The organism is Roseateles sp. NT4 (assembly GCF_051857475.1).
Classification (GTDB): Bacteria; Pseudomonadota; Gammaproteobacteria; order Burkholderiales; family Burkholderiaceae_C; genus Pelomonas.
On sequence record NZ_JBPZGZ010000004.1, the window covers coordinates 226,765 to 283,236 of the forward strand.

General features: G+C 68.1%; 49 protein-coding genes (2 of these 49 cut by a window edge). 16 read left to right on the forward strand and 33 right to left on the reverse strand.

Annotated features, from left to right (window positions below; genetic code table 11):
* The 12 genes from ACS5PN_RS24195 to ACS5PN_RS24250 all read right to left on the reverse strand — a co-directional run.
* A protein-coding gene (locus ACS5PN_RS24195; RefSeq protein WP_439466586.1) for an anti-sigma factor family protein crosses the window boundary here: on the reverse strand, positions 1-191 show its start. It extends 475 nt beyond the left edge of the window; only the first 191 of its 666 coding nucleotides appear in the window; the start codon lies at positions 189-191; the stop codon falls past the left edge of the window.
* Positions 191-721: a sigma-70 family RNA polymerase sigma factor gene (locus ACS5PN_RS24200; RefSeq protein WP_439466587.1), complete on the reverse strand. Its 531-nt coding sequence runs from the start codon at positions 719-721 to the stop codon at positions 191-193. The genes ACS5PN_RS24195 and ACS5PN_RS24200 overlap by 1 nt, the downstream gene beginning before the upstream one ends.
* The gene (locus ACS5PN_RS24205; RefSeq protein ID WP_439466588.1) at positions 718-1,065 is read right to left on the reverse strand and encodes a cupredoxin domain-containing protein; all 348 of its coding nucleotides are present in this window, start codon (positions 1,063-1,065) and stop codon (positions 718-720) included. Before ACS5PN_RS24205 ends, ACS5PN_RS24200 begins: the two co-directional genes overlap by 4 nt.
* Positions 1,062-1,934, reverse strand: a complete 873-nt coding sequence (locus ACS5PN_RS24210; RefSeq protein ID WP_439466589.1) for a metallophosphoesterase family protein — start codon at positions 1,932-1,934, stop codon at positions 1,062-1,064. Before ACS5PN_RS24210 ends, ACS5PN_RS24205 begins: the two co-directional genes overlap by 4 nt.
* Before the next feature lie 55 nt (positions 1,935-1,989).
* Positions 1,990-2,361 (reverse strand): c-type cytochrome, encoded by a 372-nt coding sequence (locus ACS5PN_RS24215; protein WP_439466590.1) that lies wholly within the window; start codon positions 2,359-2,361, stop codon positions 1,990-1,992.
* A 46-nt stretch (positions 2,362-2,407) separates the two neighbouring features.
* Positions 2,408-2,977, reverse strand: a complete 570-nt coding sequence (locus tag ACS5PN_RS24220; protein ID WP_439466591.1) for an NIF family HAD-type phosphatase — start codon at positions 2,975-2,977, stop codon at positions 2,408-2,410.
* Positions 2,974-4,395 carry an amidohydrolase family protein gene (locus tag ACS5PN_RS24225; RefSeq protein WP_439466592.1) on the reverse strand — a complete coding sequence of 474 codons (1,422 nt, stop codon included), beginning with the start codon at positions 4,393-4,395 and terminating at the stop codon, positions 2,974-2,976. The genes ACS5PN_RS24220 and ACS5PN_RS24225 overlap by 4 nt, the downstream gene beginning before the upstream one ends.
* 29 nt (positions 4,396-4,424) lie before the next feature.
* Entirely contained in the window at positions 4,425-5,258 is an 834-nt protein-coding gene (locus tag ACS5PN_RS24230; protein ID WP_439466593.1) for a phosphodiesterase, read from the reverse strand.
* A gap of 10 nt (positions 5,259-5,268) precedes the next feature.
* A complete protein-coding gene (gene rocF, locus ACS5PN_RS24235; protein ID WP_439466594.1) occupies positions 5,269-6,189 on the reverse strand; it encodes an arginase in 921 nt (306 codons plus the stop codon).
* Positions 6,186-7,061, reverse strand: coding sequence for an LOG family protein (locus tag ACS5PN_RS24240; RefSeq protein ID WP_439466595.1), 876 nt, complete (start codon positions 7,059-7,061; stop codon positions 6,186-6,188). Before ACS5PN_RS24240 ends, rocF begins: the two co-directional genes overlap by 4 nt.
* Before the next feature lie 69 nt (positions 7,062-7,130).
* The gene (locus ACS5PN_RS24245; RefSeq protein WP_439466596.1) at positions 7,131-7,880 is read right to left on the reverse strand and encodes a HesA/MoeB/ThiF family protein; all 750 of its coding nucleotides are present in this window, start codon (positions 7,878-7,880) and stop codon (positions 7,131-7,133) included.
* Positions 7,877-8,806 carry a LysR family transcriptional regulator gene (locus tag ACS5PN_RS24250; protein ID WP_439466597.1) on the reverse strand — a complete coding sequence of 310 codons (930 nt, stop codon included), beginning with the start codon at positions 8,804-8,806 and terminating at the stop codon, positions 7,877-7,879. Before ACS5PN_RS24250 ends, ACS5PN_RS24245 begins: the two co-directional genes overlap by 4 nt.
* Before the next feature lie 73 nt (positions 8,807-8,879).
* Between ACS5PN_RS24250 and ACS5PN_RS24255 the strand changes: the two genes are divergently transcribed.
* Entirely contained in the window at positions 8,880-10,058 is a 1,179-nt protein-coding gene (locus ACS5PN_RS24255; RefSeq protein ID WP_439466598.1) for an MFS transporter, read from the forward strand.
* 69 nt (positions 10,059-10,127) lie between these two features.
* On the opposite strand, the gene ACS5PN_RS24260 is transcribed toward ACS5PN_RS24255, so the two are convergent.
* The 8 genes from ACS5PN_RS24260 to ACS5PN_RS24295 form a co-directional block, all read right to left on the reverse strand.
* Complete coding sequence (locus tag ACS5PN_RS24260; protein WP_439466599.1) at positions 10,128-11,567, reverse strand: S41 family peptidase; 1,440 nt, start codon at positions 11,565-11,567, stop codon at positions 10,128-10,130.
* A 191-nt stretch (positions 11,568-11,758) separates the two neighbouring features.
* Positions 11,759-13,132, reverse strand: coding sequence for a metallophosphoesterase family protein (locus tag ACS5PN_RS24265; RefSeq protein ID WP_439466600.1), 1,374 nt, complete (start codon positions 13,130-13,132; stop codon positions 11,759-11,761).
* A gap of 218 nt (positions 13,133-13,350) precedes the next feature.
* Positions 13,351-14,709, reverse strand: a complete 1,359-nt coding sequence (locus ACS5PN_RS24270) for an MFS transporter (RefSeq protein ID WP_439466601.1) — start codon at positions 14,707-14,709, stop codon at positions 13,351-13,353.
* Positions 14,710-14,773: 64 nt separating this feature from the next.
* Entirely contained in the window at positions 14,774-16,213 is a 1,440-nt protein-coding gene (locus ACS5PN_RS24275) for an aldehyde dehydrogenase family protein (RefSeq protein ID WP_439466602.1), read from the reverse strand.
* A 5-nt stretch (positions 16,214-16,218) separates the two neighbouring features.
* Entirely contained in the window at positions 16,219-17,547 is a 1,329-nt protein-coding gene (gene gudD, locus ACS5PN_RS24280) for a glucarate dehydratase (protein WP_439466603.1), read from the reverse strand.
* Between the two features lie 107 nt (positions 17,548-17,654).
* On the reverse strand, positions 17,655-18,617 hold the full coding sequence (locus ACS5PN_RS24285) for a Bug family tripartite tricarboxylate transporter substrate binding protein (protein ID WP_439466604.1): 963 nt from the start codon (positions 18,615-18,617) through the stop codon (positions 17,655-17,657).
* A 36-nt stretch (positions 18,618-18,653) separates the two neighbouring features.
* Positions 18,654-19,565: a 5-dehydro-4-deoxyglucarate dehydratase gene (gene kdgD, locus ACS5PN_RS24290; RefSeq protein WP_439466605.1), complete on the reverse strand. Its 912-nt coding sequence runs from the start codon at positions 19,563-19,565 to the stop codon at positions 18,654-18,656.
* A gap of 110 nt (positions 19,566-19,675) precedes the next feature.
* Complete coding sequence (locus ACS5PN_RS24295) at positions 19,676-20,401, reverse strand: FadR/GntR family transcriptional regulator (RefSeq protein ID WP_439466606.1); 726 nt, start codon at positions 20,399-20,401, stop codon at positions 19,676-19,678.
* Between the two features lie 117 nt (positions 20,402-20,518).
* On the opposite strand from ACS5PN_RS24295, the gene garD reads away from it, so the two are divergent.
* The 5 genes from garD to pgm all read left to right on the forward strand — a co-directional run bounded on the left by garD (position 20,519) and on the right by pgm (position 27,786).
* A complete protein-coding gene (garD, locus tag ACS5PN_RS24300; RefSeq protein ID WP_439466607.1) occupies positions 20,519-22,108 on the forward strand; it encodes a galactarate dehydratase in 1,590 nt (529 codons plus the stop codon).
* A gap of 189 nt (positions 22,109-22,297) precedes the next feature.
* Positions 22,298-23,767 (forward strand): diguanylate cyclase domain-containing protein, encoded by a 1,470-nt coding sequence (locus tag ACS5PN_RS24305; protein WP_439466608.1) that lies wholly within the window; start codon positions 22,298-22,300, stop codon positions 23,765-23,767.
* Between the two features lie 65 nt (positions 23,768-23,832).
* Positions 23,833-25,011 carry a hypothetical protein gene (locus ACS5PN_RS24310; RefSeq protein ID WP_439466609.1) on the forward strand — a complete coding sequence of 393 codons (1,179 nt, stop codon included), beginning with the start codon at positions 23,833-23,835 and terminating at the stop codon, positions 25,009-25,011.
* A 106-nt stretch (positions 25,012-25,117) separates the two neighbouring features.
* Complete coding sequence (locus ACS5PN_RS24315; protein WP_439466610.1) at positions 25,118-26,092, forward strand: ketopantoate reductase family protein; 975 nt, start codon at positions 25,118-25,120, stop codon at positions 26,090-26,092.
* Between the two features lie 44 nt (positions 26,093-26,136).
* Positions 26,137-27,786 (forward strand): phosphoglucomutase (alpha-D-glucose-1,6-bisphosphate-dependent), encoded by a 1,650-nt coding sequence (gene pgm / locus ACS5PN_RS24320; RefSeq protein ID WP_439466611.1) that lies wholly within the window; start codon positions 26,137-26,139, stop codon positions 27,784-27,786.
* Here the strand turns inward: pgm and ACS5PN_RS24325 are convergent, their stop codons facing one another.
* Positions 27,787-28,587 (reverse strand): class II glutamine amidotransferase, encoded by an 801-nt coding sequence (locus ACS5PN_RS24325; protein ID WP_439466612.1) that lies wholly within the window; start codon positions 28,585-28,587, stop codon positions 27,787-27,789.
* Between the two features lie 169 nt (positions 28,588-28,756).
* Here ACS5PN_RS24325 and ACS5PN_RS24330 point away from each other — a divergent pair, with 169 nt between their 5' ends.
* Positions 28,757-29,713, forward strand: coding sequence for a tripartite tricarboxylate transporter substrate binding protein (locus tag ACS5PN_RS24330; protein ID WP_439466613.1), 957 nt, complete (start codon positions 28,757-28,759; stop codon positions 29,711-29,713).
* Here the strand turns inward: ACS5PN_RS24330 and ACS5PN_RS24335 are convergent.
* The 6 genes from ACS5PN_RS24335 to ACS5PN_RS24360 are packed head-to-tail and all read right to left on the reverse strand — an operon-like array spanning position 29,710 to position 37,035.
* Positions 29,710-30,708, reverse strand: coding sequence for a glycoside hydrolase family 5 protein (locus ACS5PN_RS24335; protein ID WP_439466614.1), 999 nt, complete (start codon positions 30,706-30,708; stop codon positions 29,710-29,712). The two genes, ACS5PN_RS24330 and ACS5PN_RS24335, sit on opposite strands and share 4 nt — an antisense overlap.
* Positions 30,705-31,922, reverse strand: coding sequence for an AGE family epimerase/isomerase (locus ACS5PN_RS24340; RefSeq protein ID WP_439466615.1), 1,218 nt, complete (start codon positions 31,920-31,922; stop codon positions 30,705-30,707). The genes ACS5PN_RS24335 and ACS5PN_RS24340 overlap by 4 nt, the downstream gene beginning before the upstream one ends.
* On the reverse strand, positions 31,919-34,033 hold the full coding sequence (locus tag ACS5PN_RS24345; RefSeq protein WP_439466616.1) for a GDSL-type esterase/lipase family protein: 2,115 nt from the start codon (positions 34,031-34,033) through the stop codon (positions 31,919-31,921). Before ACS5PN_RS24345 ends, ACS5PN_RS24340 begins: the two co-directional genes overlap by 4 nt.
* A gap of 31 nt (positions 34,034-34,064) precedes the next feature.
* Positions 34,065-34,934 (reverse strand): carbohydrate ABC transporter permease, encoded by an 870-nt coding sequence (locus ACS5PN_RS24350; RefSeq protein ID WP_439466617.1) that lies wholly within the window; start codon positions 34,932-34,934, stop codon positions 34,065-34,067.
* On the reverse strand, positions 34,931-35,815 hold the full coding sequence (locus ACS5PN_RS24355; protein WP_439466618.1) for a carbohydrate ABC transporter permease: 885 nt from the start codon (positions 35,813-35,815) through the stop codon (positions 34,931-34,933). Before ACS5PN_RS24355 ends, ACS5PN_RS24350 begins: the two co-directional genes overlap by 4 nt.
* Complete coding sequence (locus tag ACS5PN_RS24360) at positions 35,812-37,035, reverse strand: extracellular solute-binding protein (protein ID WP_439466619.1); 1,224 nt, start codon at positions 37,033-37,035, stop codon at positions 35,812-35,814. The genes ACS5PN_RS24355 and ACS5PN_RS24360 overlap by 4 nt, the downstream gene beginning before the upstream one ends.
* A gap of 189 nt (positions 37,036-37,224) precedes the next feature.
* Here ACS5PN_RS24360 and ACS5PN_RS24365 point away from each other — a divergent pair, with 189 nt between their 5' ends.
* The 4 genes from ACS5PN_RS24365 to ACS5PN_RS24380 all read left to right on the forward strand — a co-directional run bounded on the left by ACS5PN_RS24365 (position 37,225) and on the right by ACS5PN_RS24380 (position 44,671).
* A complete protein-coding gene (locus ACS5PN_RS24365; RefSeq protein ID WP_439466620.1) occupies positions 37,225-39,708 on the forward strand; it encodes a glycosyl hydrolase 2 galactose-binding domain-containing protein in 2,484 nt (827 codons plus the stop codon).
* A gap of 159 nt (positions 39,709-39,867) precedes the next feature.
* Positions 39,868-42,942, forward strand: a complete 3,075-nt coding sequence (locus ACS5PN_RS24370; protein WP_439466621.1) for a TonB-dependent receptor — start codon at positions 39,868-39,870, stop codon at positions 42,940-42,942.
* Positions 42,943-43,112: 170 nt separating this feature from the next.
* On the forward strand, positions 43,113-43,943 hold the full coding sequence (locus ACS5PN_RS24375) for a hypothetical protein (protein WP_439466622.1): 831 nt from the start codon (positions 43,113-43,115) through the stop codon (positions 43,941-43,943).
* 188 nt (positions 43,944-44,131) lie between these two features.
* Complete coding sequence (locus ACS5PN_RS24380) at positions 44,132-44,671, forward strand: hypothetical protein (RefSeq protein WP_439466623.1); 540 nt, start codon at positions 44,132-44,134, stop codon at positions 44,669-44,671.
* Here the strand turns inward: ACS5PN_RS24380 and ACS5PN_RS24385 are convergent.
* The 3 genes from ACS5PN_RS24385 to ACS5PN_RS24395 form a co-directional block, all read right to left on the reverse strand.
* Entirely contained in the window at positions 44,638-46,179 is a 1,542-nt protein-coding gene (locus ACS5PN_RS24385) for a tryptophan halogenase family protein (protein WP_439466624.1), read from the reverse strand. The two genes, ACS5PN_RS24380 and ACS5PN_RS24385, sit on opposite strands and share 34 nt — an antisense overlap.
* A 164-nt stretch (positions 46,180-46,343) precedes the next feature.
* A complete protein-coding gene (locus ACS5PN_RS24390; protein WP_439466625.1) occupies positions 46,344-47,738 on the reverse strand; it encodes a GH1 family beta-glucosidase in 1,395 nt (464 codons plus the stop codon).
* A gap of 9 nt (positions 47,739-47,747) precedes the next feature.
* Positions 47,748-48,671 (reverse strand): PfkB family carbohydrate kinase, encoded by a 924-nt coding sequence (locus ACS5PN_RS24395; RefSeq protein WP_439466626.1) that lies wholly within the window; start codon positions 48,669-48,671, stop codon positions 47,748-47,750.
* A gap of 137 nt (positions 48,672-48,808) precedes the next feature.
* Between ACS5PN_RS24395 and ACS5PN_RS24400 the strand changes: the two genes are divergently transcribed.
* The 3 genes from ACS5PN_RS24400 (at position 48,809) to ACS5PN_RS24410 (ending at position 52,651) form a co-directional block, all read left to right on the forward strand.
* Complete coding sequence (locus ACS5PN_RS24400) at positions 48,809-49,855, forward strand: LacI family DNA-binding transcriptional regulator (protein ID WP_439466627.1); 1,047 nt, start codon at positions 48,809-48,811, stop codon at positions 49,853-49,855.
* Positions 49,856-49,952: 97 nt separating this feature from the next.
* The gene (locus tag ACS5PN_RS24405; RefSeq protein ID WP_439466628.1) at positions 49,953-51,431 is read left to right on the forward strand and encodes an MFS transporter; all 1,479 of its coding nucleotides are present in this window, start codon (positions 49,953-49,955) and stop codon (positions 51,429-51,431) included.
* Positions 51,432-51,442: 11 nt separating this feature from the next.
* Positions 51,443-52,651 carry a glycoside hydrolase family 27 protein gene (locus ACS5PN_RS24410; RefSeq protein WP_439466629.1) on the forward strand — a complete coding sequence of 403 codons (1,209 nt, stop codon included), beginning with the start codon at positions 51,443-51,445 and terminating at the stop codon, positions 52,649-52,651.
* Here the strand turns inward: ACS5PN_RS24410 and ACS5PN_RS24415 are convergent.
* A complete protein-coding gene (locus ACS5PN_RS24415; RefSeq protein WP_439466630.1) occupies positions 52,635-53,492 on the reverse strand; it encodes a LysR family transcriptional regulator in 858 nt (285 codons plus the stop codon). The two genes, ACS5PN_RS24410 and ACS5PN_RS24415, sit on opposite strands and share 17 nt — an antisense overlap.
* 177 nt (positions 53,493-53,669) lie before the next feature.
* Between ACS5PN_RS24415 and ACS5PN_RS24420 the strand changes: the two genes are divergently transcribed.
* Positions 53,670-54,503 (forward strand): DMT family transporter, encoded by an 834-nt coding sequence (locus tag ACS5PN_RS24420; RefSeq protein ID WP_439466923.1) that lies wholly within the window; start codon positions 53,670-53,672, stop codon positions 54,501-54,503.
* Here ACS5PN_RS24420 and ACS5PN_RS24425 read toward each other — a convergent pair.
* Positions 54,500-55,366, reverse strand: coding sequence for an SDR family oxidoreductase (locus ACS5PN_RS24425; RefSeq protein ID WP_439466631.1), 867 nt, complete (start codon positions 55,364-55,366; stop codon positions 54,500-54,502). The two genes, ACS5PN_RS24420 and ACS5PN_RS24425, sit on opposite strands and share 4 nt — an antisense overlap.
* Positions 55,367-55,495: 129 nt before the next feature.
* Between ACS5PN_RS24425 and ACS5PN_RS24430 the strand changes: the two genes are divergently transcribed.
* Positions 55,496-56,374: a LysR family transcriptional regulator gene (locus ACS5PN_RS24430; RefSeq protein WP_439466632.1), complete on the forward strand. Its 879-nt coding sequence runs from the start codon at positions 55,496-55,498 to the stop codon at positions 56,372-56,374.
* A gap of 75 nt (positions 56,375-56,449) precedes the next feature.
* On the opposite strand, the gene ACS5PN_RS24435 is transcribed toward ACS5PN_RS24430, so the two are convergent.
* On the reverse strand, positions 56,450-56,472 hold the end of the coding sequence (locus ACS5PN_RS24435) for a TonB-dependent receptor (protein WP_439466633.1). It continues 2,674 nt past the right edge of the window; the window shows 23 of its 2,697 coding nt (coding positions 2,675-2,697); its start codon lies off the right edge, out of view — the gene reads right to left on this strand; the stop codon is at positions 56,450-56,452.

Here is a 56,472-nt window from a genome sequence, read left to right on the forward strand (position 1 = left end):
GCACCCGCGAAGGCCGGGTGGATGCGCACGAGGCTGGCGAGGCGCTCGCGCCAGCGCGGTTTTGCCGGCGGTGCTTCCTGGGCGGCCGCCTGCAGCGTCATCTGCGTGCGCACCCGGGCGCGCAGGGCCTCGTCCGCCGGATGGCGGCTGGCGTGCTGCTGCAGCAGGCGGGAGAGATCGTCGTCGTTCATCAGGGCAGGCCTGCCAGGCTGAGCTGGCGCTTGAGTTGAGCACGGGCACGGGACAGCCGCGACATCACGGTGCCGATGGGAATGCCGGCGATCTGCGCGATGTCACGGTAATCCAGGCCTTCGAGTTCACGCAGCACGATGACCTCGCGCATCGGCGGGCTGAGGGCTCGCAGTGCGGCGTCGACCAGCGTGCGCTCACGCTGGGCCCCCAATGCCGTCAGCGGGTCGGGCATGGGGCTGGGCGAGCGGGCCTCGAGCTGGTCCCAGGCGTCTTCGTCCAGCAGCGTCACATCGGAGCGGCCGCGCTCGCGGGCCAGGGCCGTGAAGCAGGCGTTGCGCACGATGCCGAGGAACCAGGGCTTGGCATCCTCGTTCGCGCGCAGCGAGCCGAAATAGCGGAAGGCGCGCAATGCGGCCTCCTGCACCGCGTCCTCGGCGGCGGCCGCATCGCGCAGCAGCCAGCGTGCCAGGTTGTGGGCGGCGTCGAGCAGCGGCAGCACGGCGGCCTCGAAGCGGCGGGCGTCGGTCATGTCACTGTGAAATGCCCGTCCATGCCTTCATGGCCGTCGCCGCAGAAGTTGTCGCACAGGAAGGCGAGTCGCCCGGGGGCTTTGGGCGTGAGGGCGAGGCGGGTGACGCGGCCGGGCATGAGGTCGGTGCGCAGGTCCAGGTCGGGCACGAAGAAGCCGTGCGCGAAGTCCAGGGAGCGTATCAGCAGCACGACGGGCTCGCCGGCCTTCAGCGGGATCTCGGCCGGCGTGAACTTGAAGCGCTGGGCCGTGATCTCGATCTCGCGCGGGGCCTGGGCGCGGGCGGCCGTGAAGGCCACGCCGGCGCCGGCCGCGCCGATCAACAGCAGGTGGCGGCGCTTCATGCGGTGCCCACGCCATGCTCGATGCGCTCGGCCTTGGCGCCTTCGACGTCCACCTCGCGCCAGCCCAGGCCGCGGTAGGGCGCGGCGGGGTCCCAGGGCAGGGCGGTCGGCTTCTCGGCCGTGCCGGGAGCGGGCAGCGGGAAGATCAGCGAGCGCGCCGAGTGGTGGGCGATATGGCCCGTCATCTGGTGGTGCTCCTGGTGGATGTGGCCGTAGAAGACAGTCACGCTCTTGTGCGGCATCAGCAGGGCCAGGGCCTGGTCGCCGTCGCGCGTGTGCCAGTCCCACTTGGGCACCAGCGGGAACAGCGGGCGATGGGCCAGCACGACAAGGGGCGCGTTCGGGTCCAGCTTGGCGAGTTCGGCCTGCATCCAGGCGAGCTGTTCGGCGCCCAGCGTCGTGCCGCGGTCGGACACGTTGTCCAGGGCCATGAAGTGCAAGCCCTTGTGATCGAAGCGGTAGTAGGTCTCCCCGAACATCTCCTTGAAGGCCGCGCCACGGTCCAGCGAGGCATCGTGCTCGCCGGGCATGAAGCGCACGGTCTTGACCTTGAGTTCGCCGACGATCTGCTTGAACTCGGCCATGCGGCGGCGGCGCTCGGCGGGGTCGTCGGTGGTGTGGGTCAGGTCGCCGGTGAAGACGACGAAATCCGGCGGCTTGGGCAAGGCGTTGACGGCCGCGATCGCCTTGGGCAGGGTGCCGCGCGCGTCGGGGTTGGGCGCGCCCTGGAAACCCCAGTGGGTGTCGGAAAGCTGAACGAAATAGAACTCGTCCGACGGCTTGCCGGCGGTGGCGCAGCCGGTCAGGGCACCCGAGAAGATGGCGCCGCCGCCCAGGCCGGCGAGGTGGAGGAAGTCGCGTCGCTGCATGGCATTCGCTCGCGTGGAAGTGGTGACCTCATGCGATACCCGCCGTCGCTTCGGTTTATTCCTTGTTTTTTGCGAGGGTACGCAAAAAGGCGATCACGTCGGCGCGCTCGCCGGCGTCGGACAGGTTGACGCCCATGGCCTGGCCCGGCACCAGGGCCTCCGGGTCGGCCAGCCAGCGGTCGAGGTTGGCCTCGGTCCAGGTGAGGCCGGAGCGCTTCAGCGCGGCCGAGTAGTTCGCGAAGCCCTTGGCCGTGCCGGCCAGGCGCCCGAACACGCCGCGGTGCGCGGGGCCGACGCCATTGAAGTCCACGGAGTGGCAGGCGGCGCAGCGGGCCTGGTAGAGGGCCTGGCCGCGGACAGGGTCGGCGGCGTGGGCGCTGGGGATGAACTGGGTCAGGAACAGCAGGCCGATAGCGGTCTTGAGCATGGAGTCTCTCCGGGTGGTGGAGGTCCATACCCGGCCGTGCCCCGGTTTATTCCGATGCCACCTGCCCCTCGATCGCCTTGCGCCAGCCACGTTTCTCGATCTTGCGGATGTTGGCGACCGGGGCCAGGGTCGGCAGGTATTCGGCCAGCCAGCGCAGTTCCTGGTCGGCTGGATCACCAACGAACTCATCGACCCGGACCAGGTTGCCGTAGCTGCGGCTGTACTTTGACGGCGTGTCGTCGACGGCGACAACGGAGGCGAGGTCGAAACCCTGACGCTTGACCTTGCTGAGGTTCTTGATCGTCTTGTAGCCACCCGTGTACGGATCGATGGCCGTGGTGCAGCGCCGGCTCGCCCAGACGAAGCGCAACAGTCCGGGCGGGAAGATCTTCTGCACGACGATCCGTGCATAGACCTCGCCGGACGCGGTCCACACGGCCAGGTCGAAATGCCGGGCGACCCGTTGGATGAACTCGTCGAGGTAGGGGCGGCGATAGACGAAATAGGGCCCGAACTGGAAGTCGGCCTCGCGGTCCAGCGCTTGCTCGGTCGCGTGGATCAGCGTCTCGTCCAGGTCCAGGATGAGGAGCTTGCGGTGCGGTGCAGCCTGGGTCAACGCAAGCCCACCTGCCCCTTCCACGCATTCAGGATCTTGGCCCGGTCCCAGGCCCTTCCGGCCTTCATCGTCCAGGCCACTTCAGGCAAGGCTGGCTTGGCCGCATCCAGCGGCGCAGCAAAGGCGACGAGGTCGGCGCGCAGGCCCGGGGCGATGCGGCCGATGTCGGCGGTGCGGCCCAGATAGGTGGCGCCATTGGACGTCATGACCTTGACGGTCGTCGCCGCGTCGAAGCCGGCCTCGCGCAACAGCTCGAACTGGCGCAGCGACGAATAGCCCGGGATGACGCCGCCATAGCCGGTCGGGTCGGTCCCCGCGACCAGCAGGCCGCCAGCGTCGTGGAAGCGCTTCTCCCAGACCATGTTCTTCGGAAAGATGCGGCCATGTGGGTTGGGCCCGCCGCGTTGGATGGCGGTGTAGCGCAGCACGTACTGCTCGCGCAGCTGCGGCATCAGGAGATCCAGCGCCGCGGCCGGGGCCATGGGGCGGCCGTAGGAGAAGGTCTCGAAGATGGTCAGCGTCGAGGTCAGGGCCACCTTCTTGTCGATCATCTGCTTTTGCAGCGCGGCCATGCGCGGGTCGTCGACGGCGAGGGCGTCGAGGGACTTGGGCGCGGCGTCGCCGCTGGGGCAGACGTCCGGCTGCTTGCCGTCGACAAAGTCCGTGGACGCGAAGAAGCCATGCTCCAGGTTGTCGATGCCCATGGCCGTGGCTTCGGCATAGGTCACGGCGCACAGATGGGCCGTGACCTTGGCCTTGCGCTCGTGCGCCGCCTTGACTATTGCCGCCAGCTGCTCCTGCGTCAGATGCATATAGCCCTTGTACGAGGTCGCGCCGACGTCGGCCCAGTAGCCGACCTGGCGCACGGCGTCGGCCGCGTCGACCAGGCGGGGCACCTGGGCGACGAAGGCCTGGATGCCGTTCAGGAAGGGCGCCGTCACATCGAGGTCGGGGCCGGGTGCCTTGCCGTCACGGATGTCCTTCCAGGTGTTGAGGTCGGCGTAGGGGCTCATGCTGCCGGCCGTGCGCATGGTCGTCACGCCGCCGGCCAGATAGAGCAGCGGGAAGCTCTGGAAGAAGGCGCCGTAGCTGCCGCGCTCGGTCGGGTAGAACATGTGTTCGTGCAGCAGCACGAAGCCAGGCATCAGGGCGCCGCCGTTGAGGTCCTTGACCAGCGCGCCGGCCGGCGCTTTCAGCTCGGCATCCGGCTTCACGTCCGCGATGCGGCCATCGCGGATCAGCACGCTCATGTGCTCGCGCGGCGCGGCGCCCGTGCCGTCGTAGAGCTGGGCGTTGCGCAGCAGCGTGACGGGCGCCTGGAAGAGGGTATAGCGCTCGACGTCGCTGGGCGGCGTTGTCTGCGCCACAGCGACCGTGGAGACGAGGGTGGCGAGCAGCAGGCTGGGCGTCTTCTTCATGCGAGCCATCCTCGCACGCGCACCGCCGCTCAGAGATCGGGGATGACCTCGGGGTGGCCGGCGTGGGCGAGGTGGCTGACCAGGGGCAGGCCCGGGCCCCAGGCATGGATGAGCCAGCCGGCGGGCTCCAGCGCGATGGCCAGCGGCGCGTCGGGCGCCAGGTCCAGTGCGACCTGGTGGGCCGTCGACGGGGCGCTGAGCGAGGGGGCGTGGGCGACGCGGCCCAGCGTCATGCGGTGCAGATGCCCGCAGACGACGCGTTGCACCTGCGGATGGCGAGCGATCAGCGCCTCGAAGCCGGTCAGGCCGTGTTGCAGGGCCATGCCGTCCATCACCGCCAGGCCGGTGGCATGCGGCGGGTGGTGCATGGCGACGAGGGTGGGCGTGGACGGGCGCTCGGCCAGCAGGCTCTGAGCTTGCGCCAGCCGCGCTTCGTCGAAGCCGCCCTCGGGCCGGCCGGGCATCAGGCTGTCGAGCACGACCAGGCGCAGCGGACCGGGCAGGTCCAGCGCGTACTGGATGGCCGCCGCGCCGGGTTCGCCGCGGTGCACATTCGTCAGGCCGGCAAAGGCCTCCTGCAGCGGGCCGCGTGCGTCGTGGTTGCCGGGCAGCAGGGCCAGCGGCAGACCGGCGTCGACCAACGGCAGCAGCAGCTCGCGAAGCTGGGCGTATTCGGCCGGGTGGCCGGCGTCGACAAGGTCGCCACTGACCAGCACGGCCACCGGCCGCGGCTGGATCTGCAGCACGCGCTCGACGGCATGGCGCAGCGCCGCCGCCGTGTCGACGCGGCCCGAGATCAGCTGGCCCGGCTGGGTGATGTGCGGGTCGCTGAGCTGGACGAGCAGGTAAGGGGTCGCGTCCACGCCGGCGTCCTCACTTGCGCATCAGCGTGCTCTTGCCGAACAAACTCTCGATGAGATCCACGGCCACCAACGCCGTTTTGTTCTTCTCGTCCAGCGCCGGGTTCAGCTCGACCAGGTCCAGCGAAGCCATGCGGCCGGTGTCGGCAATCATCTCCATGCACAGATGGGCTTCGCGGTAGGTCGGGCCACCGCCGACCGTCGTGCCGACGCCGGGCGCCATGACGGGGTCGAGGAAGTCGACGTCGAAGCTGACGTGCAGATGGGTGTTGTCGTCGAGAGTCGCCAGGGCCAGCTCCATGGTGTGGCGCATGCCCATCTCGTCGATGAAGCGCATGTCGAACACTTCCAGGTCGTGCTCGTGCACGAAGGCGCGCTCGCCCTCGTCGACGCTGCGGATGCCGATCTGGCGGATCCACTTCGGGCTGATGGCCGGCACATGGCCGCCGATCTCGATGAGTTCCTTGGGACCGAAGCCGCACAGGCAGGCCACCGGCATGCCGTGGATGTTGCCGCTGGGGGTCAGCTCGCTCGTATTGAAGTCGGCATGGGCGTCCAGCCACAGCACGCGCAGCTTCTTGCCGGTGTCGCGGCAGTGGCGGGCCACGGCGCTGATGGAGCCCAGGCCCAGGCAGTGGTCGCCGCCGAGCATGATGGGCAGGCGGCCGGTCTTCAGCTCGGCATAGATGGCGTCGTGGGTGACCTGGTTCCAGGCCACCACTTCCTGCAGATGGCGGTAGCCGTCGGTCGGCGGCAGCCAGGGGTTGGACGGCCCGGCCAGGTTGCCGCGGTCGATGACGTCCACGCCACGGGCACGTAGGGCCTCGGCCAGGCCGGCCACGCGCATGGCTTCGGGGCCCATGCTGGCACCGCGGGCGCCGGCGCCGATGTCGGTCGGCACGCCGATCAGGGAAACGTTTCTGAGTTTGGTCATGGCTTGGCGGGGCTGGCGAGTTCGGGTTGGGATTCGAGCACGGCCCAGGCTTCTTCAGCCGTCTCGACGTAATGGAAGAGCTGCTGGTCCTCGGCCTTGATCATGCCGGTCTCGATCAGCCACTCGATGTTGAGGAGCTTGGTCCAGAACTCGCGGCCGAACAGCAGGATGGGGCGCGGCCGGCTCTTCTTGGTCTGGATCAGGGTCAGCGTCTCGAACAGTTCATCCAGCGTGCCGAAGCCGCCGGGGAAGCAGACCAGGGCCACGGCGCGCATCAGGAAATGCATCTTGCGCAGGCCGAAGTAGTGGAAGCGGAAGCACAGCTCCGGTGTGATGTAGGGGTTGGGGTACTGCTCGTGCGGCAGCACGATGTTCAGGCCGACGCTCTTGCCGCCCACCTCGTAGGCACCGCGGTTGCCGGCTTCCATGATGCCGGGGCCGCCGCCGGTGGCGATGACGACGTGGTTGCCGCGCTCGGTGCAGGCGCTTGTGGCGATCTGGGCGAAGCGGCGCGCCTCTTCGTAGTAGCGGCTCATGGCGAGGTGGCGACGGGCGCGGGCGGCGCCTTCCTTGTCGCCACGGTCCTCGGCCACGGTCAGCAGGGCCTGAGCGGCTTCTTCAGACAGGATGCGGGCGCTGCCGAAGATGACGATGGTGGATTTGACGCCCTGTTCGTTCTGCAGCAGCTCGGGCTTCATCAGCTCCAGCTGCATGCGCACGGCGCGCATGTCCTGGCGCAGCAGGAAGCTCTCGTCCTTGAAGGCCAGGTTGTAGGCGGCGCCTGGACCGTCGTAGTCGGGGTGGGGAGGCAGGTCGCGGCACTCTTCCTTGGCAGTGGGGAAGTTGCGCGTCGGGACGTCAGTGGGCTTCATGGGACGAAAAGAGATTGTGGGCAGGTCTGCGCTGGATTTTCCGCCCCATTCAGAGCCGGTCACGGGATTTCATCCAGCGCTGCAGACGCTGCATTCAGGGTCACGCTGCATGGCGATTTCGCTCCACTGCATGCGGCGGCCATCCAGCATCAAGAGCCGGCCGGTGAGGGGCTCGCCAATGCCGGCCAGCAGCTTCAGCGCCTCGGCGGCCTGCAGGCTGCCGACGATGCCGACCAGCGGCGCGAACACGCCCATGGTCGAGCAGGCGACGTCCTCGAAGCCGGACTCGGGCGGAAACAGGCAGGCGTAGCAGGGCTGCTCGCGGGAGCGGCTGTCATAGACGCTGATCTGGCCGTCGAAGCCGATGGCCGCGCCCGAGACCAGCGGCTTGCCGTGGCGCACGCAGGCGGCGTTGACGAGGTGGCGGGTGGCGAAGTTGTCGGTGCAGTCGATGACGACGTCGGCCTGCGGGACTTCCTCATCCAGCAGCGCGGCATCGGCCTTCTGCGCGATGGCGCGCACCCGCACGCCGGGATTGAGCGCTGCCATGCGTGCGGCGGCGGATTCGACCTTCAGCCGATCGAGGCTGCCCATGTCATGGGCAATCTGGCGCTGGAGGTTGGTCAGCGACACCGTGTCGTGGTCGACCAGGGTGATGCGGCCGACGCCGGCCGAGGCCAGGTAGAGGGCGACCGGCGAACCCAGGCCGCCGGCGCCGATGACGAGGGCGCTGGCATCGAGCAGGCGCTGCTGGCCTTCGATGCCGATCTCGTCGAGCAGCAGATGGCGGGAGTAGCGCAGCAGGTCGTCGTCGGTCATGGTGACGGCAGGATAGCCCCGTCAGGCCAGAGGGGCTCGGCCATGCTGCGCCGCATGGCCTCGATGAAATAACGCAGCCGCGCCGTGGGCGCCGGCGGGTTGGGATAGAGCAGGTGGACGGGAAGATCGGGGCCGCGCCAGCGCGGCAGCAGGTGCACGAGGCGGCCCTCGGCAATGTCCTGGCGCACCGACCAGCCCGACAGCAGGGCCGCGCCCAGGCCCAGGCGGGCCGCCTCGCGGGTGGCGTAGAGGCTGTCCGTTGCCAGCACCGGCCGGATGGGCAGGCGCTGGCGCACGCCGTCGTCGCGCTCCAGCTGCAGCTCCTGGCGGTAGAAGGTCGAGATCGCAATCCATGGCAGCTGGGCCAGCGCATCAGGCTCCTCGATGTGGCGCCCGGCCAGCAACTCGGGCGAGGCCACCAGCACTCGCGGCACGCTGGCCAGCGGGATGGCGACGACGGCCCCCTCGGCCGTACCGCCGACGCGGATGGCGCAGTCCAGGCCCTGCTCGATGAAGTTGGGCGTGGCGTCGTTCAGCAGCCAGTCGATGCGCAGCCCTGGCGCGGCCTTGAGGGCCTGGACCAGCGGTGCGATCAAGTGCTCCTGGCCGAAGGCATGCGGCACCTGCACGCGCAGCAGGCCCTCGGGCAGGCCGGGCTCGGCACGCAGCGACTGCTCGAAGCACTCCCAGTCCGTCGCCAGCGCCTTGGCCCGGGCATAGGCGCGCTCACCGGTTTCGGTGAGGCGCAGCGCATGGGTGGAGCGTTGCACCAGCGGCTGGGCCAACTGGCGCTCCAGCGCCTGCAGCCGGCGGCTGACCGTGGGCTGGGTGGTGCCGAGCTGGCGTGCCGCGGCCGACAGGCTGCCGGCCTCGACGATGCGGATGAAGGTCTGCATCAGCAGCAGGCGGTCGAAGGTCGTACTCATACGTCAAGCGTATGGCAGTCGTTCAAGCTCTGCGTCTAGCGGGGGAATTCGGGCCTCGCCACACTGCCGACCCATGAAGTCCACCCCTGCTCCCGCCGCCGTGCCGGCCGTTCTCGGCCCGGCCCTGACCCTGCTGCTGGCCACGGCCACCGGCCTGGCCGTCGCCTCGATCTATTACGTCCAACCCCTGCTGGGCCTGCTGTCGGCCCAATTCGGCGTCGGCGGCGCGGCCATCGGCTTGCTGCCCACGCTGACCCAGCTCGGCTATGCGGCGGCCATCCTGCTGCTGTCGCCGCTGGGTGACCGCTTCGATCGCCGCCGCATCATCGCCATCAAGGCCTCGGCCCTGGTCGTCGCCCTGGCCCTCGCCGCCGCGGCGCCGGGTTTTGCGGCCCTGTGCGTGGCCAGCGTGGCCATCGGCCTGACGGCGACCCTGGCCCAGGACATCGTGCCCGCCGTGGCGACGCTGGCGCCCGAGGCGGAGCGCGGCAAACGCGTCGGCCAGGTCATGACGGGCCTGCTGCTGGGCATCCTGCTGTCGCGCGTGGCCAGCGGCTCGCTGGCGGCGGTGGCCGGCTGGCGGGCCGTCTATGGCGTGGCGGCCGTGGCCGTCGCGGCGACGATTCCGCTGCTGTGGCATCGCCTGCCGCGTTTTGTGCCGGCGACGTCGGCCGGCTATGGCTCGCTGCTGGCCTCGATGGTGGGGCTGTGGGTCAAGCATGCGCCGCTGCGCCGGGCGGCCATCGCCCAGGGCCTGCTGAGCGTGGCCTTCAGCGCCTTCTGGTCGACGCTGGCCCTGGTGCTGGCAGGGCCGGACTTCGGCCAGGGCAGCGCGGTGGCAGGCGCCTTCGGCCTGGCGGGTGCGGCGGGTGCGCTCGCAGCGCCGCTGGCCGGCGGCCTCGCCGACAAGCGCGGCCCGCAGGCCGTCATCCGCATCGCCGCCATGCTGGTCTTCGTCGCCTTCGCTGTGCAGGCCCTGGCCCCGGCCTCGCTGTGGTTGATGGTGGGCGTGGCCATCGTCTTCGACCTGGGCGTGCAAGCGGCGCTGGTGTCGCACCAGAGCGTGGTCTACAGCCTCGACCCGGCCTCGCGCAGCCGGCTCAATGCGGTGCTGGTCAGCTCGATGTTCGTCGGCATGGCCAGCGGCGCGGCCCTGGGCTCGGCCCTGCTGGCGGCCTTTGGCTGGCGCGCCGTGCCGGCCCTGGGCGCTGCTGCCGCTCTCGGCGCCCTGGCCTTCATCCGCCGAAACTGAGTTCGGCCAGGCAAAAAAAGAGGGCCTCTTGCGAGGCCCTTGTGCTTTTGAAGTCAGGACTCTTTGTAGTTATTCCGAGGTCTTGGCTTCGGCCTTGCGTTCGACGGCCGACTTGGAGGCGATGACGGGCTGACCCTTGAGCTTGTTCAGGGCCTGCATAAGCGGGAAGTCTTCGGTCGACCCGAATTCCGGCAGGGGCTTGGGCGGCTCGGCGCGCTTGGCGTACTCGGCTTCCAGCTTCTGGCGGGCTTCCTCACGGGCCTTCTGGCGGGCGTCGTTCTCTTCCGCCTCGGGGCCGTTGTTCAGATGCTTCTCGAGATCGGCCTCGCGGGTGCGCAGCGCGGCGAAGACATTGCCCTCGGCAGTTTCGTCCAGCAGCACGTCGGGCACGATGCCCTTGGCCTGGATGGAGCGGCCGCTCGGCGTGTAGTAGCGCGCCGTGGTGATCTTCAGCGCCGTTTCCGGGCCGAGCTGGCGCACGGTCTGGACCGAGCCCTTGCCGAAGGTCTGGGCGCCCATGACGGTGGCGCGGTGGTGGTCCTGCAGCGCGCCGGCGACGATCTCGCTGGCGCTGGCAGAGCCCTCGTTGACGAGGACGATCAGGGGCACGTTCTTCAGCCCGGCCGGCAGGCGCTTGATCGGGTCGTCGCTGCCGCGACGGCGGTAGTCGTCCGGATCGGCCTTGTAGCTGGCCTTGGATTCGGCGATCTGGCCATTGGTCGAAACGACTTCCACACCCTTGGGCAGGAAGGCGGCCGAGATGGCGATGGCGCCGTCCAGCAGGCCGCCCGGGTCGTTGCGCAGGTCCAGCACCAGGCCCTTGAGGTTGGGTTCCTGCTTGTAGATGTCCTCGAGCTTCTTGGCGAAGTCGTCGACGGTGCGGTCCTGGAACTGGCTGACGCGGATCCAGGCATAGCCCGGCTCCATGACCTTGGCACGCACGCTCTGGACCTTGATCTCCTCGCGGACGATGGTCACCGGGAAGCTGCGGTTCTCGGCCTTGCGGTAGATGGTGAGGCTGACCTTGGTGGACGGGTCGCCGCGCATCTTCTTGACCGCCTGGTCGATGGTCATGCCGCGCACGGCCGTGTCATCGATCTTGCTGATCAGGTCGCCGCTCTTCAGGCCGGCGCGGAAGGCGGGCGAGCCTTCGATGGGGGAGACGACCTTGACCAGGCCGTCTTCCATGCCGATCTCGATGCCGACGCCGACGAATTTGCCGGTCGTGCCTTCACGGAATTCCTTGAAGGTCTTCTTGTCGAAAAACTGGGAATGGGGGTCCAGGCCGGACACCATGCCGGAGATGGCGTCATTGATGAGCTTCTTTTCGTCGACGGATTCGACGTAGTCGCTCTTGACGAGGCCGAAGACGGCAGCGAGCTGCTGCATCTCGTCCAGGGGCAGGGGGGACAGGCTGCTGCGCGCGTTGGCCTGCAACTGCATCGTGGTGAGTGCACCTGCAACGGCACCGAGGGCAACCCAACCGGCGACTTTCAATCTGGAGCTCATGTAGCCGAGTCCTCTATCAACGTGGTCCTGTCGAAACAGCTTGACAGGTGCGGCCAGTTTAGCCGTCGGTGATTTATGCGCAGTACCGATTTACCTGCCGGAAACCCTTCAAATCGGGTATGGAGTGATGGAATACGCGGGCGTTACTTGTCGTGTGACCTGCCGAAAGTCACTGTGACCAGACGTGACTCTCAGCAGCTGAGCTTCTGTCCCGCCAGCCGGCAGCTGGACAGCGGCTGCCCGAGGGCGTCCAGCGCCTGCAGTTGCCAGCCCTGGGGCGTGGCCGTCAGGAGTGACAGGCCGGAGTCGGTGTGGGTCTGCACCGTCTCCAGCCGGGCTCCGGGCAGCAGTTCGTGGGCCAGGGCCGCGGCGTCGTTGACATGGCCCGAGGCCGCCGAGCCGCCGTTGCCGACGACGAGGGTGATGGGATGGTTGCTGGCGAAGCCCAGGGCCTGGTGCATGTGGATGTGGCCGTGGATGGTGGCCTGCACGCCGGGCGGGAACAGACGGCCGGGCGCGGCGTCCTGCAGCAGCGGGGTCAGGCCGGAACGGACAGTGCTGGGCGCCCCGCTCAGGCTGGGGCTGAAGGCCAGGCTGGGATGGTGGTTGACGAACAGGCTCTGGGCGCTGCCTTCGGCCAGCTCGGCCACGCGGTCCAGCTGCTGGCGCCAGCGCGCCCAGGCCGGCGACTCCCGGGGCGGCGTGCGGCTGCCGATCTCGGAGGAGTCGAAGACGATGAGCTGGCTGCGCGGCGACAGCGGCACGACGAAGGGGTTCGTGAAGTCGCCGTCATTGACGCCGGGGCCTGCGGCCGAGCAGGCACGGGCCGGGCCGGTCTCGGCGTCCAGATAGCGCAGCCAGCCCTGGCCGGCTCGGGCGCAGGCTTCGTGGTTGCCGCGCACGAACACCCAGGGAGCCGCCGCCAGCAAGGCCTTGGCCGGCGCGAAGAAGTCGGCTTGCCAGGCGTCGTCGCCATAGCCCCAGGGGCTGCCGGCGCAAACCGCCATGCCGCTCGGGCAGGGGCTTTCGCGGTAGTGGTAGTCGCCGACATGGATGACGAGGTCGGGCTTCAACGCCAGGGCGCGGGCCAGCACACGCGGGAAGGGCCAGTCCGAGGCGTCGTTGCAGCCCTGGAAGTCGTGGTCCGAGGCCTTGAGGCGGCAGCCGGTATCGCCGATGACGACGATGCGACGCAGCTCGGTGGCCGGCGCCTGCAGCGTGACGCCGCCCAGCTGCACACTGGCCGCATCGGTTGGCCAGGGGGCCTCGCAGGCGCGCAGCGTGAAGCTCGTGGGCTTGTGCTCGGCCTCCTTGTTGCCCGGCGGCGGAGGCGCTTCGCCGGGGGCGCTGCGCTCCAGCATCGCTGCGCTGCCGCCAGCCCAGCGCAGCGTCGGGCAACTGGCCTCGCCCGTCAGCGCGCGCACGGCCCAGGCCGGACCGGCAACCGCCTGCACCCAGGCCTGCTGCAAGCCGGTGGGGGTTGTGGGTCGCACAGCCTGCGGAGGCGAGGCGGCACAACCGGCGAGCAGGGCGGCGAACAGCAGGGGAAGCGCGCGAGCGGTCATGGAGCGATCAAGGGAGTGGGCCGGGCAAGCGTAGCGCCGTCGCGCCCGGATCGGGCTTCCGCAGGGCCGCCATCCCCAGTTCATCAAGCCCCGGGCATCAGCACGATCCGAAGTGACCGAGCTGTCGCGCCTGATGCGCAAGCTGGCGGGCACTGGCATCGCCTTCGTGAAGTCCCAGAAGGCCCCGCGCCGCTGAGCGGCGCGGCGGCTTCAGCGCATCACTTGCGCAGTTCGAAGCGCTTGATGTCGCCGACGACGAAGAGGTAGCAGCACACCGCGACCAGCGCATTGGCCGCGACGAACACCAGGGCCGCGTTGAAGGACCCCGTGCCCTTGATCAGATAGCCGATGACGATGGGGGTCGTGATGCCGGCGGTGTTGCCGAAGGTGTTGAACAGCGCACCCGACAGGCCCGAGATCTCCTTGGGCGAGGTGTCGGACACGACGGCCCAGCCGAGAGCCCCGAGGCCCTTGCCGAAGAAGGCCAGCGACATGATGGCGACGACGACGGCGGCGCTGTCGACGTAGTTGCACAGGATCATGCTGGTGGACAGCAGCATGCCGATGACGATGGGCGTCTTGCGGGCCATCGTCAGGCTCTTGCCGCGGCGCAGCAGGCCGTCAGAAATGAGGCCGCCCAGCACGCCGCCTGCAAAGCCGCAGATGGCCGGCAGGGCCGCGACGAAGCCGGCGTTCAGGATGGACATGCCGCGTTCCTTGACCAGGTAGACCGGGAACCAGGTCAGGAAGAAATAGGTCAGCGTCGTGATGCAGTACTGGCCGACATAGACGCCCATCAGCATGCGGTTGGACAGCAGCTGCTTGATGTAGCCGAGCTTGGGGCTGTTGGGCGCGAAGCTGCGGCTCTGCGTGCCGGGCTGGTCCATGTGGACCAGGGCGCCGCCGGCGGCGATGTAGTCCAGCTCGGCCTGGTTGACGCCGGGGTGGGTCTTGGGCGTGTAGACCGTCTTCATCCACACGACGCTCAGCGCCACGCCCAGCAGGCCCATGACGACGAAGACGGCCGGCCAGCCGTAGCTGTGCGTGATCCAGCCCATCAGCGGCGCGAACAGCACGGTGGCGAAGTACTGGGCCGAATTGAAGATGGCCGAGGCCGTGCCGCGTTCGGCGGCCGGGAACCAGCTTGCGACGATGCGCCCATTGGCCGGGAAGGACGGCGCCTCGGCCGCGCCGACCAGGAAGCGCAGCGCAAACAGCGTCACCACCGCCAGGCCGACATTGGCCGTGATGAAGCTGATGCCGCCCTGCAGCAGCGTGAAGATGGACCAGATGCAGATGCTGCAGGCATAGACCAGCTTGGAGCCGAAGCGGTCCAGCAGCCAGCCGCCGGGCAGCTGCGCGATCACATAGGACCAGCCGAAGGCCGAGAAGATATAGCCCATGGTCACCGAATCGATGCCCAGCTCTTTCGACAGGGCCGGCCCGGCGATGGACAGCGTGGCGCGGTCGGCGTAGTTGATCGTCGTGACGACGAAGAGCATGGCCAGGACGGCGAAGCGCTTCTTCGTTCTCGTGGCGCTGGCGGCATGGGCCAGCGAGGCGGTGGCGGTGTTCATCGGGTGTCTCCGGGCAATGCAGCGGCTCCGCCTCTTGCCGGGCGGTGGTGCCGAATGGGGTGGATCAGGCTTGGGTGTAGGCCGTCTTCACGGTCGTATAGAACTCGGCGGCATGGCGGCCCTGCTCGCGCGGGCCGTAGCTGCTGCCTTTGCGGCCACCGAAGGGCACGTGATAGTCCACGCCGGCCGTCGGCAGGTTGACCATGACCATGCCGGCCTGCGAGTGGCGCTTGAAATGGGTGGCGTGCTTGAGGGACGTCGTCGCGATGCCGGCGGACAGGCCGAAGGGCGTGTCGTTGGACAGCGCCAGGGCGTGCTCGTAGTCGCGCGCGCGGATGACGCTGACGACGGGGCCGAACACTTCCTCGCGGTTGATGCGCATCTCGGCCGTCGTGTCGGTGATCAGAGCCGGCGTCAGGTAGAAGCCCGGTTGGCCGTCGACGTTGTGCTCGAGGTGCTCGCCGCCCTGCAGCAGCCGGCCGCCCTCGCTCTGGGCGATGCCGATATAGGCCTGGTCCTGGCTGAGCTGGCTGGCGTCGACGACCGGGCCGATGTCGGTACCGGCCTTGCGCGCGTCGTCGATCTTCAGCGCCTTCATCTTCTCGACAACCGCTGCGATGAAGCGGTCGTGGATGCCTTCGGTGACGATGAGTCGCGAGGAGGCTGTGCAGCGCTGGCCGGTGGAGAAGAAGCCGCTGTTGACGGCGGCACCCACGGCGACGCCCAGGTCCGCGTCATCCAGCACGACCATGGGATTCTTGCCGCCCATCTCGAGCTGGAACTTGGCCATGCGGGCCACGCAGGCGGCGGCCACCTTCTGGCCGGTGCCCACCGAGCCGGTGAAGCTGATGGCCGCCACGCGTGGGTCGTTCAGCAGCTTCTCGCCGACGACCGAGCCGCGGCCCATGACGAGGTTGAAGACGCCGGCCGGCAGACCCGAGCGCGACAGGATCTCGGCCAGGGCCCAGGCCGAGCCGGGCACCAGGTCGGCCGGCTTGAAGACGACGCAATTGCCCCAGGCCAGGGCCGGCGCGATCTTCCAGGCGGGAATGGCGATGGGGAAGTTCCACGGCGTGATGAGGCCGACGACGCCGATGGCTTCACGCGTCACTTCCACGCCGACGCCGGGGCGCACCGAGGGCAGGCTTTCGCCACCGGGGCGCAGGGCCTCGCCGGCGAAGAACTTGAAGATGTTGCCGGCGCGGACCACTTCGCCGATGGCCTCGGGCAGGGTTTTGCCCTCCTCGCGGGCCAGCAGGTCGCCGAGCTCGGCGCGGCGGGCCAGGATCTCGGTGCCGACGGCGTCGAGGATGTCGAAGCGCTGCTGCGGTGTGCTCAGGCTCCAGGCCGGGAAGGCGGCCGTCGCGGCCGTGATGGCCAGTTCGGCCTGCGCCGCGTCGGCCTGGGCGTACTCGCCGATCAGGTCGCGGGTGTCGGACGGGTTGATGTTGCGTGAGACGCCGTGGCCGTCGAGCCACTCGCCGTTGATGAGGTTCTTGAACATGATGGTTATCGGTCCAGTGCGGGGCGCTTGGGGTTGAAGGTCCAGCCTGGGATCAGGTACTGCATCGCGATCGCGTCGTCGCGGGCACCCAGTCCGTGCTGCTTGTAGAGCTGGTGCGCATTCTCGACCTCGGCCATGTCAAGTTCGATCCCCAGTCCCGGCTTCTTGGGCACGGCCACGTGGCCGTCGACGATCTGCAGCGATTCTTTCGTCAGGCGCTGGCCGTCCTGCCAGATCCAGTGGGTGTCGATGGCCGTGACCTTGCCGGGCGCCGCGGCGCCGACGTGGGTGAACATGGCCAGCGAGATGTCGAAGTGGTTGTTGGAGTGCGAGCCCCAGGTCAGGCCCCAGTCGCGGCAGGTCTGGGCGACGCGCACCGAGCCGGCCATGGTCCAGAAATGCGGGTCGGCCAGCGGTATGTCCACGCTCTGCAGCGACAGCGCGTGGCTCAACTGGCGCCAGTCGGTGGCGACCATGTTGGTGGCCGTGGGCAGGCCGGTGGCGCGGCGGAACTCGGCCATGACCTCGCGGCCCGAGAAGCCGTCCTCGGCGCCGCAGGGGTCCTCGGCATAGGCCAGCACGCCCCTCATGTCGCGCATCAGGCGGATGGCGTCCTTCAACAGCCAGCCGCCGTTGGGGTCCAGCGTCACGCGGGCATCGGGGAAGCGTTCGTGTAGGGCGCGGATGGCCTCGACCTCCTCGTCACCGCGCAGCACGCCGCCCTTCAACTTGAAGTCGTTGAAGCCATAGCGCTCGCGCGCCGCTTCGGCGAGCTTGACGACGGCCTCGGGCGTCAGCGCGACCTCGTGGCGCAGGCGGCTCCAGGCGTTGTCGGCCTCGGGCTCGGCGTTGTAGGGCAGGTCGGTCTTTTTGCGGTCGCCGACGTAGAACAGATAGCCCAGCATCTCGACGGCATCGCGTTGCTGGCCTTCGCCAAGCAGGGCCGCGACCGGTACGCCGAGATGCTGGCCCAGCAGGTCCAGGAAGGCCGATTCGATGGCCGTGGCCGCATGGATGGTGGTGCGCAGGTCGAAGGTCTGCAGGCCGCGGCCACCGGCGTCACGGTCGGCAAAGCTCTGGCTGACTTGCTGAAGAACCTTCTGATGCGAGCCGATGGGCTGGCCGACGACCAGCGTGCGCGCGTCTTCCAGCGTCTGGCGGATCTTTTCGCCGCCCGGCACTTCGCCCACGCCGGTGTGGCCGGCGCTGTCGGTCAGGATCAGGATGTTGCGGGTGAAGAAGGGCGCATGGGCGCCGCTGAGGTTGAGCAGCATGCTGTCGCGCCCGGCGACCGGGATGACACGCAGCTCTTTGATGACGGGAGTTGAATTCATGGTGTCCATGCGTAGTGCCTTGCCCAGCGGCACCCATGGAACTGGCTTTGCCAGGCCATCGGGTGCGCCCCCTTGAGGGGAGGCGCGTCAGCGCCTCGGGGGTGGGCTTAGTCCGCGGTGATCTTGCGTTCAGTGATGACCTTCTTCCAGCGCGCGAACTCGGCGGCTTGGAAGGCGGTGAACTCTTCGGGGGTGTTGGCGACGATCTCGAAGCCCTGCTCGAGCAGCTTGGGCTTGATGTCGGGGGCGTTCAGGGCCGCGACGATGCCGGCATGCAGCTTGGCCTTGATGTCGGCCGGGAGGCCCTTGGGGGCGGCCACGGCCTGCCAGGAATAGACCTGCAGGCCCTTGATGCCCAACTCGTCCAGCGTCGGTACATCGGGCAGCACTGGCGAACGTTTTGCGCTCGTGACGCTCAGCGCGCGCAGCTTGCCGGCCTTGATCTGCGGCAGGGCGGTGTTGATGTTCATGAAGCTGGCATCCACCTGACCGCCGAGCAGGTCGTTCATGACCGGGCCGCCGCCCTTGTAGGGGATGTGCAGGCCGCTCGTACCCGTCTGCTGCCAGAACAGCTCGGCCGTGATGTGGTCGCTGGAGCCGTTGCCCGAGGAGGCGAAGCTCATCTTGTCGGGGTTGGCCTTCAGGAAGGCCAGCACCTCGGCCATGCTCTTGTGCGGCGACGCGGCCGGCACGACCAGCACATTGGGCGCTTGCACGGCGACGCTGATGTAATCCAGATCCTTGGTCGGGTCGTAGCCGATGTTCTTCAGCAGGTGCGGGCCGATGACCAGGGGGCCCAGCGACGTGACGAGAATGGTGTATCCATCGGGCGCGGCTCGCTTGACGGCCGCAGTGCCGATGGTGCCGCCCGCACCGGCGCGGTTGTCGACGACGAAGTTGCCGCCGGGCTTTTCCTGCAGCTTGGCACCCAGCATGCGCGCGATGGCGTCGCTGGAGCCGCCGGGCGGGAAGGGCACCAAGAGGGTCACCGGCTTGGCGGGCCAGGCCTGAGCCCACGCGACGCTTGTGGCGGCGAGGCTCAGCAGCACGGAGGTCAGCAGTCGCTTCATCGTCTTGTCTCCTGTTTGTTTTTTCGAGAGAGTCGTTTACTGCGGGCCGAGCTTGGAGATCAACGCGCCGAGCGCGTCGACCTCGGCGGGCAGCAGGTCAGACAGCGGCGGGCGCACCGGGCCGGCGCCGTGGCCGACCAGGGTCGCGCCGGCCTTCACGATGGACACCGCATAGCCCTCGGCCTTGTTGCGGATGGCGATATAGGGCAGGAAGAAGTCGCGGATCAGGCGGTCGGTGGTGGCCGTGTCATTGGCCGCGTGGGCGTTGTAGAACTCCATCGCCGTCTTGGGGATGAAGTTGAAGACGGCCGAGGAGTAGACCGGGCAGCCCATGGCCTTGTAGGCGCCGGCAAAGACCTCGGCCGTGGGCAGGCCGCCGAGGTAGGCGAAGCGCTCGCCCAGGGTCTGGCGGATGGCGACGAACTTCTCGATGTCGCCGAAGCCGTCCTTGAAGCCAATCAGGTTGGGGCAGCGCTCGGCCAGCACCTGCAGGCTCTGCGGCGTCAGCCTGCAGGCGCCTCGGTTGTAGACGACGACGCCGAACTTGACGCTCTTGCAGACGGCTTCGACGTGGGCGATCAGGCCTTCCTGGCTGGCTTCGGTCAGGTAGTGAGGCAGCAGCAGGATGCCTTGGGCCCCCAGGCGCTCGGCCTCCTGGGCGTACTGGATTGCGACGCGGGTGCCGCCGCCGGCGCCGGCCAGGATGGGCGTGCGACCACGGCAGGTGTCGAGAGCGACCTGGATGACATCGCTGTACTCGCCCGGCTCCAGCGAGAAGAACTCACCCGTGCCACCGGCCGCGAACAGGGCCGAGGCGCCGTAGGGCTGCAGCCACTCCAGGCGCTCGGCATAGGCCTTGGGCGCGAAGTTCAGCTGGGCGTCGAAGTCGGTCAGCGGGAAGGACAGCAGGCCGGCTTCGAGGACGGCTTTGAGTTCTTGGGGCGACATGGGCGGGTCTCCGGGTGTGGTGATGAACTAAGTTGTAGGTCATCGTACAACTTCAATCAAATCCGACAAGACTAGGGATAACCCGCGATCGACTTCTCTTTACGCGCGGCTCAAGCGGCTTCAGCCTGGGCGCGTCGGCGGCGTTCGCGGCTGTTCGACAGGTGGGTGCGCATGGCCGCGCGGGCCGATTCGGCGTCCTGGCTGGCAATGGCGTCGAGGATGTTTTCGTGCTCGGTGTTGACCCGGCGCATATAAGCCAGGCGCTCGGCACTCATCTCGACGCTCGGCTCCAGCCGGGCGCGCGGAATGATCTGGGCGCCCAGGGTCTGCATCAGGTCGGCGAAGTGGCTGTTCTGCGTGGCGCGGGCGATCTCCAGGTGGAACTGGAAGTCGGCCGCGACCGAGTCCTGGCCGGCCTCGACGGCCGCAATCACCGCATCCAGCGCCTTGCGCAAGGCGAGAAGGTTGGCTTCGCTGCGGCGCAGGGCCGCCAGTCCGGCGGCCTCGGTCTCCAGGCCGATGCGCAGTTCCAGCACGGCGATGACGTCCTGCAATGTGCTGAACTGCTCCGGCGTGATCTTGAAGGAAGGACCGTCACCAGCGCCGAGCACGAAGGTGCCGATGCCGTGCCGCGTCTCGACCAGACCGGCGGCCTGCAGCTTGGAAATCGCCTCGCGCACGACGGTGCGGCTGACGTCGAAGGCCTCCATGATGGCGGCCTCGGTGGGCAGCTTGTCGCCGGCCTGCAGTTGGCCACCGCGGATGCGGTCGCCCAGGGATTCGACCAGTTCGTGGGCCAGGGTTCGCGGCCGGCGGCGGAGGGTAGGGGCGTGCACTTGCGGGTTTTCCCGTGGTTTTGAATCAGGCAGGGCGTCTAAAGTACGTCTAGTTGTACGACAACTAGACGACGTACAACAAGACCTGATCGCACTTTAGCCATTGCGCCGCCGGATATGAATGTCGTTTCCCCCCGCCCGCCCCTGACCCTGCGCATGCGCGACGAAGACAACGTCGCCATCGTCGCCAACGACGGCGGTCTGCCGGAAGGCACGCGACTGCCCGATGGCATTCCTGGCGCCGGGCTGGTGCTGCGCGACAAGGTGCCTCAAGGGCACAAGGTCGCGCTGCGCGACATCGCCGAGGGCGAGGTGGTGCTGCGCTACGGTGTGCCCATCGGCTATGCGCTGAAAGCCATTGCTGCCGGCAGCTGGGTGCACGAGCGCCTGCTGCAGATGCCCTCGGCCCGCGCTCTCGAGGGGCTGCCCAGTGCGACGGTGAAGCCGCCGGTGGCCGAACCGCTGACGGGCTACACCTTCGAGGGCTATCGCAATGCCGACGGCTCGGTGGGCACGCGCAACATCCTGGCCATCACGACGACGGTGCAGTGCGTGGCCGGCGTCGTCGCCCAGGCGGTGGCGCGCATCAAGGCCGAGTTGCTGCCGCTCTACCCGAACGTCGACGACGTCATCGGCCTGGAGCACAGCTATGGCTGCGGCGTGGCCATCGAAGCGCCGGATGCCGTCATCCCCATCCGCACGCTGAAGAACATCTCGTTGAACCCCAACTTCGGTGGCGAGGTCATGGTGGTCAGCCTGGGCTGCGAGAAACTGCAGCCGGCGCGCCTGCTGCCACCGGGCAGCTTCCCGATCACGGACGAGCGTGGTGCCGACAGCGGCCCCGAGACGGTCTGCCTGCAGGACGATGCCCACGTGGGATTCATGTCCATGCTGGATGACATCCTGCAGACGGCGAGGCCGCACCTGGAGCGCCTGAACGCCCGTCGCCGCGAGACCGTGCCAGCCAGCGAGCTCGTCGTCGGTGTGCAGTGCGGCGGCAGCGACGCCTTCTCCGGCGTGACGGCCAACCCGGCCGTCGGCTTTTGCGCCGACCTGCTGGTGCGCGCCGGCGCCACCATCATGTTCAGCGAGAACACCGAGGTGCGCGACGCCGTCGAGCAACTGACCAGCCGCGCCGCCACGCCCGAAGTGGCCGACGCCATCATTCGCGAACTCGGCTGGTACGACCGCTACCTCGACCGCGGTCGCGTCGACCGCTCGGCCAACACCACGCCGGGCAACAAGGCCGGCGGCCTCTCCAACATTGCCGAGAAGGCCATGGGCTCCATCATCAAGAGCGGCAGCTCGGCCATCGCCCATGTGCTGGCGCCGGGCGACAAGCTCAGGCGCGACCAGCGCGGCCTGGTCTATGCCGCGACGCCGGCCAGCGACTTCATCTGCGGCACGCTGCAGCTGGCTGCCGGCATGAATCTGCACATCTTCACCACCGGCCGCGGCACGCCCTATGGCCTGGCCGAATGCCCGGTCGTCAAGGTGGCGACCCGCAGCGACCTGGCGCGGCGCTGGCATGACCTGATGGACATCAATGCCGGCCGCATTGCCGATGGCGAGGCAAGCATCGAGGAGACGGGCTGGGCCATGTTCCAGTTGCTGCTCGATGTTGCCAGCGGCCGCAAGAAGACCTGGGCCGAGCACTGGAAGCTGCATAACGCCCTGGTGCTGTTCAACCCGGCGCCGGTGACCTGAAGCTGTAACGCCCGAAACGGGCGCGCCTTCCGTCACGCCTTCGAGGGTGAGGGATGCCGCGGAGCCTGCAGTTCTCACGCCCGCGTCCGACATCCCCGGGGTTGAATCGAACTTCCTGGCCTGTTGGCGGGTGCTGTCTTGCTGTCTTCGTCCGTTTCTCTTGATCCTCCCCGCGCCGAAGGCGCCGGCTTGCCGCGTCGCATTCGGGCGCCGCGCGCAGCCGGCCTGGCATTGGGCGCTGTTTGCGTCGGTGCCGCACTGCTGCAGAACGATGCGCCCGCCTGGCAGTTCGCGCTGATGCTGGCGCAGGTGCTGGCCTGGCCGCATCTGGCCTATGCCCTGAGTTCTCGCAGTGCCCAGCCCAAGGAGGCCGAGTACCGCAACCTGGTGTTCGACTGCGCGCTGTCGGCCATGTGGCTGCCGGCCATGGGCTTCAATGTGCTGCCCAGCGCTTTGGCGCTGGCCCTGGTCATGATGGACACGGTGGCTGTCGGCGGCCGGCCTCTGCTGTGGCGTGGCGCAGTGGCCGCCGTTTGGGGTGTGGGTTTCGGTGCGCTGCTCCTGCCGGCGCCCCTGCAGCTGACGGCCACGCTCTCCACCACCATTGCCTGCCTGCCCGTCATGGTGGCCTATCCGCTGACTGTGGGCTTGGTGATGTTCCGCCTGTCGACACGCCTGAGCGAGAAGCGCCGCCAGCAGGAGCGCTCCGAGCGCCTGGTGCGTCACACCTTCGATGCCATGGAGGCCGGCATCGTGCTGTACGACGCTGACGACCGCCTGCTGCTCTGCAACCAGACCTTCCGCTTGTTGCACCGTCCCATCGAGCCGCTGCTGCGGCCTGGCCAGCCGCGTGCCGACGTGCTGCGCGCCGCCGTCGGCCATGGCCTGGTGCGCGAAGCCCTGGGCCGCGAGGACGACTGGCTGGCCGAGCAGCTGACGGGCGCCACCAGTCCTGCGCCGCTGGAAGTGCGCGAACTGGGCGACCACAGCTGGCGCCGCGTGCTGGACCAGCGCCTGCCGGACGGCAGCCTGCTGTCCTTCTCCACCGACGTGACCGACATGGTGCGCCGCGAGCGCGAGCTGCAGCGCCTGAACGTCGAGCGCGATGCCTATGCGCAGCAGTTGGGCGAGGTGAACGCGCGTCTGGAGCAGCTGTCCCAGACCGACGCGCTGACCGGCCTGGCCAACCGCCGCCAGTTCGACCAGCGACTCGCCGACGAATGGCAACGCTCCTGTCGGCACAGCCTGTGGCTGGCCGTGGTGATGCTGGACGTCGACCATTTCAAGCGCTTCAACGACCGCCACGGCCATCTGGAAGGCGACGCCTGCCTGCGCCGCGTGGCCCAGGCCCTGCAAGCCTGCGCGCGCCGTGCCAGCGACGTGGTGGCGCGCTATGGCGGCGAGGAGTTCGTGCTGCTGCTGCCGCACACCGCCCTCGACGAGGCCGTGGCGTTGGCACAGCGTTGCCTGCAGGCGGTGGACGAACAGGCCATCTCGCATGGCGACTCGCCGCTGGGGCCTCGCGTGACGGTCAGCGTCGGTGTGGTGGCCCTGCAGCTGGATGCCACCCACGCCGCCGACCCCACTGTGCTGCTGCGACAGGCCGACGAGGCGCTGTACCGCGCCAAGGCCCAAGGCCGGCATCGGGTCGTGTCCTGACGCTGAAATACCTCGTCAGCACACTATGCTTGATGCCAGGCTATGGCGTCACAGCAGGAGCGACGGTGAAGGATGCCGAACTCGGAATGAACGGCGTGGAGCGGGTCGTTGCAGAGCCCTTGCGCTTCAAGGCCAAACTGGCCATTGGCGAGAACGCCTATGCGTCGCTGCGCATGATCAATCGCACCCGCGAGGTCTGGGATGTCGTGGGCGCGGCCGGCGCGGGCGCGGCCATCGCGAAGTCCAGCGTCGTGGCATCGACCTTCTTTGCGCCATCGGGCGTGTTGGGCGCCATGGGCATCGGTGCGGCGGCGACGCCCATCGGCTGGGTCGCGCTCGCGGCGCTGGCCTCTGGCGGCGCCTGTTATGGCCTGTACCGATGGTTGGGCGACACCAAAGGCTCACGCGTCATCGAGATCCCCAAGTTCCTGAACACGCCGCTGGACACCCTGGGCCTGGCCCTCTTCGATCTCATCGCGCCGCTGGCGCTGCGGCTGGCCGCGGTGGATGGCAGCGTCGAGCCTGCTGAGCGCGATGCGCTGCTGCAGCATCTGGTGGACGACTGGGGTCTGGACGCCGGTTTCGTCACCCAGGCGATTGCGCAGATCGAGCCGGGCGCCATGCAGGGTTCGGTCGAGGAGATGGCGGCGGAGCTGTCGGCCTTTCTGCATGCCAACCCCGACTGCAACCACCAGGCCATCGCCGCTGACCTTGGGCAGTTCCTGCGTCAGCTGCTGGAGGCCGGCGGGCCTTTGTCTGAGGCCGAAGAGGCTGCGTTGGCGCTCGGCCTCGAACTGCTGCAGCGCGAGCCGGAGAGCACACTCACCAAGGCCTGGCTCGGTGCCAAGTCGGGCGCCGGCAAGGCGGCCGAACAACTGGGCACGACGGCCAAGGATGCCGCGGATTGGACCCGTCAGCGGCTGCCTTCGGCCGATGAGCTGCAGGCTGCCGCCGGCACCGCGGCGACCAAGGCCTTGCATGGCGCCAGGGTGGGTGCGGAGCAACTGGGCACCACAGCCAGGGAAGCCGCCGAATGGACGCGCGAGCGCCTGCCGTCGCCGGAGCAGTTGCAAGCCGCGGCGAGCACGACCGCGACCCAGGTGGAGCAGGGCGTGCGCAAGGCCGCGGCCTGGGCCCAGGACAAGATGCCCAGTGCGGAGCAGGTCCAGGACAAGGCCAAGCGGTCGCTGGACCTGGCCAAAGCCGGCATTGAAAGAATGAGGAAGCGGCCACCAGGCCGCTGATCTGCTGCCGTCCGAACCCGCGCCGGTGAGTTGAAGCCACACGCGAGCATGCTGCGCGGTAGCCCTCTATGCTGGTTTCCCTCGAGGTTCAGGCGGCAGGACGAGTATGCGCATCGCAATCATGGGTTCGGGCGGCGTTGGCGGCTATGCGGGCGCGTGGTTGCAGCAGGCGGGTCACGACGTGGTGTTCATCGCCCGCGGCGCTCACCTGGCCGCCTTGCAGCGCGACGGCCTGAGGATCGAGCACCCCGAGCTGGCGCTGCATCTGCCGCAGGTCCGCGCCACGGAGGACGCGGCCAGCGTGGGGCCGGTCGATCTGGTGATCTTTGCGGTCAAGCTCTTCGACACCGAGAGCGCGGCTCGCGCCATGGCCGCGTTGGTCGGCCCGCACACGCGGGTGCTCACGCTGCAGAACGGCATCGACAGCGTGGCCATGATCCGCGCCCACCTGGATCCGTCCGCCACGGTGCTGGGCGGCGTGATCTATGTGTCCGCCGTCATCGACCGGCCGGGCGTGATCCGCTCACCGGGTGGCCTGCACATGATCGTCGCCGACCGGCTGGACGGCGACGCGACGATGGCCGAACTGGAGCGGACCGCGGCGGGCCTGGCCGGGCTGTCCGTGAAGCTCAGCGACAACGCGACGCAGACGATCTGGGAAAAGTTCGTCGCCCTGGCCTCGCTGTCCGGCGCGACCTCGCTGCTGCGTGCCCGCATGGGAGCCATTCTGGGCAACGCCGAGACGCGGGCCTTCCAGCGCCAGTTGGTGGACGAAGCCGTTGCCGTCGCACAGGCCCATGGCGTGGCGATGCGCGCGGGCCTCGCCGACGAAGTCATGGGCAAGCTGGCCGCGATGCCGGCGGCCTTTCGCTCGTCGATGGCCGAGGACCTGGAGCGCGGCAATCGCCTCGAGCTGGGTTGGCTCAGCGGGCGCGTGCATGGTCTCGGTTTGCAACTGGGTGTCGAGACACCGGCGCACACGGCGGTCTACCGCGGCCTGGTGCTGCATGAGCAGGGCGTGGGTCCGGCCGAACAGCGACAGACCCTTGTTGTAGGCCAGGGCCTGCAAATCCACGTGTAACAGTCCGGCACCACCGCACCTTCCCGCTCGGCAGCATGCGAGACATGAGTGCTGAACACCATCCGCTCGCCGGCCAGCCGGCACCGCCCGACCTCCTCATCGATGTCGAGGCCTTGCGCGAGGCCTATTTCTCGCGCCAGCCCGACCCGTCCTGTGCCGAACAGCTCGTCAGCTTCGGCACGTCCGGCCATCGCGGTTCGGCCCTGGACGGCTCCTTCAACGAATGGCATGTGCTGGCCATCACCCAGGCCATCTGCGACCACCGCAAGCAGAACAACATTGCCGGGCCGCTGTTCCTTGGCGCTGACACCCATGCTCTGTCCGAGCCCGCGTCGCGCAGCGCCCTTGAGGTGCTGGCGGCCAATGGCGTCAACGTCATGCTGGCGCCGCCGGGTCAATTCACGCCGACGCCGGCCGTGTCGCTGGCCATCCTGGAATACAACCAGGGCCGTGAGGGCTGGCAGCGGGCCGACGGCATCGTCGTCACGCCCTCGCACAACCCGCCGCGCGATGGCGGCTTCAAGTACAACCCGCCCCACGGCGGCCCGGCGGACAGCGACATCACGTCCGGCATCCAGGCGGCCGCCAATGCCTACCTGCGGCAGGGTCTGAAGGGCGTGCTGCGCAAGGACGCCGAACAGGCCCTGGCAACGCTGGGCTGCCACGAGCACGACTACCTGGCCCAGTACGTCGCGGCCCTGCAGCAGGTCATCGATTTCGACGTCATCCGCGGTGCCGGCCTTCAGCTGGGCGTCGACCCGCTGGGTGGGGCCGGCGTGGACTACTGGCCGGCGATCGCCGAGCGCTACCGACTGCCACTGACCGTCGTCAGCAGCGAGGTGGACCCGCGCTTCGCCTTCATGACCCTAGACTGGGACGGCCAGATCCGCATGGACCCTTCATCGCCCTGGGCCATGCAGAGGCTGACCCAGCTGCGCGACCGTTTCGACGTGGCCTTCGCCTGCGACACCGACCACGACCGCCACGGCATCGTCACGCGCCGTGCCGGCCTGATGCCACCCAACCACTACCTCAGCGTGGCGGTGGACTACCTCTTCCACAACCGCCCTGGTTGGCGTGCGAGCGCCGCCGTCGGCAAGACCGTCGTCACGACGGCGCTGATCGACCGCGTCGCCCAGCGCCTGGGCCGGCGTCTGTTCGAAGCGCCGGTCGGCTTCAAGTGGTTTGCACCGGGCCTGCTGGACGGCAGCCTGGGCCTGGGTTGCGAGGAGAGCGCCGGTGCGTCCTTCCTGCGCCGCGATGGCCGCGTATGGACGACCGACAAGGACGGCATGGCGGCGGCCCTGCTGTCGGCCGAGATCACAGCCCGCACCGGCAGCGACCCCGGCGCGTACTACCAGCGCCTGACGGCCGATCTCGGCACGCCGCATGCGGACCGCGTCGAAGGCCCGGCTACGCGCGATCAGAAGGCCCGCCTCGCAGCCATGAAGCCCGAGCAGGTCAGCGTCAAGATGCTGGCGGGTGACGCCGTCGAGGCCGTGTTGAGCCAGGCGCCAGGCAACGGTGCAGCCATCGGCGGCCTCAAGGTCATCACGGCCGGCGGCTGGTTTGCCGCGCGGCCCTCGGGCACCGAAGACATCTACAAGGTCTATGCCGAGAGCTGGCGCGACGAGGCGCATCTGCAGCGCCTGCTGCAGGAGGCTCGCGACCTCGTGGACAAGACCCTGGGCTGATCAGGCGGCCGCGAGTTCGGCCACGCCTTCGCTCAGAAACACGCAGTCGCCGTCCTGGAACACGCGCACCTCGCCGGGCGCAAAGGCTGCCCAGGCTTCGCCATGGGTCAGGGGCTCGGTGGACACCAGCGCCATGCGGTCGGACGGGTTGTTGACGGTGGCCAGGTCCACGCTGAGGTCGCCGTCGCGCAGCGACACATGGCCGAAGGGCGGGCGGCGCTGCAGCCAGTGCAGCTTGGTGGAAGCGTGGGCCAGCATGGCGCGGCCATCGGTCAGCAGCAGGTTGAAGCGGCCATGCTCGGCGATCTCGTGGATCCAGGGCGTCAGCGTGGCGGCCAGCTCGGGCCAGTCGGGCAGCTCGGCGCCGAAGCGCTGCTGCAGGCGCTGCATCAGCCAGCAGAAGGCCTGTTCGCTGTCGGTCTGACCGGCGGGGGTGAAGCTGCCGTCCAGATCGGGATGGAAGTCCTTCAGGTCGCCGTTGTGGGCGAAGACCCAGGTGCGGCCGGCCCATTCGCGGCGAAAGGGGTGGCAGTTCTCCAGCGTGCGGGCGCCCTGGGTCGCCTTGCGGATGTGGGCCAGGATGTTGCGTGCACGCACCGGATGGTGGCCCAGATGACGCGCCAGCTCGGACTCGGCCGCGGGGCTGTCCTCCACCGTAACCTCGCAGCGCTCGCCGTCGTGGAAGGCCACGCCCCAGCCGTCGACATGGTCTGCGGTGCGGCCACCGCGGGCGGCAAAGCCGCTCAGGGAGAAGGTGGCGGCGGCCGGCTGGCGGCTGTTGAGGGCGAAAAGCTCACACATCGGTGGGGGCGGAAGCTGTCGGTATGGGTGGCAACGTCGCAAGTCTGAGGGTGGATGACAGAAAGCCCAACAAAGCTTTCGTCAGATGCTTATGCCTGTGCGGGTTCTCACATACCGCGGGGCATGGCCTGGCGTTAGTCTTGGCCGCATCAACCCAGGAGACAACCCCGTGCTCAAGTGTCTTGCTCCCGCCGCGGCCCTGCTGCTGGCCCTGACCGCCCAGGCCCAGGAGGCCGGCTGGCCGACCAAGCCCATCCATTTCGTCGTGCCCTTCGGCCCAGGCGGTGCCAACGACATCGTGGCCCGCACGGTGGCCGAGGCGACGGCCAAGCAGCTGGGTCAGCCCATCATCATCGAGAACAAGCCCGGCGCCGGCTCCATGATCGGCGCCGCCTATGTGGCCAAGTCGGCGCCTGACGGCTACACCTTCCTGACCCCGGCGGCCGGCGTCATCACCAATGCGCTGATCAAGACGCGCATGCCCTATGCCGAAGACGACCTGGTGCCCGTGGTCATGATGGCCGTCAGCCCCTCGGTCATCGTCGTGCCGGGTGATTCACCCATCAAGGACCTCAAGGGCCTGATCGCGGCGTCCAAGAAAGGCCAGAACCTGAATTTCGCGACCGCCGGGACCGGCAGCACGCCGCACTTCGTCGCCGAGATGCTGAAGCTGCGCGCCGGCGCCAAGCTGCAGATCGTGCCCTACAAGAGCGGCTCCGAGGGCATGGCCGCCGTCGTCGGCAACCAGGTGGACGCGACATCCGAGGCCAGCCCCGTCGTGCTGTCCATGGTCAAGGCCGGCAAGCTCAAGGCCGTCGCCTCGACCTGGAACCGCCGCATCGCGGCCCTGCCGGACCTGCCGACGGCCCAGGAGCAGGGCTTCAGCGACGTCTTCATCGGCCATTGGTCGGGCGTTTTTGCGCCCAAGGGCACGCCCGAAGCCATCCTCGACAAGCTCAATGCCGCCGTGAATGCGGCGCTGAAGACCAGTGAGCTGCGCGCCAAGCTCATCCCGCTGGCCATCGACCCGACCGGCGGCAGCCGCGAGGACTTCCGAAAATTCCTGGCCGGCGAGAAGGCGCGCCTTGCGCCCATCGCCAAGGCGGCGCAGATGAAGGAAGACTAGCGGAGATAGGGCTGGAGCCAGCGCATCTGCGGCTTGTCCTGGCCGCCGGCGCCGGGCTCCAGCGACAGGAAGTAGTCGCCCCAGGTCGGCCCGCCGGCCCACCACAGCCAGCCGGCCCAGACGTCGGCATGGGCTTCGAGGTGCTTGAGCGCGCCGGTCACGGCCTGCTCGCAGACAGCGTTGGCGCCGCCGCCCAGTTCGCCCAGGATGGCGCGGCGCTTGTTGGCCTTCAGCCAGGCCGTGAAGCGCTGCAGGCGCTCGACGCCGATCTGCGGGCTGACGCATTCGGCGCTCGTGCCCGAGCCGTCCATGTCGAAATACTGGTGCACCTCGAAGACCATGTTGTCGATCGGGTCGCGCACCTGGCCCATGACCTCGGCATTGGGCGTGCCGTACCAGGTCTTCTCGAACCAGCTCCAGGCACCGCTGTAGCCATTGCCGGGCAGGGTGATGAGGTGGGTGGCGCCGGTCTTGCGAATGGCGTCGATGGCGGCCTGGGCGGCCTGGCCCCAGGTCTCGGTCGGCATGTTGCGCGGCTCGTTGACGAGGCCGAACTGGACCTTGGGGTTGTCCTTGAACTGCAGCGCGAGCCGGCGCCAGAAGTCGGCGAAGGCGGCGATGGGCACCTCGGGCTTGCCGACGTGGACCTCCTTGTAGGCCGCATAGTTGTGTGGGTCCAGCAGCACGGTCAGGCCGCGCGCCGTCGCGCCGTCGACGAACTCGCGCAGGCGAGCCAGTTCGGCCGCATCGAAGTCGCCCATCAAGGTTGGCTGCAACCGCTCCCAGCGGAAGGCGATGCGCATCAGGTTCATGCCCTTGGCCTGGTAGTAGGCCGTGCTGGCCACGGTCGGGTAAACGAAGTCCTTGCCGTAGGCGCCGGGGAAATTCTTCTCACCCCATTCGGCGCTGGACAGGCTGATGCCGCGCCATTCGAGGGGCACGGCTTGGGCTGCCGTTGCAGCGAAGAGAGCGATGCAGAGCAGGGATTTCTTCATGCCTTGTCCTTCGCGGGCGGCTGTACGCCGAGGGCCGCCAGCACGTCCTGGCAGGCACCCATGGTGTGATAGTCGGTCTTGCCGGCGGGGCTCTTCTCGTCGGTGACCTTGCTGTTGTCCGGCGCCAGGATGCGGTACCAGGCGCCATGCTCGTGGTCGACGAAATGGTTCCAGGCATAAGCCCAGAGGCGGTCGTACCACTGCCAGTAGGCGGCGTCGCCGGTGCGTACGGCCAGCCAGGCGGCGGCCGCGAGGCTTTCGGCTTGCACCCAGAAGTATTTGTCGCCATCGCAAACCTCGCCGCCCGGCGCGAAACCATAGACCAGGCCGCCGTGTGCGGCATCCCAGCCGTGCTTCATCGCGGTGTCGAAGAAGTGGCGCGCGGTGGGCACCAGCCAGTCGGGGGCCGCGCCGCCGAGGCGCCGGTCCAGCATCAGCAGCAGCTTGGCCCATTCCGTGAGGTGGCCGGTCTGGAAGCCCCAGGGACGGAAGATATTGGTCTTGTCGTCGCGGTTGTAGTCCCAGTCGGGCGTCCAGTCGGTCTTGTAGTGCTCCCAGATCAGACCGCCCGCGAGAGCCGCTTGGCGTTGGGCAATGGCGGTGGCCAGCACCAGCGCGCGGTCGAGGTAGCGGGCCTCGCCTGTCGCGGCATGGGCCGCCAGCATCGCTTCACAGGCATGCATATTGGCGTTCTGGCCACGGTAGGGGCCGACGCCCCAGTCCGGCGTCGCCTCGTCGGCGTAGAGGCCGTGGGCCGGCTCCCAGAAGCGGCGCTCCATCAGCGCGAAGGTTGCCGCGATGCCGTCGCGCGCGCCGGGCACGCCGGTCTCGGCCGCATGCGCATTGGCCAGCAGCACGAAGGCCAGGCCATAGCAGTGGTTGGTGCCGTCAACGACCGTGGCGCGGCCGTTGTGCCAATCCAGCACCCAGGCATAGCCGCCTTGCGGTTGGCCATGCACCTCGTTGACGAAAGCCAGCGCATGGGCGACGTCGTTCAGCGGCCCGCCGAACCAGCGCCAGGCCAGCGCATGGTTGAAGACGAAGCGCGTACTGCTCACCAGATGCCGCGTGTGGCGGTCGTAGACCGTGCCGTCGTCCTTGAAGAACTGGAAGCAACCGCCGCTGGCATCCTTCACGCGCGGTGCGTAGAAGGCCAGGGTGTGGCGCATATGGGCCCACAGCGCTTCGGGCCGGCGCATGTCGGGAACGTTCATTTCAGAACCTCGTCTTTCAGGAAGCGGGTCAGTTCGTCGGCCATCAGCGCGTGGACGTCTATGCGCGGATGGGCCCACGAGAAAGCCTCGAAGCGGTAGGACCAGACCTGGCTATCGCCCTCGGCGCGCAGCGTCTGCACGGCGCCCAGCACGGCGCGGGGGATGGCGGGCTGTTCGCGCGGCGCCGACATGCCGCCCATCAGCAGCACGAGCTTGGCCTTGGGATAGCGGCCGCGCAGCTGGCGCACGAAGGCGAGATAGCGCGGGCCGAAATCGGCCGCGATGGACTGCCCCTTGGACGCGGGGAAACCGTGGTCGTTCTGGCCCAGGTTGAGCAGCACGACGTCGGGGGCGATCGGGTCAGGCGGTGCGACAGGCGCGTCCAGCCGCGGCGCGTAGCGGTTCCAGACCTCGGGCATCAGCAACTGGTCCCAGGTCGCCGTGATGCCGATGCCGCTGATGGCGATGCCGACATAGTCCGCGCCCAGCCTGGCGGCCGTCACGGCACCGTAGGCCCGCGTGCCGTCGTGCGTCGACAGATCGGCGTACTGGTCTTCGCCGATGTCGCCGTTGCAGGCGCCGGCGGTGATGGAGTCGCCGTAGAACTCCAGCTTCAGTGGGCGAGGCGCGGGCGGGTCGAGCAGCTTGCCGCCTGCGGCCAGGCGCAAGCCGAGGAAGACGGACTCTGCCTGCGAGGCCTCGGTGCGTTTGACCAGGCGCAGTTCGTGTTCACCCGGCGGTAGGGGCAGGCGCCAGTCGGCCGGGCCGTCGCCGCGCAGTGCCAGCACATGGCGGCGGCCATCGACCTCGACAGTGAAATGGTTGATGCCGCCGCGCGAAGGCGCGAGGCGCAGCGCGAGCTGATCGCCGGTGAAGCGGGCGCGCATTTCGCTGCCGCTCCAGGCCAGCAGTTTGCCGCCAGGCACCTTGGCGATGCGGCCTGTCCAGCGCAGCTGGGGGTCGTCAGCGGCGATCAGCCCTGGCGCCTGCGAGGGTGCCTCGCGCACGAAGTCGCTGGTTTGCAGGGCCGGCGGGAAGATGCCGGCCGACATGAGGGCCAGCAGGCTGGCCGGGCGGCCGCTGCCGGCCCACTCGTCCTGTTTCATGCGGACATGCAGCAGATGGGCGCCGGGCTCGAGCTCGCGCCCGACCACCGTGTAGTGCCAGCCGAGATAGCCCTTGCGTTCCGGCACCTGGCCGCGCAGCGTGACCCAGGGGCCATCGTCGACGCGGGCTTCGAGGTTGCGGTAGAGGGCGCTTTCGGCGTGGAAGACGGCGACCTCGCGGCCCCAGACGAGGAAGTGGGCCTCGGCGCCATCGGCCTTGGTTGTCCAGCCGGGTTGCTGGCCGGTCCACTCGGGATGCACTTCGCCACCACGCTCGAAGCCGCGTGACTGGTAGGGCTTGAGCGCCTCACCGGAGAACATGCGCGTGAACTCGTGAGCGCGGCCGAACATGGGTGCTGGCAGGGACGCCGTCGGGCCGGCCTTGACGCTGCGCAGCGTCTCGCCCACGGCCTGGGCAATGCGCTGGTGGCCAACCGCGTTGGGGTGGACGGGCTCGTCGTAGAGCGCCGACCAGCGGTCCTGGCCGGCATCGACACGGGCCTGCATCCAGCCGCCGAAGTCCAGGGCGGTCAGGCCGTAGTGGGCCGCCAGCTTCAGTTGGATGTCGGTCGCGTCGCGCGGCTGGTTGCCCTGCTGGGTCAGGCCCAGCACCACGACGGCCGGGGGCTTTCTCGCAGTCAGCAGTTTGCGCAGGATGGCCTCATAGCTGCTGCCCCGCACGGCCGGGTCCAGCCATTGGTCGTTCACGCCGAACTCGACGATGACGAGGTCGGGTGCGGCGTCGAGCACCTGCTTGTCCAGGCGCTGCACGCCGGCCGCCGAGTCGGTGCCGCTGACGCCCGCGTTGACCAGCTTGACCTTGGGGCCTAGCGATTGGGCGAGCAGCGCGGCCCAGCCCTTCTCACGTGGGGGCTGCGCGGCATAGCCGGTCGTGATGGAGCCGCCGAGGGTGGCAAGCGTAATGGGCTCGCCAGCATCCAGGCGCTGCATGACGGCCTGCAGCCGCGCATCGGCGTGACCGATTGCTGGAAGCGTCAGGGACAAAGCCAATATCCATCCTTTCAATGCATTCATATCAACCTTTGGTCGCGCCGGCCTGCAAACCCGCGACGAATTGCTTCTGGAAGATCAGGAACAACACGACGGCCGGCAGCGACGCGAGCAGCGAGCCCGCCATCAACACGGCGGCCGACTGCGGGTTGAAGCTCAGGTCGCCGGCCATCTTGCCGAGTTGCAGTGGCAGGGTCAGCGTGGCTGCGTCGTTGACGACGAGCAGGGGCCACAGGAAGTTGTTCCATTCGCCCACCGCCACCGGAATGGCGATGGCGGCCAGCGCGGGCCGCAACATCGGCAGTACGACGCTCCACCAGATGCGCAGGGTGCCGGCGCCGTCTAGCGTCGCCGCGCTGATGAGTTCGTCGGGCACACCCAGCATGGCCTGGCGGAAATAGAAGACGACAAAGGCCTTGGCCAGGCCGGGCACCAGCAGGGCGGCGTAGCTGTTGATCCAGCCCAACTGCGCCACCGTCACGAAGTTGGGGACGATGGTGACCTCCCAGGGCAGCATCATCGAGACGAGCAGGGCACGGAACAGCCAGCGGCTGCCGGGGAAGGGGCGCTTGGTCAGCACGAAGGCCACCAGCGACGCGGCCAGCAGGCTGACGACCGTGACGACGACGGTGACGAGCAGGCTGTTGGCGTAGAAGCGCAGAAAACCGTGGCCTTCGACCTGCACCTGCAGGATGCCGGCGAGCTTGTCGGGGTCGGCGGTGGTACCAGCAAAGTCGGGGTTGAAGAAGTTGCGCGACGTCGCTTCTGCGGGCCACAGCGTCGGTGGCTGGCGCAGCAGCTCGGCCACGTGCTTGAAGGCGCCGATGGCCATCCAGTAGTAGGGCAGCAGCATGGCGGGAACCAGCAGCCACAAAGGTGCGCGCAGCCACTTCATCGTTCGCGCCCCATCAGCTGGAGGTGGAGCCAGGTCAGGCCGAACAGCAGGGTGGTCAGCACCCAGGCGGCGGCGGAGGCCAGGCCGAGGTCGAGCTGGCGAAAGCCGCGGTCGAAGAGATAGGTGACCAGCATCAGCGCCGAGTCCAGCGGGCCGCCCAGGGTGTCCACCGCACCATAGAGCAGATAGGGCTCGTAGAAGACCTGGAAGCTGGCGATCATGCCGGTCACCGTCACGTAGACCAGCGTCGGCCGCAGATTCGGCAAGGTGATGTGCAGCAACTGCTGCCAGGGCGAGGCGCCATCGAGCCGTGCGGCCTGGTAGAGCTCTTCGGGAATGGCGCGCAGGCCGGCGACGAAGATGACGAGGTTGTAGCCCAGCACCGACCAGACGCCGACCAGCACCAGCACCGGCAGCGTCCACTGCGGGTCGCCCAGGAAGCGGGCCGGCTCCAGGCCGATGGCCGCGCGCAGGCTGTTGAAGAGCCCATAGGCCTCGGAGTTGGCCAGCCACTTCCAGGCCGAGATGGCGCCCACGCCGCCGGCGACGGCGGGCAGGAAGAAGGCCACGCGCACCCCTTGATGCAGGCGCGAGTTGCTCCCGAAGGCCAGTGCCAGCACGAGGCCGAGCAGCACAGCAATGAAAGACACCGAGGCCATATAGGCGGCGGTGTTGCCGAGCGCCGTCCAGAAACGCTCGTCTGCCGCCAGCTCCGCGTAGTTGCGCAGGCCGATGAAGTTAGGCTCATCGGTGGCGTGGTAGTCCGTGAAGCTCAGCCAGGCCGAGCGCAACACCGGCCAGACGCCGAACAGGCCGAACAGCGCGAAGAAGGGCGCGACGAGCAGCATGTCGCGGCCATGGCGGCGCCAGACCTTCCTCATCGCTGAGCCTCCAGCGCGCGGTTCATCACCGCGGCGGCGCGGCTGAGTTCGGCTTGCGCGTCGGCGCCGGCCAGCACGACGCGCTGCACGGCGCGGGTGACGATGTAGTCCTGGCGTATCCAGGCGGGGCAGGGCGGTGGGCCTTCAGCGTCAGCCAACTGAGCGAGCAGGGCCTCGCGATTCGGCAGGTTCAGCGAAGCGATCTGGTCCTGCCGGCCCGAGGGCAGCCACATGCCGCCATAGGCCAGAGCCGCCTCGGCCATGCGGCGCGTGACCTCGGGCCGGTAGACGGTACGCATGAAGTCCAGGGCCAGCTCGCGGTTGGGCGAGAAGCGCGTGATGGCCAGCACCGTGCCGCCCAGCACCGCCGTGCGTTTGCCCGTCGGGCCAGCGGGCAGTGGCGCGGCAGCCCACTTGCCGACCAGGCCCTTGTGGACCATGTCCATGCGCGACAGCAGCCAGGTGCCGGACTGCATCAGCCCATAGGCGCCGCTCTCCAGGCCGCCGTCGGCATCGGGCCAGCCATCGGTGGGTGCCTTCAGTTCGTGGTACAGGCGGGCGTAGTAGCTCAGCGCGCGCACGGCCTCGGGGCTGTCGACGACGGCGCGTTGGCAGCTCGCGTCGTAGACGGTGCCGCCGGCCTGGCGCAGATAGGGGTAGAAGCCCAGCCAGCTGGTGTTGCCCCATTGCTGGGCGAAACGCTGCCGGCGAGCGGCGGCGATGAAGCCGTCCCAGTCGGCCGGCGGCTTGGCCAGCAGGTCGCTGCGGTAGTACTGCAACTGCACATGCATGTCGAAGGGCGCGCCAAAGAGCCTGCCGTCCGGGCGACGGATGGCGCGCAGCGCGCCGGGGTTGGCCTGCATCTCCAGTACGGCCACCAGATCCGGCGCGGCCTGCCTCAGATCGACCAAGGCGCCCTTGGCACCCAGTGCGATGGCGTAGGAGGTGCTGCCCGTCACCAGGTCCGGCCCGCGCCGGCTGGCCAGGGCGGCGGAGTACTTGGTCATCGCGTCGGCCCAGGGCACGTCGCGCACCTCGACCAGCACCTCCGGGTGTCGGGCGCGGTAGGCCTCGACAGCCGGCTGCATGACCTGGGGCGTCTTGTCGTCGCCCACCATCCAGACGACCAGGCGCCCGGCCAGCGCCTGCCCGCCAGCCAGCGCGAGGCACAGCGCCAGGGCGGTCTTGGCGAGGGTCAAAGGTGCGGAACGGGTCGACATAATGTTTAGTAAACGAAATGATTATCCACACATCGAAATCGCGAAAACAGCGTTGTCTACCCGCAATTCGTCGGTGCTATCCCTGATCGTCGACCGTTTGACAGAGAAACAAAATGCGCAACAAATTGATGTTTAGCGGTGGCCGCAAGGTGCGCCGCAGAAATCCCAAGAGCAGTGATCTCCGAACGCTTGATCGATCTTCATGAAGGCTGGCAACTGGCCGAGGCGCCGTTGGGCGCCGATGCACGCGCGCTGACAGCGCTGCCGGCCGAGGCCTGGCTGCCCGCAGTCGTGCCGGGCACGGCCCATGGCGCGCTGCTGGCCGCAGGCCGCATTCCCGATCCCTTCTACGGCATGAACGAGGCGGCGGTGCGCTGGGTCGCCGAACGCCGCTGGGCCTGGCGCCTCGCCTTCGAGGTCGGCGAGCTGTCCGACCACGAGGATCTGGCCTTTGAGGGCCTGGACACCTACTGCACGGTCTGGCTCAACGGCGAGCGGCTGCTTGAATCCGACAACATGTTCGTGCCGCGCCGTGTCGATGTGCGCCGTTGCCTGCAGCCCGGCCGCAATGAGTTGCTGCTGTGCTTCGAGCCGCCGCTGGCCAGCGCCCGCGAAGTGGAAGCGGTGCACGGCAAGCGCCAACTGTGGAACGGCGACAGTGCCCGTCTGCATGCGCGCAAGGCCCAGTACCACTTCGGCTGGGACTGGGGCCCGGAGCTCATCGTCAGCGGCCCCTGGCGGGCGGTGCGCCGGCACAGCTGGTCGGCGCGTGTCGATGATCTGCATTGCCGCAGCGAGGTGGACGTCGCGGCCGGGCGCGCGACCCTGCACGTGACGGCGCGGGCCATCGGCGGCACCGGCCTGCGCTGCGCCTTCGAACTGCTGGATGCTGACGGCCACAGCGTCGCCAGCCAGCTGGTGCCGGCAGACGCGGCGCGCGCGACGCTGAATATCAGCGAAGCCCAGCTGTGGTGGCCGCGCGGCCTGGGCGGGCAGCCGCTGTACACGCTGGTCGCGCGACTGATGGACGGTGAGCGCATCGTGGCGCAGGACAGCCGCCGCACGGGTCTGCGCACGCTGCGCCTGGTGCAGGCGCCCATCGAAGGCGAGGCCGGCAGCAGCTTCCATTTCGAGGTCAATGGCCAGGCCTTCTTTGCCGGCGGCGCGAACTGGATTCCCGACGACAACCTGCTGGAGCGCATCACGCCGGCGCGCTACCGCGAGCGTGTGGCCCAGGCCGCCGACGCGAACATGAACATGCTGCGCGTCTGGGGCGGCGGCATCTACGAACACGAGGCCTTCTACGAGGCCTGCGACGAACTGGGACTGCTGGTCTGGCAGGACTTCATGTTCGCCTGCGGCCTCTACCCAGCCAACGAGGACTACCTCGCCAGCGTGCGAGCCGAAGCCGAAGCGGCCGTGACGCGGCTGCGCCACCACGCCTGTCTGGCCCTCTGGTGCGGCAACAACGAGGACTACATGCTGGCCGAGTCCGTCGGCCTGGCCGGTCCCGGCGTGCCCGCCGATCGTTTCGAGGCGCGTGCCATCTACGAAGGCCTGCTGCCTGCGGTCTGCGAGGCGTTGGACCCAGACACGACCTACTGGCCGGGCAGTCCCTTCACACCCGGTGATGGCGCCAGGTCGTCGGACGCGACGGTGGGCGACCGCCACAGCTGGGAGGTCTGGCACCAGCAGATGCTGCCCTACCAGCGCTACGGCGATGTGCAGGCCCGCTTCGTCAGCGAGTTCGGCATGCAGTCGCACCCCTCGCTGGCCCTGCTGGAATCGGTGCTGCCCGAGGCCGAGCGCTTTCCCGGCAGCCGCACGCTGCAGTGGCACAACAAGGCCGGCTCGGCGGCAGGCCCGGACGGCCATCGGCGCCTGGCGGTCTATCTGGCCGACAACGTGCGCGTGGGGCCGACGCTGGCCGCGCATGTCTATGCGACCCAGTTCGTGCAGGCCGAGGCCATGCGCGTGGCCTACCAGGACTTCCGCCGCCGCTGGCAGAGGCCGGGCGCGCGCGCCGTAGGGGGCGCGCTGGTGTGGCAACTCAACGACTGTTGGCCGGTGACGAGTTGGGCCCTCATCGACGCTTCGGGCAGTGCCAAGCCGGCCTGGCATGCGGTGCGCCGCGCCCTGGCACCGCTTGCAGTCGCCGTGAGGTTGGAAGACGGGCAGGTGCGCCTGGCGGTCACGAACGGGCGGGCCGAGGCCTGCGAGCTGACGCTGCAACTGCGCGTGTTCACGATGGATGGCAGGCAGTTGGTCAGCGAGCGCATCTTGCAAGCGGTTCCAGCCTCGACCAGCGTCGAGACGACCCAGGCCGTGCCGCGAACCGACGAACCCGTCGTCGCCGAGCTGTGTGCTCTGGATGCGGACGGGCTGGAGCTGGCGCGCGATTGCGCCTGGACCGAGCCCTTCAGGTTCTACAGCCTGGCCGGTGCGCGTCTCGTCATCGAGGCCGAGGGCCAGGCCTTGCGCCTGAGCTGCGACCGTCCCGTCAAAGGCCTGTGGCTGCAGCAGGCCGGCCTGGATCTGGAGGACAACTTCATCGACCTCGTGCCGGGCAGCGAGCGTCGGATTGTTTCAAGGATAGCGCTACCAAGTGAATTGGAAGCGCTTGCACTCGAGCTGCCGTCGCGCCGGGTCAGCCTGCGGGGAAAGGGAGGGTGAGTGCCGATTCCATGCGTATATCCCCTATCCCCACTAGCCCCAATGCTGGGGCGATTGAATAGTTGTTAGCGTTACCAAATACCTGCGGCACAAGACCAGCAGGACCGGCATGAAGCCTTGCAAAGGGCCGAGTGTTTCCACCAAAGAGGAGCAAAGAGAATGAGACAGTTCAAGAGGACAACGTTGTCCCTGGCCGCCGCGCAAGCGCTGGTCTGGGCGGCGACGCCGGCCCTGGCGCAGAACACGCCAGCCCCGGCAGCGGCAGCGACACCCGCGGCCGACAAGGCCCCGCAGGCGCTGGAGACCGTGGTCGTTTCGGGGCGTCGGGCCGCCCTGGCCACCGCTCAGAAGCTCAAGCAGGATTCGGACGAGATCGTCGATTCGGTGGTGGCCGACGAAATCGGCAAGCTGCCTGATCGCTCGGTGTCCGAGGTGCTGCAGCGCATCGTCGGCGCCACCATGTCGCGCGTGGCCGCCTCCAACGATCCGGTGCACTTCTCGGTCGAAGGTTCGGGCGTCAACATCCGCGGCCTGACCTACGTCAGCTCGACGCTGAACGGCCGCGAGACCTTCAGCGCCAACCAGGGCCGCACGCTCGGCTTCGAGGACGTGCCGCCCGAGTTGATGGCCGGCGTCGACGTCTACAAGAACCCTTCGGCGGAGCAGATCGAAGGCGCCATCGGCGGCCTCGTGAACCTGCGCACGGCCCTGCCTTTCGACTTCCCCGGCTTCAAGGGCTCGATCTCGGTCGACGTCTCGCGCAACAGCCTGGCCAAGAAGAACAAGCCCAGCGTCTCGGGCCTGCTGTCCAACACCTGGAACACCGACGCCGGCAAGTTCGGCGCGCTGATCGACCTGGCGCATTCGCTCAGCTCCAACCGCACCGACGGCCTGGTGCTGGACCCCTTCTACAAGGCTTCGCCGACCGAGACGCACTGGTACTCGCGCGACATGTCGTGGAAGCAGCAGTTCTACGACCGCACGCGTGACGGCATCTACGGTGCGCTGCAGTGGAAGAAGGACGACCTCGAGTCATCGCTGACCTTCTTCCGCTCCAAGTTCCAGTTCAACTGGAACGAGAACAACGTCAGCGCCCAGGTCGACCCCTACAACGTGACCGTGCTGAACGGCCAGTACGACGCCAACGGCGTGATGACCAAGGGCACGCTGACCGGCAAGGCGCTGGGCAATGGCGCCTACGACGGGCTGGAGGTTGAGAACCAGACGCGCTACTCCAAGCGCAATTCGCAGACGGACGAGCTGGCCTGGAAGATCGCTGGCCGCGTCAACGACCAGCTGACGCTGACGTCGGACTTCCAGTACATCCGCTCCAAGACCAACAACTTCGACTCGACGGTGGGCACCGCCGTGTCCCTGCCCAAGGAGACGGTGGACTACACCGGATCCATGCCGAAGCTGGTGTTCGACGCCGCCGACATGGCCATCCTCAACGACCCCAGCAAGTACTACTGGGCCATGATGATGGACCACCTGGACAAGGGCAAGGGCACGCAGAAGGCCTGGAAGGGCGATGCACGCTGGGTCTTCCACGACAGCAAGATCCTCAACGACCTGCGCTTCGGCGTGCGCATCGCCAAGCGCGATGCCGAGACCATCAACAGCAACCCGAGCTACAACTGGGCGACCATCACCCATGCGTGGCAGCTGGGCTGGAACATCGGCGACCTGGCCTACATCACCAAGGCGCCCGACATCCCGGTCTACAAGAACACCTATGGCGACTTCATGGGTGGCGGCAAGGCCAACCTGCCGGCGCTGTACTTCCCGGCTGCCTCGGTCGCCTTCGACTGGCCCAACAGCTACAACAAGCTGCACCAGCTCTACCTGAACGAATGCCAGGCCTTCCAGCCCGGTTGGGATGGCGCCGGCTGCCCGCAGCAGGCCAACAGCATCCAGGGCGGCGGCGCATGGCATCCCACCTCCTTCGGCACGGATCCTGCCGGCCGCAACACCCAGGCCGAGACGACGACGGCAGGCTATGCCCAGCTGCGCTTCTCCTTCGAGGACGTCGGCGCGCCCATCGACGGCAATGTCGGTCTGCGTGTCGTCCATACCAAGAACAGTGCCGACGGCTACACCATCCTGACCACCCAGGCCCCCCCGCCCGGCGCGGTGGGCCTGGCCGTGCCGCAGCTGACGCCCTTCGCCAAGGAGCAGAACTTCAGCCAGAGCTTCACGGACTATCTGCCCAGCCTGAATCTGAGGTTCAAGGCCGCGCCCGACCTGCAGTTCCGCTTCGCCGCGTCCAAGGCCCTGGCTCGCCCGCAGTTCAACCAGATGCAGGGCTATCTGTCGATGTCGCAGACCATCGAAGTGGACGCGACCGTCACGCCGCCCAACGTCAAGAAGATCAACCTGACCGGCACGGCCAGCGGCAACCCTGAACTCAAGCCCATCCGCTCAGACCAGGAGGACCTGACGGCCGAGTGGTACTTCGCCAAGAACGGCTCGGTCACGGTGGCGGCCTTCAACAAGAACCTGAAGGACATCATCGTCAACCAGGCCTTCAACCGCACCGTCACCGACACCAGCGGCAAGCCGGTCAACTTCGTGCTGAACGGGCCGGTCAACGGCGCCAAGGGCTATGCGCGCGGCATGGAGTTCGCCTATCAGCAGTATTTCGAGGGGCTGCCTTCACTGCTGCAGGGCTTGGGGCTGCAGGCCAACTACACCTATGTGGACAGCAAGGTGAAGCGCTACAACGCCGTGTACACGGGCTATTGCTCGCCGGGCGCCGGCCAGGACAACCTGAACCTGTACATCAACGGCTGCGACACCGACGGCCGCTCCTTCGGTGACATGCCGCTGGACAACCTGTCGAAGAACACCTTCAACATCGCGCTGCTCTACGACCGTGGACCGATCTCCGCCCGCCTGGCCTACAACTGGCGCGGCAAATATCTGTACGGCGTGGCGCTGAACTCCGACAACACCGGTCCCAACCAGACCAATGCGCTGGACACCAACCCGGCCAGCGCCACTTACGGCCAGCACAACCTGCCGGTGGGCCTGCCGCTGTGGGCCGACAGCTATGGCCAGCTGGATGCTGGTTTGCATGTGAAGTTCGGCAACGACCTGTCGGTGGGCCTAGATGCCACCAACCTGACCAACAAGACCTACAAGCAGATCATGCAGCAGCACATCGGCATGATCGGCCACAACTACTTCACGTCGGGTCGCGGCTACCGGGTGAGCGCGCAATACAGCTTCTGAGGGTGAAGCCATGGGGCCGGGGTGACGTGGCTCCAACCGAAAAAAGGGCACCGCAAGCGGTGCCCTTTGTGTTGTCGCTCAGCGCGGCCTCTAGGGGGATACGGATGGCCCGCCGAAGCCTAGACTGCGCCGTCGGTGAGCTTGCCGTCAGTAGAAGCCAAAGGCCTTGCATGACCGAGATCACCCGAATCCCTTCACTGTTTGCCCTGGCCGCTGGCTGCGCGGCCTTGGTGGCCGGCGGTGCGGCCCACGCCACCGCGCAAATTGGCGGCGTCATCAGCACCTCGTTTGCCGAGGCCTTCGGTGCCTGCAACAAGTCTTCGCTAACCCCCCAGAACACCTTTCAGGACAGCTTTGCGCTGAACGTGACGGCGCCATGCGCGGCGGGCTCGGCTGGCGGCGACCTGAAGGGCTCGGCGGCCTCGGATTCCATTGGCCTGAAGGTCTATGCCACCGGCACTGGCGCCGTTGCCGCGCAAGTGGCGCTGTTCGACAACTGGGTGCTCACGCCACCGGCTGGCACGCTGGCAGGCAATTACCTCATCCCCGTGCATCTGCATATCGACGGTACGGTCTCCGCCGGTGCGACCACGCAACGGCCGGCCTTCCTCGACTATGGGCTGACACTGCGAGACATCTATGGCAGCAATCTTCCGCCGGCCATCTTCACCGCCTATGGCAGCGTCACGGCCACCGGCGCTTACTCGAAAACCTTCGACAGCTTTTTGAGCGTTCGCTACTACGGACCTGGGGGCGGCTTGCAGACCACGGTCGAGACCACGATGCAGATGACGGTCGGCGAGCTCGAGAACGGTACGGTCAACTTCTACAACACCGCCTTTGCTTCGCTCGACCTGCCGGCCGGCTGGACGGCGGTGACTTCGTCGGGCCTGCCGGTGGTGGCAGTGCCGGAGCCAGGCACTGCCACGCTGATGTTGTGCGGCCTGGCTGCAGTGGTCGCGCGCCGTGTGCGCTCGAAAAGCTTCCCTGCCCGAGCCTAGAGCGGTGCGGCCTGGTGGTGGTGGCGGATGAACTCGGCCAGCCCGGCATCACGGCCACGCTGGCGGCGTCGTGCGGCCTCCAGCAAGCTTGACGATTCGTGACATCAGCATGCACCGCGCGGAAAACCGCGAGTCGTGGCTTGACGCGCCGATGATTGCTGTTAGCTTTGCGCTCTTGTCGAGCTGCCATGCAAGAAAAACCTGTCATTTCCGACGAGCCGAGAGAGCCCAGGGTGAGCCACATCGCCTGCACGACCGACGACTTCGACCCTGGGAGGTTCAGACCCCACGGCCGGGTTGAATACGAGCAGCAGGGGCGGGTTCTCTGGTGCACGGCCACGGGGCCTTTCAATGCGGAGCTGGTCGAGGCTTTGAAGAATCTGGCCACCTCCACCTTTCCAGCCATGGCGGCGAACGGCCCTTGGGCGAGCATCTGCACCTTCAGGCATAGCGCTCTGTGTTCACCCGAGGTGCTGGCCGAGTTCACGGGCCTGATCAGGCAACTGGCTGCCATGAACCTCGCGCCGACGGCAAACGCCTTCATCCTGAAGCCTGACATCGATGGCGCCACGCTGATGCGGCCGTTGTATGAGAAATGCTTCAGGGATGGCGGCGTTCGCTACGAGGCTTTCACGACGGCCGAACAGGCCGCTCAGTGGGCCGCATCAGTGATCGGGCCGCTGGGCTGCGGCGATCAGCCTGATGGGCTAGACGCTGCCGGGCAATAGCGCCGCACGAACTCCGCGTGCTCCGGCATCACGGCCACGCAGGCCGCAATCGTGTCGGACACGCCTTTGAAGTAGGCCGCCGTCTCCTCGACGCCCTGCAACTCGGCCAGGGCCAGCCAGCCCTTGGGCCGCAGGTTCTGGCCTTCCATCACCTCCAGCCAGCTCGGCTCGCGGAAGAGGTCACCGTTGACATTGGCGAGGCGCCCGCTGGCGGCATAGAGGTCCATGCGCCAACGCAGAGCTTCGGGAATGGACATGGCTGCGCAGTCCTTCCAGAACTCGCTGTCGTCACGCTGGTTGAGGTGGTAGTGCAGCACGATGAAGTCACGCACATGCTCGTAGCGCTCGCGGCTCTGGCGGTTGTATTCGGCGATCTCCACGGCGTCGAAGCCGCTGTGAGGGAAGGCCTCGATGAGCTTGGCGACGCCCATCTGGACCAGGTGCAGGGCCGTCGACTCCAGCGGTTCGACGAAGCCTGCCGACATGCCGATGGCGACGACATTGCGCCGCCAGGCTTCGCTGCGCATGCCGGTGCGGAATTTGATGAGGCGCGGGTCGGCCAGGGGCTTGCCATCGAGGTGCTGGAGCAGCGTGCCGGCCGCCTCGTCGTCGCTGACGTGCGCACTCGAATACACATGGCCGTTGCCGACGCGATGCTGCAGCGGGATGCGCCACTGCCAGCCGGCCCGGTGCGCGGTGGCGCGCGTGTAGGGCAAGAGCGGCGCCGTGCTTTCGCTGGGCACGGCCACGGCGCGGTCGCAGGGCAGCCAGTGGCCCCAGTCTTCATAGCCCGTGCCGAGAGCCTTGTCGATCAACAGGCCGTAGAAGCCCGAGCAGTCGAGGAAGAGGTCGCCTTCGATGAGCTCGCCGCTTTCCATCTGCACGGCACGCACATGGCCTGCGGTGGGACCGGGCTCTTCGTTGAGCAGCGCGCGCACCACCTTGCCCTCGGTGCGTCGTACGCCGCGAGCCTCGCTGATGGCGCGCAGGTGTTTGGCATAGAGACCGGCGTCGAAGTGATAGGCATAGCCCAGGGCTTCCAGCGGCGAGCCCTTCATGTCGGGTCGTGGCAGCATGAAGCGGTTGGCCTGGGCTGCCATGTTGGAGATGACGTAGGCATCCAGTGGCAGGGCGCGGCCAAGAGCCCGCAGGCGCAACCAGTATTGCGAGAAGTCCACCGGCCACAGCGCCTCGCGGCCGACGCCGCCGAAGCCGTGGAAATAGCGCTCGCCTTGCCGGCCCCAGTTGACGAACTCGATGCCGAGCTTGAAGGTACCTTGCGTGGCCTTCAGGAACTCGGCCTCGTCGATACGGGCCAGGCCGTTGAACATGCGGATGGGCGGGATGGTGGCCTCGCCGACGCCGATGATGCCGATCTCGTCGGACTCGACGAGCCGGATCTCGTAAGGGGCTTTCAGCACCGCGCCCAACGCTGCCGCCGACATCCAGCCCGCAGCGCCGCCACCGACGATCACCACCCGCCGCAGCGGCTTGTTCATGGTCTCCATCACGCCAGTCTCTCAGGATGTCGCGCGTTTCGGGCCGGGCGCCGGGCCGCTCCCTAGCCGGCCCGTATGGCGATGCTTGCCGGTTGATCCGGCAAGCATCGCCGTCCCCTCGGGGGACCGACTGGGGGTGCCCGCGTTCAGCGGGGTGCGACCGGGCGAGGGGCTCAAGTTTCTGCCGTGGCGCGTTCGCGCAGGAAGTCGGCGTAGGCCAGGGCGCTGCGCTTCAGGGTGCGCTGCTGGGTCTGGAAGTCCACATGCACGAGACCGAAGCGGCGCTCGTAGCCGAAAGCCCATTCGAAGTTGTCCATCAGCGACCAGATGAAATAGCCGCGCACGTCGACGCCGTTGTCTATGGCACGCGAGCAGGCCGCGAAATGACGCTTGATGTAGGACTGGCGCTGCAGGTCGTCGACCTCGCCGGCCGCGTTGACCGAGTCGTGGCTCGACATGCCGTTTTCGGTGATGTAGAGCGGCGGCAGGTTGGCGTAGTCGCGCTTGAAAGCCTCGAAGAGATCCTGCAGGCCTTGCGGGTAGACCTCCCAGTCCATGGTTGTGCGCTCGACTTCCGCGTGGCGCACCCAGTCGACAGTGTCGGAGCCCTTGGAGCGCAGCACGGCACGGCTGTAGTAGTTGATGCCGAGGTAGTCGATGGGGCGCTGGATGATGTCCATGTCGCCCGGCAGCACCAGCGGCTCGCAGCCCTTCCAGTAGCGCCACAGGTCGGCCGGGTACTCGCCCTTGAGCAGCGGGTCCAGCACCCAGCGGTTCTGGAAGGTCTCGAAGAGATGCGCCGCGTCGCGGTCCTCGGCCGTGTCGCTGTCGGCATAGCCGGGCGCGCAGTTGGCGACGATGCCGTGCAGGGCTTGCGGCGCATTGGCGCGCAAGGCCGGCAGGGCCAGGCCGTGGCCCAGCAGCAGATGGTGCATGGCCTGGGCGGCCCAGCGCGTGGAGACCTTGCCGGGCGCGTGGTGGCCGTCGCCATAGCCGAGATAGGCCGAGCACCAGGGCTCGTTGTGCGTCGTCCAGGCCGCCACGTCACCGTGGCCGGCCAGCTGGCGGCTCAACAGGTCGGCGTAGTCGGCGAAGCGGTAGGCGGTCTCGCGGTTCAGCCAGCCGCCCTTGTCTTCGAGGTGCTGGGGCAGGTCCCAGTGATACAGCGTCACGAAGGCGCGGATGCCGCGCTCGCCCAGGCCGTCGAGCAGGCGCTTGTAGAAGTCGATGCCTTTGCCGTTGGGCTGGCCGGCCAGGTCCATCACGCGCGGCCAGGCGATGGAGAAGCGGTAAGCGTCGACGCCCAGGCGCTTCAGGATGTCCAGGTCTTCGTCGAGGCGGTGGTAGTGGTCGCAAGCCACGGCGCCGTTCTCGCCGCGCAGCACCTTGCCGGGCGTCGCGCAGAAGCGATCCCAGATCGACTCGAGCCGGCCGTCTTCATGGGCCGCGCCTTCGATCTGGTAGGACGAGGTGCCGCAGCCGAAGACGAAGTCGCGCTGGTTCATCTTCGAGCCGGCAGGTGGCGCGACGAGGTCGGCGAGGGAGGTGGGGGGCGGGGTCAGGTCCATGGGGTGCGATCAGGCGGAAGTCGGCAGCGCATGCAGGGCGGTGCGCCAGGGTTGCAGGGCGTTGGGGTCGGCGGGCAAGGGTCCGCGCACGCCGCAGATGAAGGAGGCATAGCGGTTGGCCAGGGCCAGGGTGGCGGGCAGGTCGCGCTGCAGGGACAGTCCAGCCAGCAGCAGGGCCGTGAAGGCATCGCCGGCGCCCACGGTGTCCATCATGCGCGGCTGGATGACGCCGGCACCCTGGGCCAGCATCACGCCGCCCGGCGCGTAGAAGCGCCAGCCGCTGGCGCCGCAGGTCAGCACCAGGCGCTGCAGGCCAAAGCGCGCCATCAGCGCGCTGGCGCGGCCGGCTTCGTCGGGAGCGGCGCAGTCGAACCAGCCGGCCAGTTGCGCCAGTTCCTCGTCGTTGACCTTGACCCAGCCGGCCAACATCAGCGACTCGGCGGCCAGCAGCCGTGTCTGCTCGCCGGGGCGCAGGTTGAGATCGAGGAAGCGCGTGCCGGCAAAGGGCTTGATCAGGGCGCGCAGCGCGGCGCGTGATGCAGGCCCGCGTTGGGCGAGGCTGCCGAAATACATCCAGGCCGGCGCCGCTTGCGTGAGGTGGGGGAGGGTGGCCTCAGCGTCGATGTGGTCCCAGGCGGCATCGCCGTGGATTTCAAAGCGGTGACCGCCGGAGCCCTCGTGCACGCTGACGCGACCGGTGGCGTGCTGCAGGTCGCGCTGGATGCTGGCGCTGTCCAGGCCGTAGCGGTGCGCGCTGTCGAGCACGAGCCGGCCGTTGGCGTCGTCCGCAGCGATGCGGCTGATGAAGAGGGTCGGCGCCCCCAGCGCGGCCAGCGAGCGCGCCACGTTGAAGGGCGCGCCGCCCGCGACGGAGCCGTCATGGAATTCGTCGACCAGGGCTTCACCGAGGACGGCAACGGAAGAGGCAGGCATGCGAAATATTCTAGGCAACAAGAAATGTTTAGTGAACAATTCAAGCCCTAGGTTTTGCCCAGGGGCCGCGCCTTCCTGGGGCGCGATGACACAATCGCGCCGATGCAGGGTGCTAAACAACAGCGGGAGCGCGGGCAATGGCCGACAAGGGAGTGACGATTCGCGAATTGGCCGAAGCCGCGGGCGTGTCCATCGGGACGGTGTCGCGCGCGCTGAAGGGGCAGCCGGGGTTGTCGGAGCAGACCCGCGCTCAGGTGCTCGGTGTGGCCCAGCAACTGGGCTACGACACCGCCAAGCTGCGCACCGGCAAGCCACGTCGCATGCTTTTCCTGTACAGCCGCAGCATCGGCTCGCTGGCCAACAACCCTTTCTATTCCTATGTCCTGCACGGCGCCGAGACGGCCTGCCGCGAGGCCGGCGTGCCGCTGAGCATCATGTCGGTGCTGGCGGGCGACGACGTGGCCGGCCAGGTGCGCCGCCATGAGGCCGATGCGCTGCTGGGTGCCGGCTATTTCGATCCCGAGGCCATGGAGGCCATCCGCCGCTGTGAGCTGCCGCTGGTGCTGGTGGACCACTTCTATCCGGGCGTGCGCTGCGTCAACGACGACAACCAGCTCGGCGCCTGGCTGGCCACCCAGCACCTGCTGGAAGGCCAGTCCCAGCGCATCGCCGCCATCTTCGGGCCGCTGGCCCATTACTCGACGTCGCTGCGCGCCAAGGGCTTTCGCCGCGCGCTGTTCGAGGCAGGCCGCCTGTTCGACCCTGACTACGAAGTCACGCTGGACCCGGCGCTGGAATACCGCGACGCCGGCCGCGACGCGATGACGCGCCTGCTGGCCCTGCCCCAGCCGCCGGACGCCGTCTTTGCCTACAACGACTCGACGGCCATCTTCGCCATCGAAGTCTGTCTGGAGCACGGCCTGCGCGTGCCCGAGGACATCCGCTTCATCGGCTACGACGACATCGAGGCTGCGTCGCGCAACAAGCCGCCGCTGTCCACCGTGAAGATGGACAAGGAGGCGCTCGGCAATGTCGCGGCGCGTGCCCTCATCGAGGGCGATATCGCGCCCAATGACGCCTCGCTGCCGGTGGAGTTGGTGGTGCGCGAGAGCTCCATGGTCGCGGCGCCGGCCCAGGCCGAGCCCGCGCCGAAAAAGGCCAAGCGCAAGACCGCTGTCGCCTAGGTAGTAGCACCGCCTTTCATTCGTTCGATCGGCGAACGAAAATCAAACTGTTTACTAAAAAATAGCCGCGTGACGAGCGCAGGCGAAGGAGACAGTCTTGATCGCCGATCCCGAAGGGGCTGCCATGCCGCCTCCGTTGCAGCGTCCTGCCATGCCGGCGTCGCCGGCCGCAACGGTCTCGTCCGACCGCGTGCCCCTGCCGCAGAAGATCGGCTTTGGCCTGGGCTCCTTCCTCGACATGTGGGGCCACTGGCTCTACCAGTCGCTGGCCTTCCACGTCTTCAATGTCTTCCTCGGTGTCGCGCCGGGGCTGATCTCCACCGTCATCTTCCTGAAGATCGCCGTCGACGCCGTCTCCGACGCGCTGTTCGGCTGGATCTCCGACAACACCCGCACGCGCTGGGGGCGGCGCCGGCCCTTCATCCTCATCGGCGGCGTGCTGGCCGGCATCGGCCTGCCGCTGATGTTCGCCGTCGGCCGCGGCTGGAGCGACACCGAGTACTTCGTCTTCATGCTGGTCTCGACCTGCCTCTATGTGCCGGTGATGAGCTGCTTCAACATGCCCTGGAACAGCCTGGGCGCGGAGATGACGCCCGACTATCACGAGCGCACCCGCGTGATGTCGGTGAAGAACGCCATCCAGAAGCTGCCTGAGCTGGCGATGTTCGTTGCCGCCCAGTTCACGACGCTGGCCTTCTTCAACGATGCGTCAGGCAAGCCCGACATCCTGCTCGGCGCCCAGGTCTACACCAGCATCCTCGGCGCCATCATGGTGGTGGTGTCCGTCGCCATCTTCCTGCTGACGCGCGAGCGTTATTACGCCAAGGTCGTCGCCCAGGCCCAGCAGCGCGTGCCCTTCAAGGACACCCTCTACCGCACGCTGAAGAATCGGCCCTTCCGCCAGATGCTGGGCACCATGCTGGCCTACAACATGGCCACGTCCATGGTGGGCCTGCTGGGCTATTACGCGACGGTCTACTACGTCTGCGGCGGCAACGTCGTGGAAGCCACCAAGTGGAACTCCCTGATGGGCATGGCCGGCCTGGTCTGCGGCCTGGTGGGCATCGTTTTCGCCGGCTGGGTGGCGAGGCACTGGGGCAAGCGCAACGCGCTGTTGACGGTGCTGGTGCTGGGCATCGTCGCCTTCATCGGCGACTGGTTCTTCTACAACCCGCAGCTGCCCTGGCTGCAGCTCTTCGCCAGCGGTGGCGTGGCCTTCGTCGGCGCCGGCTTCTGGACCATCTACGGCTCGGCGCTGGCAGACATCATCGACCATGACGAACTCTCCAGCGGCCAGCGCCGCGAAGGCTCGTTCGCGGCCTGCCAGTCATGGATTTCCAAGGTCGGCCTGGCCCTGGGCAACGGCGCCTCGGGCTGGGTGCTGATGTTCACGGGCTTCGACGCCAAGCTGCCGGTGCAGGGCGAGGACGCGCTGCTGCTGATCCGCATCTTCCTGTCGGGCATCCCCATCTGCGGCCTGCTCGTCGCCCTCTACGTCGTGTCGCGCTACTTCCTGACGGAGCAGCGCATGCACGAGATCCGCGCCGAGCTGGAAGCGCGTCGCGGCACGGTCTGACTGGAGTTCTCATGCATTCAATCTGGCTGCAGCGTGCGCTGCTGGCAGCTTTCGCCTGCCTGTCCGTGGCTGCTCATGCCGCCCCACACGAGACGCTCAAGCTCGACGCCCCCAAGCCCAATCTGGCGCCCACGCCGCCGATGGGCTGGAACTCCTGGAACAAGTTTGCCTGCAATGTGTCGGAGCAATTGATCCGCCAGCAGGCCGACGCCATGGTGGCCTCGGGCATGAAGGCGGCCGGCTACAGCTATCTCGTCATCGACGACTGCTGGCAGAAGAGCCGCGACGCCGACGGCAATATCCAGCCCGACCCCGATCGTTTCCCGTCGGGCATGAAGGCCCTGGCCGACTATGTGCACAGCAAGGGGCTGAAGTTCGGCCTGTACTCCGACGCCGGCGCGCTGACCTGCGGCGGCCGCCCCGGCAGCGCGGGCCATGAGTTCCAGGACGCGCGCCAGTACGCCAAGTGGGGTGTGGACTGGCTGAAGTACGACTGGTGCTACACCGGCCCGCGCAACCCCGAGGCGGCCTACACCATCATGGCCAAGGCCCTGCGCGAATCGGGCCGCGACATCGTGCTGTCCATCTGCGAATGGGGTTCGAGCCAGCCCGGCCGCTGGGCTCAGCCCATCGGCCATCTGTGGCGCACCACCGGCGACATCTGGGATGCCTGGAAGGGCAAGAAGGAGTGGTCGCACGGCTTGCTGGACATCATCGACATGAACGCCGAGCTGTGGACCGATGCCGCGCCCAATGGCTGGAATGACCCCGACATGCTGGAGGTCGGCAACGGCGGCATGGCGACGGCGGAGTACGAGAGCCATTTCTCCATCTGGGCCATGCTGGCCGCGCCGCTGATCGCGGGCAACGACATGGCCAAGATGGACGCGAACACCCAGCGCATCCTGACCAATGCCGACGTCATCCGGGTCGACCAGGACCCATTGGGCCGCCAGGGCCGGCGCATCTGGCGCCAGGGCGAACTGGAGGTCTGGGTGCGCACGCTGGCCGGTGGCGATCGCGCGGCGGTGCTGTTCAACCGTGGCGAGAAGCCGGCGGACATGAAGGTGACGTGGGATCAGTTGGACATGGCGCCAAAGCTCAAGGCCGAGGTGCATGACCTGTGGTCAGGCAAAAAGACCCGTGGCGTCGCCGGCGAGTTCGGCGGCCGCGTGCAGCCTCATGGCGTGCTGATGGTGCGCGTCACACCCTCGCCCTGAGCGTCTGCACCAGCAACCGCTGCAGGCTGTCCACCGCCTTGTTGCCCTTGGACGCCTGGCTGCGGTAGACCGCCACCTCCATGGGCTCCAGCGGCCCCAGGCCGTGCTCGGCGCCCAGCCGCTGCAGATGCGGCGGCGCGCTGCACTGCGTCAGCACGGCCACGGCGATGCCGCTTTCGACGGCGGCGATCTGCCCGGCCAGGTTGGAGCTGTTGTAGACGATCTTGTAGGGCCGACCTTGAAGCGCCAGGGCGTTGATGGCGCTGCGCCGGCCCAGGCTCGCGGCCTCGTAGACGGCGATGGGCAGCGGGTCACGGCGCCAGATCTCGAACTGCGGTGAGCCGACCCAGACCATGGGCTCGTGAAAGAGCAGGGTGCCGCGCCGCGCGTGGTCGCGCGAGACCAGGGCCAGGTCGAGGTCGCCGCGGGCCACGCGCGGGATCAGCGAGGTCGACTGTTCGCAGTCCAGCTGGATCTCGACGCCGCCATGCCGCGGCGCGAAGCGCTTGAGGGCCGGTGTCAGGTACTGGCTGGCGTAATCGTCGGGCACGCCCACGCGGATCAGCCCTGTGACCTCTTCCTCGCGCAGCGCGGACTGGGCCTCGGCCTGCAGGTCCAGCATGCGGCGCGCATAGCCGAGCAGGGTCTGACCCTCATGGGTGAGCTCGAGCTGCCGGGCGTCCCGCTTCAGCAGCCGGTGGCCGATGGCGGCCTCCAGCTTCTTCAGCTGCATGCTGACGGCCGACTGCGAGCGGTGGATCTCGGCGGCGGCGGCGGACAGCGAGCCGGCGTCGACCGTGGCGACAAAGCACTTCAGCCAGTCGATCTGCAGATCGCGCATGAATTCGAAAAGCGGATGGAGTGGCTTCGAATTATCCGCTTTCCGGATTTATTGACGGGCGGCACATTGGTTGCCATGAAGTACGCCACCCAGCCTGCCGCCACCGATTTCACCGCCGCCACGGGCCGCCCGCCCGCCATCACGGCCGGTCCGCTCGATGTCCGCGCCGGCGGCGTGATGCTGGTCCTGTGCTTTCTGTGGGGCCTGCAGCAGGTGTCGTTGAAGGCCGTGTCTGCACAGGCCAGCCCGATGCTGATGGTGGCGCTGCGCTCGGGCATCGCGCTGTTGCTGCTGGCCGGGCTGATGCGCTGGCGCGGCGAAGCGCTGGATCGCCGCCGCTGGGCAGCCGGGGCCGTGGCCGGTTCGCTGTTCGGCCTGGAGTTCCTGTTGGTGGCCCTGGCCCTGCAGCTGACCCAGGCCTCCCATGTCGTGGTCTTTCTCTACAGCTCGCCGCTGTTCACGGCCCTGGGACTGCACTGGCGGCTGCCGGCCGAGCGCCTGGAGCGTCGCCGCTGGGCAGGCATAGCCCTGGCCTTCGGCGGCATCGCCTTGGCTTTTCTGGACGGCGGCCAGGGCCGCGCTGGCTCGGCGCTGCTGGGCGACCTGCTGGCCCTGATGGCCGGCCTGGCCATGGGAGCGACCACGGTCACCATCCGCTGCACGCGGCTGGCCGCGGCGCCGGCGACCGAGACCTTGCTCTACCAGCTGCTGGGTGCCTTTTTGCTGCTGCTTCCCGGTGCCTGGTTGACGGGGCAGTGGCGTTTCGAGGCCACCGCGACCGTCTGGGCCCATCTCGGCTTCCAGAGCCTGGTTGTGTCCTTCGCCAGCTTCCTGACCTGGTTCTGGCTGCTGCGCCGCTACCTGGCCTCGCGCCTGGGCGCCTTCACCTTCCTGACGCCGCTGTTCGGCGTGCTGCTGGGTGTCTGGCTGCTGGGCGATGCGCTGGCGCCCGGCTTTGTTGCCGGCAGCCTGCTGGTGCTGGCTGGCATCGCCCTGGTCAGCAAGCCTTAGGCCGCCACTCGCTCGGCCACGAAGGCCTGGTAGGTGCGCAGCGGGCGGCCGAGCAGGTCCTCGAGCTTGCGGGCCGCGCCGGGCGCCGGGATCTGACCGAGCTGCTGGATGCGGCTCATCATCAGGCGCAGGTCGTAGGCCAGCCAGCCGGGGGCGTTCTGGGCCAGTTGCGCTTCGAAGGCCTGGACGTCATCGCCCGCATAGTGGATTTCGCGCTTCAGGGCCTGGGCCCAGACTGCCGCGGCCGTTTCGCCGGTGAAGACTTCGTTGCCCGCCACTTCCAGCGTCAGTCGGGGCAGGGGTTCGGGCGCACGGTCGCGGCGCAGCAGTTCGGCCACGGCGATCTCGGCGATGTCGCGCACGTCCACCATGGCGCAGCCCTTGGGACCGATGGGCATGGGGAAGACGCCGTAGCCCTCGATGACGGGTTGGATGGTGATGTCGTTCTGCATGAAGTAGGCCGGCCGCAGGATGGTGGCGGGCAGGTCCAGGCTTTCGATCATGCGTTCCACGGTGTGCTTGCCGGTGAAGTGGGGCACGTCGGTGTAGAGGTCGGCGTGGATGACGGAGAGATAGACGATGCGCTGGATGCCGGCCTCGCGGGCGACGTTGAGGGCCTGCAGGGATTGCGTGACTTCGTCGGCGGCCAGCGCGTTCAGCAGGAAGAGGGTGCGCACGCCGGCCATGGCCTGGCGCAGCGACTGGACGTTGCCGAGGTCGGCGACGACGCCGTTGACGCCGGCGGGCAGGGACTGGTTGCCAGCCTGGCGGACCATGGCGGTGACTTGGGCGCCTTGTTTGGCAAGGCCTTGGACGACGAGGGAGCCGACGGTGCCGGTGGCGCCGATGACGAGGATGCTCATGATGGACTTTCGTGGGGTTGAGGGAGGAGCCGGCGCTGCGTTGCTGCCTGGCGTGAACGAAAGATAGGTCGTTGCATCCAATAAACACAGACGCCAAAATCAAGACGATCTGTCTACGATGTGAAACACATGGACCTCAATGCCCTGGCCGACTTCAATCTGGTGGCCATCCATGGCGGCTTCGGTCGCGCCAGCCGGGCCAGCCGGCGTTCCAAGGCGACCTTGTCGAGGCGCGTCGCCGATCTCGAGGAGCAACTGGGCGTGCGCCTCATCGAGCGCGGTGCCAAGGGCCTGGAGCTGACGGAGGCGGGCCAGCGCCTGCTGAGCCGGACCGAAGGCCCCATGCACGAGGTGGCCGACGCCTTCACCTCGGCACGCGAGGCGACGGGCAAGGTCAGCGGTCGTCTGCGCGTGGCGGCACCCATCCTGTTCTCGCAGTTGGCCATGGGGCGCCTTGCGGCCGAGTTCCGGCAGCTCCATCCGGATGTCACGCTGGAGGTGGTGGCCGAGGACCGGGTGGTGGACCTGGTCGAAGAGCAGTTCGACGTGGCGATACGTCCGAATCCGCGCATGGACTCGGCCCTGGTGGGGCGCTGCTTTGCGAAGGACCGCCTGGTCGTCGTCGCTGCGCCGTCCATCGCGCGGCCTCAGCCGGGCCCCGCGGCCGCGCGGGTGGAGGCGGTTGTCAGCGCCTATCGCGACGGCGAGACCTGGTCCATCGACGGGGGCGCGCTGTTGATCGAGCCTGCTCCGGTGCTGAGGCTTTCATCCATGCTGATGCTCCGAGACGCCGCCCTGGCCGGGGCGGGCGTTGCCCTGGTGCCGCACTCCATCGTGTGGCGGCAGATCGCCAGCGGCGAGCTGGTGCAGTGGGGCGCCCTGCAGGCCAAGGAGGTGGAGCTGTGGGTGCTGCACACCTCGCGGCGCCTGGCCAGCCCCAAGGTCAAGGCCTTCGTGGATTTCATGGGCAGCCGCTACCCCGAGGGCAGCCTGGTGCTGACGGGCTAGGAAGCTCGAGCGGCGAGATCCCGCAGCGGCAAAAAAAAGGGGCCCCGAAGGGCCCCTTGGCTTGCGCTTGAGCGCTTAGAACGAGTAGGTGCCGCGCA

Excerpts from the sequence above, each read along its gene's own strand:
- ACS5PN_RS24200 (WP_439466587.1), bottom strand. The coding sequence starts at position 721 with ATGACCGACGCCCGCCGCTTCGAGGCCGCCGTGCTGCCGCTGCTCGAC.
- ACS5PN_RS24205 (WP_439466588.1), bottom strand. The coding sequence starts at position 1,065 with ATGAAGCGCCGCCACCTGCTGTTGATCGGCGCGGCCGGCGCCGGCGTG.
- ACS5PN_RS24210 (WP_439466589.1), bottom strand. The coding sequence starts at position 1,934 with ATGCAGCGACGCGACTTCCTCCACCTCGCCGGCCTGGGCGGCGGCGCC.
- ACS5PN_RS24215 (WP_439466590.1), bottom strand. The coding sequence starts at position 2,361 with ATGCTCAAGACCGCTATCGGCCTGCTGTTCCTGACCCAGTTCATCCCC.
- ACS5PN_RS24225 (WP_439466592.1), bottom strand. The coding sequence starts at position 4,395 with ATGAAGAAGACGCCCAGCCTGCTGCTCGCCACCCTCGTCTCCACGGTC.
- rocF (WP_439466594.1), bottom strand. The coding sequence starts at position 6,189 with ATGACCAAACTCAGAAACGTTTCCCTGATCGGCGTGCCGACCGACATC.
- ACS5PN_RS24240 (WP_439466595.1), bottom strand. The coding sequence starts at position 7,061 with ATGAAGCCCACTGACGTCCCGACGCGCAACTTCCCCACTGCCAAGGAA.
- ACS5PN_RS24245 (WP_439466596.1), bottom strand. The coding sequence starts at position 7,880 with ATGACCGACGACGACCTGCTGCGCTACTCCCGCCATCTGCTGCTCGAC.
- ACS5PN_RS24250 (WP_439466597.1), bottom strand. The coding sequence starts at position 8,806 with ATGAGTACGACCTTCGACCGCCTGCTGCTGATGCAGACCTTCATCCGC.
- ACS5PN_RS24255 (WP_439466598.1), top strand. The coding sequence starts at position 8,880 with ATGAAGTCCACCCCTGCTCCCGCCGCCGTGCCGGCCGTTCTCGGCCCG.
- ACS5PN_RS24260 (WP_439466599.1), bottom strand. The coding sequence starts at position 11,567 with ATGAGCTCCAGATTGAAAGTCGCCGGTTGGGTTGCCCTCGGTGCCGTT.
- ACS5PN_RS24265 (WP_439466600.1), bottom strand. The coding sequence starts at position 13,132 with ATGACCGCTCGCGCGCTTCCCCTGCTGTTCGCCGCCCTGCTCGCCGGT.
- ACS5PN_RS24270 (WP_439466601.1), bottom strand. The coding sequence starts at position 14,709 with ATGAACACCGCCACCGCCTCGCTGGCCCATGCCGCCAGCGCCACGAGA.
- ACS5PN_RS24275 (WP_439466602.1), bottom strand. The coding sequence starts at position 16,213 with ATGTTCAAGAACCTCATCAACGGCGAGTGGCTCGACGGCCACGGCGTC.
- gudD (WP_439466603.1), bottom strand. The coding sequence starts at position 17,547 with ATGAATTCAACTCCCGTCATCAAAGAGCTGCGTGTCATCCCGGTCGCC.
- ACS5PN_RS24285 (WP_439466604.1), bottom strand. The coding sequence starts at position 18,617 with ATGAAGCGACTGCTGACCTCCGTGCTGCTGAGCCTCGCCGCCACAAGC.
- kdgD (WP_439466605.1), bottom strand. The coding sequence starts at position 19,565 with ATGTCGCCCCAAGAACTCAAAGCCGTCCTCGAAGCCGGCCTGCTGTCC.
- garD (WP_439466607.1), top strand. The coding sequence starts at position 20,519 with ATGAATGTCGTTTCCCCCCGCCCGCCCCTGACCCTGCGCATGCGCGAC.
- ACS5PN_RS24315 (WP_439466610.1), top strand. The coding sequence starts at position 25,118 with ATGCGCATCGCAATCATGGGTTCGGGCGGCGTTGGCGGCTATGCGGGC.
- pgm (WP_439466611.1), top strand. The coding sequence starts at position 26,137 with ATGAGTGCTGAACACCATCCGCTCGCCGGCCAGCCGGCACCGCCCGAC.
- ACS5PN_RS24325 (WP_439466612.1), bottom strand. The coding sequence starts at position 28,587 with ATGTGTGAGCTTTTCGCCCTCAACAGCCGCCAGCCGGCCGCCGCCACC.
- ACS5PN_RS24335 (WP_439466614.1), bottom strand. The coding sequence starts at position 30,708 with ATGAAGAAATCCCTGCTCTGCATCGCTCTCTTCGCTGCAACGGCAGCC.
- ACS5PN_RS24340 (WP_439466615.1), bottom strand. The coding sequence starts at position 31,922 with ATGAACGTTCCCGACATGCGCCGGCCCGAAGCGCTGTGGGCCCATATG.
- ACS5PN_RS24350 (WP_439466617.1), bottom strand. The coding sequence starts at position 34,934 with ATGAAGTGGCTGCGCGCACCTTTGTGGCTGCTGGTTCCCGCCATGCTG.
- ACS5PN_RS24355 (WP_439466618.1), bottom strand. The coding sequence starts at position 35,815 with ATGAGGAAGGTCTGGCGCCGCCATGGCCGCGACATGCTGCTCGTCGCG.
- ACS5PN_RS24360 (WP_439466619.1), bottom strand. The coding sequence starts at position 37,035 with ATGTCGACCCGTTCCGCACCTTTGACCCTCGCCAAGACCGCCCTGGCG.
- ACS5PN_RS24370 (WP_439466621.1), top strand. The coding sequence starts at position 39,868 with ATGAGACAGTTCAAGAGGACAACGTTGTCCCTGGCCGCCGCGCAAGCG.
- ACS5PN_RS24375 (WP_439466622.1), top strand. The coding sequence starts at position 43,113 with ATGACCGAGATCACCCGAATCCCTTCACTGTTTGCCCTGGCCGCTGGC.
- ACS5PN_RS24380 (WP_439466623.1), top strand. The coding sequence starts at position 44,132 with ATGCAAGAAAAACCTGTCATTTCCGACGAGCCGAGAGAGCCCAGGGTG.
- ACS5PN_RS24385 (WP_439466624.1), bottom strand. The coding sequence starts at position 46,179 with ATGGAGACCATGAACAAGCCGCTGCGGCGGGTGGTGATCGTCGGTGGC.
- ACS5PN_RS24390 (WP_439466625.1), bottom strand. The coding sequence starts at position 47,738 with ATGGACCTGACCCCGCCCCCCACCTCCCTCGCCGACCTCGTCGCGCCA.
- ACS5PN_RS24395 (WP_439466626.1), bottom strand. The coding sequence starts at position 48,671 with ATGCCTGCCTCTTCCGTTGCCGTCCTCGGTGAAGCCCTGGTCGACGAA.
- ACS5PN_RS24400 (WP_439466627.1), top strand. The coding sequence starts at position 48,809 with ATGGCCGACAAGGGAGTGACGATTCGCGAATTGGCCGAAGCCGCGGGC.
- ACS5PN_RS24410 (WP_439466629.1), top strand. The coding sequence starts at position 51,443 with ATGCATTCAATCTGGCTGCAGCGTGCGCTGCTGGCAGCTTTCGCCTGC.
- ACS5PN_RS24415 (WP_439466630.1), bottom strand. The coding sequence starts at position 53,492 with ATGCGCGATCTGCAGATCGACTGGCTGAAGTGCTTTGTCGCCACGGTC.
- ACS5PN_RS24420 (WP_439466923.1), top strand. The coding sequence starts at position 53,670 with ATGCTGGTCCTGTGCTTTCTGTGGGGCCTGCAGCAGGTGTCGTTGAAG.
- ACS5PN_RS24425 (WP_439466631.1), bottom strand. The coding sequence starts at position 55,366 with ATGAGCATCCTCGTCATCGGCGCCACCGGCACCGTCGGCTCCCTCGTC.
- ACS5PN_RS24430 (WP_439466632.1), top strand. The coding sequence starts at position 55,496 with ATGGACCTCAATGCCCTGGCCGACTTCAATCTGGTGGCCATCCATGGC.